This is a genomic window from Streptomyces sp. NPDC020747, from assembly GCF_044334695.1.
Classification (GTDB): Bacteria; Actinomycetota; Actinomycetes; order Streptomycetales; family Streptomycetaceae; genus Streptomyces.
This window is the reverse complement of sequence record NZ_JBIRTJ010000017.1, coordinates 229,624-283,859: the sequence shown is the minus strand read 5'-3', so window position 1 is coordinate 283,859 and position 54,236 is coordinate 229,624. Positions and strand designations below refer to the sequence as shown.

Below are 54,236 nucleotides of genomic sequence, written 5' to 3'. Positions count from 1 at the left end.
CGGCATCCGGGGAGCCGTGGCGGCGGTCCGTGCCGTGGCCGAGCGCCTTGTGGGCGTCGACTGCGGCCGGGCGCCACGCGGGCACCCTGGTGTCATGCACGGCCGGGGCCGTACGGTAGCCGCCCGGGCGGGTGCGGTCGGCCATGCCGGCGTCGATGACGCCGATTCCGATCGACTGCTTCCTCACTGAAGGCTCCTCTCCGGCGCGCGAGACGCTGTGGCAGGGGAGTCGGAAAGCGCGATTCGTGGGGTGCCGCGCTTCCGAGCTGACTACGTTGGAACAACAGGACAATTTAAAGCGCTTTAAGTCCTGGTACTATCGGCTCGTTTCGCGAGCGTGTCAAGGGTGTTGCGCGGGAAGATTGCACCAGGGAGGTACCTGTGGATGACATCGATTCCGCGCGTGACCGGAACGGCACGGCCAGGCGTCCCCGGCTGGAGGACGTGGCCGCCAGGGTCGGGCTTTCCACGGCGTCGGTGTCCCTGGTCCTGCGTGGTGTGTCCGGCCCCAGCGAGCGGACCCGTCAGCGGGTCATGAAGGCCGCCGCCGACCTCGGCTATCAGGTGGACCGCAATGCGAGCCTGCTGGCCAGCAGGCGCAGCCGGCTCCTCGGTGTCATGGTCGACATCCACAGTCCCTTTCACGCCGAACTGGTCGAGTGTCTGCACACGGCCGCCGAGGCGGTGGGCTACGACCTCGTCCTCAGCACCCAGACCCGCAGCCGTGACGAGCACACTGCCGTCGAGACACTGCTTGCCTTCCGCAGCGAGGCTCTGATCCTGCTCGGCCCGACCGCCCCGGCCGACACACTGGCCGCCCTCGATCGCAAGTCCCCCGTCATCGCCGTCGGCCGCCGGATCGCCGACGCCGCCCTGGACGTCGTACGTTCGGCGGACGACGACGGAGTGGGCCAGATCGTCGCCCATCTGGTGGGCCTCGGCCACCGCGCGATCACGTACCTCGACGGCGGCAAGGGTGTCATCGCCACCGACCGGCGCCGCGGCTACCGGACCGCCATGCGCCGGCACGGCCTGGACGCGCACATATGGGTCCTGCACGGTGACCACACCGAGGCGGCCGGCGAACGTGCCGCCCGCAAGCTCCTCGACGGCGACGCCCTGCCCACCGCTGTCCTCACCTACAACGACCAGTCCGCCATCGGCGTCCTTGCCGCCCTCGCCCGAGCGGGCGTCTCCGTCCCGGGTGAGGTGTCCGTGGCCGGCTACGACGACGACACGCTCTCCCGGCTGAGCTGCTTCAACCTGACCACCGTCAGCCAGAACGCCGAGGAGCAGGCGCGGCACGCGGTCGCCGCCGCCGTCGAACGCCTCGACCACGGCCGTACCGAGCCCCGCGAGGTCGTACTCCCTCCGCACCTCGTCGTACGCGGCTCGACGGCCGAGCCTGCCTGACCGACTCCGAGGCCGTGCGCCGAAATCCCGTCGCGATACGTGTGGCGGGCTGTTAGCGTCGAAGTATGAGTTCCCTCCTTTACCTCTGACGGGCCCCTTGGCTCCGCACCGCACACCGCAGCTGAGGTGTCCGGAGCCGTGACGCAGCCCGCGGCCCGCCCTGTTCCGGGCCTGGCCGTCCGTCAGATCGAAGGCGCCCTCCCACCCTTCATGCACAGGGGTGACGTGTGCCTTCTTCCGGAGGAAGAACAACGTGACCACTCTCAACCTGCCTGCCCGCGATCGGGCCCAGCTGACCTGCACTGGCGTCCGCGTCGACCGCGGTGGCCGCACCGTCCTGCACCAGGTCGACATGAAGATCGCCCCGGGATCGCGCTGGGGCGTCGTCGGCGAGAACGGACGCGGCAAGTCGACCCTGCTGCACGTACTCGCCGGCGCCCTGGCACCCGACGAGGGGACCGTGCACCGCGTCGGCACGCCGGCCCTGGCCGAGCAGGAGATGCCGGCCGAGGACGAGCGGACGGTCGGCGACATCGTCGACGAGCACCTCGCCGACGCCCGCGCCGCCCTCCGGCAACTGGACGCCGCGGCGACGGCCCTCGCCGAAGCACGGCCCGGCGCCGAACAGGACTACACCGACGCCCTGGAAGCGGCACAGGCGCTGGACGCCTGGGACGCCGACCGCCGGGTCGACGTCGCCCTCGCGGGACTCGGCGCCGTCAGCGACCGCACCCGTCTCCTCGCCACCCTCTCCGTCGGTCAGCGCTACCGGATCCGGCTGGCCTGTCTGCTGGGCGCGGAGTACGACATCCTGCTGCTTGACGAGCCGACCAACCACCTCGACCTGGCGGGTCTTGAGTACCTCACCGCCAGGTTGCGCGCCCACTCCGGCGGTGTCGTCGTGGTCAGCCACGACCGGGCACTCCTGTCGGACGTGGCCACCACGATCCTCGACCTCGATCCCACCCGCGACGGCAGCCCGGGCGTCTACGGCGGCGGATACGCCGGTTACCGGGAGGGCCGCCAGGCCGAACTGACCCGTTGGGAGGCGGAGTACGAGCTGCAGCAGGCCGAACACACCCGGCTCGAGCAGGCCCTGTCCGACTCGCAGCACCGGCTCAGCACCGGCTGGCGCCCGGACAAGGGCACCGACAAGCACCAGCGAGCCACCCGCGCCGGTGCGCTGGTCCGTTCCGTCCACCGGCGCCAGGACGACCTGGAGCAGCACAAGGTCACCGCGCCCGTCCCGCCCCAGCGCTTCCGTCTGCCGGATCTGCCCGCCCGGCCCGGCGTCGTCCTGTTGCGCGCGGAGGAGGTGACCGTCGAGGGGCGGCTCCAGCGGCCGACCGGCCTGTCGCTGACATCCGGCGACCGGCTGGCCGTCACCGGACCGAACGGAGCGGGCAAGTCCACACTTCTGTCCGTCCTGGCCGGCCAACTCGCCCCCACCACAGGCACGTTGCACCGCTCGCGCAAGCTGCGTCTGCACCTGCTCGGACAGGAGTCGCCGCGAGCGACGCGCCGGCGGGCCCATGACCTCTACCACCAGCACACCGCACGACTGGTCAGCGCCGGTGTCCTCAAGGAGGACGAGGTGACAGGGCTCGGCGCACTGGGCCTGCTCAGCTCACACGACGCCAACAAGGCCGTCGCCGAGCTTTCCATGGGGCAGCAGCGCCGTCTCGACCTGGCCCTGGCTCTCGCCGCCCGCCCGCACGTCCTGCTGCTGGACGAGCCCACCAACCACTTGTCCATCGCTCTGGTCGACGAACTCACCGACGCTCTCCACAGCACCGAAGCGGCCATCGTCCTGGCCACCCACGACCGTCAGCTGCAACGCGACATCCACACCTGGCCGCACCTGTCGCTGACGCTCCCCGCCGAGGCTGTTCGCTGAGCCACCAGATGACCGGTTGCCGAGGACTTCCGCCCTGACTGAGGCAACGGCACGGCGCAGACCGGTCCTCGTGACCGGTCTGCGCCGACTCCTCGGTGGTACGTCGGTCGTACGTCAGACGCGGTCGGCCGCGATCAGCAGGTACTGGAAGCTGCCGTTCTTGTACGCGGTCAGGAAGGTGTCCTCGATGCCCGTGACCAGGTGGTCGGCCTGCTTGCGGAGTTCCCAGTAGGGGAGGGCGTCGGCGGTCAGGTCCTGTACATGGACGGGTACCAGCCGGTTCCGGGCCATCGCGCGGAAGTACTCCGACCGTGGGTGGATGTCGCAGATGTAGTGGGCGTTGATGAGGGACACCTCGCGGGAAGCCCGTCCGTACGCGTCGTTGTAGCAGCCGGTGATCGTCACGTAGCGTCCGCCGCGGCGCAGCAGCCGGGCGTGCTCGGCGAACAGCAGGTCCAGTTCCACGTACATGGTGGACTCGTTGTTCCAGGACGCCGCGTACGCGCCCGAGCGGAAGCCGGTGTCCAGCATGTTCCGGTGGTGATAGGCGACCTTGTCGTCGATGCCCCGCTTGCGGGCCTGCGCGTTGGCGAACTCGGCCTGCTTGGCGGAGATGGTGACCCCGTCGGCGTGGCAGTCGTACCGCAGGTTCGCCACCACACTGCCGCCGCCGCGTCCGCAGCCGGCGTCGAAGACGCGGTCGGCGGGGGAGAGGGGGCCGAGATGGCTGGAGAGGAGCACGGCCTGTTCCTGTTCCAGACGGTGCAGTTCGGCGGTGAGCCGTTCCCGGCGCCGGTCCGGGTCGGTCTCGTCGAGCACGGACCGGTCGGCGGCGCCGATGCCGTAGTGATGGTGGTAGAGGTCGTCGATCCTGCCGAGTTCGAGGTTGACCGGGTTCTCCTCGGCGTTCCAGTAGTCCGCGACGCGGGTCTGGTACGTGGACTGGGCCGGCACCGGGGCTGTCGTGGCGCGTGCGTGGGGGGCGGTGGTCAACGGTGACTCCTCGTGACGGTGCGTGTGACGATGTGTCAGTTCCGCGCGCTTCACCAGTAGTTGGGCAAGTGGTAGCGGTGGGTGTTGGTGGCGTGCCACTCGTGGTTGCCGGCCACCCAGTCGGACAGTCCTTGTGCGTAGCGCTCGACCAGGGGCGAGGTGGCGGACAGGAGCGCCGACTCCTCCTCGAACGAGGCCATGATCCTGTTGTGGATCTCGACCGCCTTGAGATAGGCGGCCTTCAGACCGCGCCGCTCGTTCGCGGCGATGACCTGGGGCAGATTCAGATGCGTCGGATCGCCGGCCAGCTCCTTGGTGAAGGAGTACAGGTCGTTGACGATCGTGGTGGCGTTGCACGCGAGAGCGGTGATCCGCTGGATCTCCGGCCGGGCGTACACAGCCTCGGGCAGTTCGTAGCCGTCCACGGCGTCGACGATCGACAGACAGGGCCGGAAGTTGTTGAACTGCCGCATCACCAGGTACTCCCACACCTTCGGCACGTACCGGGTCTCCGACCAGGCGGCCTCGGCGAGGTAGCCCAGATGCAGCCGGGCGATGTCGTGCACGAACCTGTCGGTCTGGCTGGGAGTGGCGAAGACGGCGTAGTCCCGCAGCGCGAAGTGGTACGAGCGCAGCGGCCCGTCGGTCCGTACGCCGCGGCGCCACTCCTCCTCCAGCTCGGGAGTGCCGTGGTACGGATCGAGCGCCGCCTGGGCCATGATCAGCCGGCCGCCCAGCCCGCGTGGTGAGCCGCCCTTGCCCTCGTCCTCCTCGCAGTAGAGGTTGTCGACGAGGTTCTCGGCGAGGAGCAACTTGCCTGCCGAGGTGAGGCGTTCGAGGTCGGCCGCGCCGGGATGCTGCAGGACGACGGCCCGGCCGAACTGGAAGCCCGAGAAGTCCCCCGTCCACGCCGCCGGGAACAGATCCAGCCCGTGCGCCCACTCCTCCAGCCTGCGGTCGACCTCGGCCGCCCTGCCCGGGTCGGCGGGGGCGACGGGCCGGTACCGCAGCCCGGGGATCGCCCCGCCCCGCCGGGGCTTGCGGGCGAGACTCGGCGGACCGGGCAGCCGCGACGGCGGACCGGAGGCCGGCGGTGCGCTCATTCCGCGGTCCGCCCGACCTGGACGTTCTCCAGGATCCCCGCGGCGTCGGGCACGAGGATGGCCATCGAGTAGTAGGCGGTGACGAGGTAGCTCATGATCGCGGTGGTGTCGATGCCCATGAACCGCACGTTCAGACCGGGCTCGAACTCCTCGGGAATGCCGGTCTGGTGCAGACCGACGACCCCCTGGTCCTTCTCTCCGGTGCGCAGCGCGATGATGCTGCTCGTGTGCTGCGGACTGATCGGGATCTTGCCGCACGGAAAGAACGGAACACCCCGCCAGGACGGCACCTCGTGGCCCTCGACGTTCACCGTGCCGGGCACCAGGCCACGCCGGTTGCACTGCCGGAAGAAGGCCGCGATCGCCTTCGGATGGGCCAGGAACAGCCGGGTCTTGCGGCGCATCGACAGCAGCTCGTCGAGATCGTCGGGTGTGGGGGCACCGGAGTACGTGCTGACGCGCTGGCCGTGGTCCACGTTGTGCAGCAGACCGAACTCGCGGTTGTTGACCAGCTCCCACTCCTGGCGCTCGCGGATCTCCTCGACGGTCAGGCGCAGTTGCTGCTCGGTCTGGTCCATCGGGTGGTTGTAGAGGTCGGCGACCCTGGTGTGGACGCGCAACACGGTCTGGGTCAGGGACAGTTCGTACTCGCGCGGGACGAGGTCGTAGTCGACGAAGCCGCCGGCGAGGACCGGCTCGCCCACATGGCCCGCCTGTACGGGGACATCTGCCTCGCCCTTCCGGTTCATGGGCTTGCTCTGCTGCTCCGCGAACGCGGCCAACTGGGCCGCGAGGGACGGGGTGCGGTCCACGAACTGCCTCAGGGAGTCCCAGTTGAGGGCGAGGACCACGCCCGGGGTCTCGGCCCGCACCGAGTTGAGCCACAGGGGGTCGTCCTGGCCGATCGCCTCGTCCCCCATTCCGTCGCCGTCCGTGATGACGCCGGTGACCTCCTCCTCGCCGTACTTTCCGGTGGTGTAGCGGGTGAACCGGCCGTGGACGACCAGATAGGCCTCCGTTACGGGCTGCCCGGCGTCGAAGATGATCTGGCCGGCGCGCACCTCCCGCACCCGGAACCGGGAGGAGATCTCCTTGAGGGCCGCGGTGTCCGAGTACCCGCGCAGGGCGGGCAGTTCGGTGAGAGTCTGGGGGATGACCTTGATGTCGTCCGCGCCGTTCTGTTCGAAGTGGACCCGGCCCCGGCCGACGCGGAGCTGGAGTCGCCGGTTCACCCGGTAGGTGCCGCCCTTGATGTCCACCCACGGCAGCATCTTGAGCAGCCATCGCGAGGTGATGGCCTGCATCTGTGGTTCGGACTTGGTGGTGGTGGCGAGCTGACGCGCGGCCTGGGTGCCGAGGCTGGTGAAGCGTTGCTCGTCGGTGGGCCCGGCGGCGCTTTCGGGGGAGCTTTCCGGGGCAGACACATTTCCTCCCAAGGCATGAGCGGACGTGAGGGGACGCGCACGAACATGGCTGAACAGGGTGGGTGTCGAGGGCATCGGGACTCGGTGTGGGTGCGGGTGGCTCAGACCTGACCCGCTGTCAGGGAGACCGGGTGGGGGGGAACGCCAGGACGGCACCCTCGTGATGGTCCGGCGTGTTGGTCCGGGCAACTTGGCAGCACGCGCTGCATGTCAAAGCCAAACAGCCCCGGCCGCCACTCGGGAACCGCGCGAAAGGGGCGTGTTCACGCCCCGGCGACGCCACTCCACGGCCCGAGGCAGCCCCTCGACGAGCACGCACTCCCACGCCGGTCGAGTGCGCCCTCCCACCGGCGCGGAGGGCGCACGAACGCCTCGAAGCCCCTACCGGTGGTTCAGGCAGGTGCGAGCCGCACGCCGCAGCGTGCGCCGAGCCAGTGGCCGTCGCGGACGACGAGGTGGCCCGACTGCATCACCCAGTGGATTCCGGTCGGTGTGCGCCGGGGATCGGCGTACGTCGCGGTGTCACCGACGGTTGCCGGGTCGAACGCCACCAGATCGGCGATCAGGCCGGGCACTCCGAAGACCTCGGCGGTCAGCCCGGTCATCTTGTGGACGGCCGTCGGCAGGTCCAGCACACCGCGCTCGCGCACATAGCGGCCCAGCACGCGCGGGAAGCTCCCGTAAAGCCGGGGATGCGGCTTGCCGCCCAGTGCGATGGCCAGGCCGTCGGTGCACACGCTGGTGCGCGGAGCACGCAGAACCGTCTCGACGTCCCGCTCGTCCATGGAGAAGTCGACCATGTGCACTTGGAGTTCCTCGGTACGCAACAGGTGCACGATCACCTCGAACGGTGCCATGTCCAGCGTGCCGGCGAGTTCGGCGAGCGTGGCGCCCTCATGGCGGTGGCTGCGGGTCGAGGAGACCATGATCCGGTCGTAGCCGTCCCCCGCCACGATGTTCTCCCAGCCGTGGTCTGCGGGGTCCTCGACCTCGGCTGGTGACAGCGTTCTTACCGGCACCCCAACTACCAGAGGGTCCGCCGAGATACGGCCGGAAGGGATAGCAGCGCGATCTTGAGTGGCTGACCCTCCTGTTCTTCTCGCCGGGGAGTGAGGAGGGGGACCGGGTCGCTGAGCGGACTGACTCCAACGAGCACCAGCTCACTCTGCTGCTGATGTTGAAGTCCTACCAGCGGATGGGGTGCTTCCCCAAGCGGGTTGAGATCCCGGACATGGTGGTCGACTTGGTCCGGCGGGCGGTGGATCTGCCCGAGGGCACGCTGCCGTTCTACGCCTCGGAGAAGACCGCGAAGAACCACCGGATGCTGGTGCGTCAGCGGGTCGGGGTGCGCTACGACGGCAAGTGGGCGCGTGAGCTGGCGTGGGAGGCGATCCGGTCGGAGGCTGCGTCGAAGAACAATCCGGCGGACCTGATCAACGTGGCGTTGGAGAAGCTGGTGGAGGCAGGTCTTGAGCTGCCGGCGTTCTCCACCCCGGACCACATGGCCTCCACGGTGCGTGCGGAGGTGAACGCCGGGATCTGCGCCGGCATCTGGGAGCGCACGGGCGAGGACCGGCGCGCGGGTCTGCTGCGGCTGCTGGACGTCGAGGTCCTGGTGCCGGGTGCGAAATCGCCGTTCAACCGGCTTAAGCAGCACGCCCAGCGGGCGACCTGGTCACACTTCAAACGTTTGAGATCCGCATAGGAAGGCCGAGGTTATCGAGGACGGCACACCATCTCTGGCCTTGACGGCTTCCGCTGCCCCACGGGGATTTCCGCCGGCCAGGGCGTCGAGGACAGCTACCAGCGGTTCCAGTGGCTGAAATTACTGTCATCGGCCCGCGGGGCCGCCTTGAAGTCGGTGCCGATCGTGTAGGCGATGGGGGTCAGCGCGACTTGGACGGTGTTGTCGAACGGGAGGCCGAGCAGGTCGGCCATTTCGCGCTCATAGGTGAGGTGAGCGACGGTCCACGCCGTTCCTAGACCTCGTTCCCGCGCGGCGAGCATGAAACTCCAGGCCGCAGGAATAACCGAGCCCCAGTTGTGCGCCTGCCCGCGGATCGAGTTGAGTTCCGCGCGACGGGCGACCCGCACCACCGGGATCATCAGCACCGGCACCTCGTGCAGATGCTCGACCAAGTGGCCGAGGCTGCCCCGAATCCGTCCCCACTCCGACGAGGCGAAGCTCATCCGGGTCGGCAGCGGAGCGGAGCTGTGCTCGTCGGGAGCGCCGGCCATGAGCCCGGCACGCCAGATGTCGGCCGCCTTCGCCTTCGTCTCTGGATCGTCGATGAAGATGAAGTCCCACTGCTGCTGGTTGCGGCCGGTCGGTGCCTGGGTGGCGACCTTCACGGCTTCCTGGATCAGCTCCCGCGGAACGGGTCGGGTCAGGTCGAGGCGCCTGCGAACCGCGCGCGTAGTGGTGAGGACCTCATCGGCAGTGAGCCCGAGGGCTTGGTTGGACGGATTGCTGTTATTCACCTTGTTGCTCCTGGTCGTCATTAACGGATAAGGGTCCTGCGGATAAGGGTTCCGCGGTGGCTAAGGCGCCTTCCGCGTGACGGGCAGCGCCGCGTCGAGCAGGGCGGCTGCCGCATCGCGCGCGGCACGCACCACCGCGGGGTCGTGGTCCATCTGAAGAGACTGCGCGGCCCCGTCCCACAAGGCATGCAGTTGCATCGCCAATGTCGACGGGTCAGATGCGCCCGCCTCTGCCGCCAGGCCGGCGAAGGTCTTGTGGACCCACCTGCGATAGTCCAAGGCGGCGGTGTCCACGCTGACCGGGTGCGACTCGGCAGCGGCGCGGGCGAAGGCACATCCGCGATATGTGCTGTCGGCGGAGAACTCGGCTTGAACGTCGAATAGCGCGAGTAGCCTTGCCCGTGGGGCTCGACGGCGTGCGATAGCGCGTTGGAAGCGCTCCCTCATGGCATCGTGCCGATCCTGTAGGTAGGCGGCGACGAGCTCGTCCTTGGAGCCGAAGGCGTCGTACAAACTGGCCTTCGCCACCCCTGCCCGTTCGAGGAGCCGACCGATGCCGACGCTTCGGATCCCCTCCTGGTAGAACAGGTCCGCTGCGGCGGCGAGGAGCCGCTCGCGAGGTGTACCTTCCGTGTCAATCTGCATTTGACTCAACCTTCCCTGTGGCACGCACGACCGTCACCAAGGCGGCAGCGCCGAGAATCGCCAACACTATGGCCAAGCCCGCCGCCACCCGGGTGAGCGTTATACCTCCTGTCCGCCCAGGCGCGGCGCCGGGACCTCGAGCGACGTGGCCGCGTGGAGGCTACGGGATGCCAACTTTCTCTCCTTCAGACAGACCGGTCTGTTTGAAACGAAGTTAACAACAGACAGACCGGTCTGTCCAACTGGAGCGGTTCCCTTCCTGCGTGGAGGGCATGACCCAGGTAAGCCCAAAAGGGGCTATGGGATGATCTTGAAGGTCTGAAGGCCCGCTCAACGGCATTGTGTCGCCGGATGCCTTGGTGGTTCCAGTATCACCGTTGGTTGCTAGATGTCCCGAGTATGTCGCTTCCGTCCGGCGGCGAGATCCGGGACGGTGAGGATGCCCTGCGGGCGCGTGGCACCCGCGTTCCTTGTCGGGCGTTGAGGCATGTGGGGCATTCGGGATGACGTCGATCGAGCGGACCGCGTACCCGCGGTTCAAGCGGCTGATCACCGCACACGAGCTGCATCCGTTCTTCTCGCCGAGCCGCGAGGAGGTGCAGTGGGCGGCGGACGGCACCGACTCCAATGGGCATCTGCTCGCGTTGGTGCTGGCGTTGAAGTCGTACCAGCGCATGGGGAGTTTCCCGAAGCTGGATGGGATACCGGACATGGTGGTCGACTTCGTGCGCCGCATGGCGGACCTGCCGGAAGGGACCCTGCCGGAATACGCGGCGGAGAACCACCGTGCGATGGTGCGGCGGCGCCTGGAGGTGAAGTACGACCAGGCCAAGGCCGGAAGGTCGCCGAGGCGGCGATCAGGGTGGAGGCCGCGTCGAAGAACCGTCCGGCGGACCTGATCAACGTCGCGCTGGAGAAGGTGGTGGAGGCCGGGCTGGAACTGCCGGCGTTCTCCACGTTGGACGCGATGTCGTCGAAGGTCAACGTCCCCCGCTCCACCGTCTACGGGCACCTCGACCGTGAGAAGGCCGTGCCCCGCCAGCCGAAGAAGACCGCTGCGGTGAAGCCCTGAAAGCTACGGCGAGTTACTTGCTCGCCCCGCTATCCCTTCCGGCCGTATCTCGGCTGGCTCCCTACCAGTGGGTTACTTGCTCCCCGGTGTCTGGGCTAGGGCTTCGGGGCCAACCAGCAGCGGCACCCGGCGACAGCTGACCCCAGAGGCGGATCGCTACTTTGCGGCTGGTGTCTGAGCTAGGACACCGGGGCCTACCTGGAGGCCGAGGATGCCTTGCCGGCGGTCCTCGTCGACCGACTGCCCCGGCACGGGTCGAGTACGCGAGGATCCGCTGACGGGGTTCCTCGACGGCGGTTGCGCCGCCGACGGCCGCGGCGACGGCGTCGGCCAGCGCGAAGAGGTCGCCGAGAACGGCGCCGCTTGCGGCCATCGGCAGCGAGGTCCCCCCTGCCCGGGCGCGGCCGAGTGGATGGGAGAGGGCGCCGATCGCCGAGGCCGGCAGCAGATGCACCTGGTGCCAGGCGGTGTCCCCGTCCACGGACAGCAGCGCCAGCCCAGCGGACTCCGCCTCCGCGAGCGGCCCGTCCGGGCCGCGGACGACGAGCCCGCTCATCCCCGCCTCCGCCGCGGCCCGCACCAGCGGCCCCGCCGCGGCCCCGGGCACGCCGACCGCGAGGAGCAGCGCCCCGGGCACCCGGGGGAACGGGGCATGGGCGTCGTACAGCAGCGTCCCGGTGACGGGCACGGCGAGTCCGGCCGGCGCGGTGTGCAGGCGTACGGAGGAACCGCCGACGGCGTCCAGCAGGTCGCCGAGGGCGCAGGAGTCCATGGGTGCTTCCCTCGCGTTTCCGTCGCTTATGGGTCGGCCGGTAGGGGTTGGCCGATCTCCTCATGGACGTACGACTCGTGTTGTCCTGATGCACAACGCGAGAGCCGCCACGAGCTTCGAGACTCGACCTCATGACAGCGGCGACACAAGCGTCAGGCGTCGGCGTTCTCGCGACGGTCGCCGCCCGCGCGGCCGATGTCACCCTCCGTACCGTGCACGACGTCACCGGCATCGCCGCCGTGACCGACTTTTTCAGCGACGTCTGGCAGACCCCCCGGAGCACCCCGCCCTACCCGGCCGAAGTGCTGCACAGCCTTGTCCACGCGGGGGGCGCGTTGCACGCCGCGTACGACGGCCCCCGTCTCGCCGGGGCCCACGTCGCCGTCTTGGGAACTGCCCGACGACGTCGAGCGCTACCTCGCCGAGGGTACGTACGCATCAAGCTGAAGACAGAACCCGGTTGGGACCTGGGACCCGTACGGGCCGTGCGCGAGCGCTTCCGGGACGCGCTGCCGCTCCAGGTGGACGCCAACACCGGGTACTCACTCGCGGACGCCGAACACCTGCGCAGACTCGACGAGTTCGGGCTCCTGCGCACAGAGGAGCCGCTGGAAGAGGACAACCTGCACGGGCATGCCCGGCTCCAGCGGCGCATCGCGACTCCCGTCTGCCTGGACGAGTCCCTTCACAACGCCCGCGACACCGCCTCGGCGGTCGCGATGGAAGCGTGCCGGATCGTCAACGTGAAGCCCGCCAGGGTCGGCGGCTATCTGGAGGCCCGCCGCGTCCACGACGTCGCTCACGCGCAGGGCGTCCCGGTGTGGTGCGGCGGCATGCTGGAGACGGGCATCGGCCGCGCCCCCGACCTGGCACTGGCCGCGCTTCCCGGCTTCACTCTCCCCGGCGACACGTCCGCCTCCAGCCGGTACTCCGCCGACGACGTCACCGAGCCCTTCGTCCTGGCGGACTGCCACGTCCCGGTGCCGCGCACCCCGGGCATCGGCATCGAGCCGCTGCCGGAAAGTGCTGCGTCGCTTCACGACGGGACGGAGAGACCTGTACGGAGGCTGAGCGGCTTCCGGCCACGGCCGCGAGGCCGACGGCCCCTCAACGCACTTCGACAGAAGGCATGTCTGCAGCTGATGGACATGTACGCCGTCTTCAATGCCGAGTCCGTCCGGCGGCGTGAGCAACTGGACGCGGGCACGGTGCTCGAAGAGGCATCGCTGCAGTCCTACGCGGAAGCCTCGATCAACCTCACTGCCACGTGCAGCTACTTGGCACTCCTGGGACCCGACTTCGTCGTCCAGGTTGCGGGGGCGGGACCCTGTGACGCACGACAGAGCGATTCGTGAGCACGCTCCGGTTCGCGAACGAGGAACTGGCGGAACAGCCCGTAGATGCATGCACGCGGACCCGAGGGAGAGGGAGGCTGAGGACGGGCCGGGATCGCTCCACGTCACCATGGGTTCGTGTCCTCGTCGTCGCGGGCCGGGCCGGGCCGGGCCGGGCCAGGCCGGGCCAGGCCGGGCCAGGCCGGGCCAGGCCCCGGCTCAGGAGAGTCGAGGATCGACATGGATCTTGGGACCGGGCCCGGCGTGGGCCGGGCGGACGCCGGCCAGGACGTCACCGACCTGATCCAGGCCGACGGTCGCGGCGACGAGTGGGCCGGGGTCGACGGATCCGTCGGCGTAGGCGCGGATGGTGGCGTCGAGGCCGGGGGAGGCGGACAGGACGCCGACCGCCGTGACGTCCTTGAGGGCGAGGTTGCGGGTGTCGATCCGGCTCGGCTCACCGGCCAGTCCCACGTACACGACGTGGCCGGCTGGCTCGACCAACTCCAGGGCCAGGCCTGGCAGTTGTACGGCGTTGGAGGCGTCGATCACCGCGTCGAACGGCAGGCCCGGGACGGAGCCCTCCGTCCATACATGTGCGAAACCCAGCGTGCGGGCGAAGGCGAGCGACTCTTCGGTGCGGCCCATCAGATGCACCTCCGCACCGGCGGCGCGGGTGAACATGGCGACCAGCAGTCCTATGGTCCCCGGACCCAGCACCAACGCCCGGTCACCGGGTCGTAGTTCGGCTGCCTGTGCGGCGCGCAGGGCGTTGCCGCCCGGCTCGACCAGCGCGCCGAGTACGGGACCGACGGAGTCGGGCAATGCGTGCAACGAGGAGGCAGGTACGGCGAGTTGCTCCGCCAGAGCACCCGGCCGCTGCCCGCGTATACCGACCTCCTGCCGCTTCTCGCACACATGCTGGTGACCCCGGCGGCAACGACGGCAGAGGCCGCAGCCGAGCATGGTGTCGCCCATGACCCGCCTGCCGGTCCAGGCGGGATCGACGCCGTCGCCGACCGCTGCCACGCGACCGGCCCACTCGTGGCCGATCCGCGTCGGGTAGGTGGAGTGTCCTTGATGCAGGTAGGCCAGCGCGCCGGTGAAGAACTCGACGTCGGTGCCGCACACACCGACCCGCTCGACATCGACGACGACCTCGCCGGGAACGGCCACCGGCGCCGGAACCTCCTGGACCGCGCACTTCCCGGGGCCGGTCAGTACGAAAGCACGCATGAGGTGCATGAGGTCAGCCTCCAGTGCTGGGCGGGCGAGAGGGAGAGGGGAGATGCCCGAGTCGGCTCGGACAGCAGGGCCCCTGTCGGTCGGCGCTCACCGGTGCGGCTCTCCCAGCGGCCCGAGTACGGCACGGATCTCGTCGAGTGCGTCGACCAGGGTTTTCAGGGGAGTCCGGTACGCCAGCGCGCTGACGCTCAGTGCGCCGGAAGGGGTGGTTGGCGAGGTCGCGTACACGGGCAGGGAGAGGCAGTTGACTCCGGTCTCGTTCTCCTGGTCGTCGAGGCCGTAGCCCCGCTCGCGCGTGATCCGCAGTTCGCCGTGCAGGGCGGCGGCCGTGCACAGGGTCCGCGGAGTGCGGCGTACCAGGGGCGTCGAGCCGATCCATGCCTCGACGTCGTCGAGCGTGCCCAACTCCTGGGCGAGCAGCAGCTTTCCGACGCCGGTGGTGTGCGCGGGGTTGCGGCCGCCCACCGTCGAGGTCAGCCGGACGGCTCCGGCGGGCGGGTCGACCTTGGCGCGGTAGACGACCTCGCAGCCGTCCAGTACCGCGTAGTGCGAGGTCTCGCCGAACCGGTGGGCCAGCGCTTCGAGGGCGGGACGGATACGTACGTGCTCGGGGCGGGCCTCGTGGTGGGCGAAGGCCATCCGGAGGAACTCGTCGCCGAGTACATAGCGGCCGCGGACGTCCTGGTCGGCCAGACCGGCCCGGCGCAGGGCACCGAGTGCCCGGTGCACGGTCGGCTTGGGGCTGCCGATCGCCCGCGTCAGCTCCTCCAACCCCACCCCGTCGGCGTACCGGGCGAGTTCCTTGAGGACGGCGAGCACCCGGTCCGATCCCACAAGTCGACTGCTGTCGGCGCCTGTTGAGCCGTCCGCGCCGGGGTCTGTCGATCTTTGGAACGCCTGCGTATGCTTCATGGCGTTCCAAAGATTAGACCCCTGTGTCGGTTATTGGAAGGAGCTCAATGGCGACGCTCCGCAGCGCCCAGTGGTACGCGGGCCAGGACCGCAACGCCTATATCCACCGGGCGTGGATGCGCCGTGGCGTGCCCGGTGACGCCTTCGACGGCCGGCCGCAGATCGCCATCGCCAACACCGCCTCGGACCTGACCCCCTGCAACGCGCATCTGAACGAGGTGGCGGCCTCGGTCCGTAACGGGATCTACGAGGCGGGCGGCATTCCGCTCGACCTGCCCGTGGTGTCGCTGGGCGAGACACAGGTGCGGCCCACGGCGATGCTCTGGCGCAACATGGCGGCGATGGCCACGGAGGAGATGCTGCGGGCCAACCCCATCGACGGCGTCGTCCTGTTGGGAGGCTGCGACAAGACGATCCCGTCGCTGCTGATGGCCGCCGCCTCGGTGGACCTGCCCGCCGTCGTCGTGCCCGGCGGCCCGATGCTCACCGGCACCTTCCGCGGTACGCCGCTGGGGTGCGGCACCGACGTGTGGCGGCTGTCGGAGGAGGTGCGGGCCGGCACGCTCTCCCAGGAGCAGTTCACCCGCTCCGAGTCGTCGATGATCCGCAGCCGCGGGCACTGCAACACCATGGGAACCGCCTCCACCATGGCGTTGGTGGCCGAGGCCCTCGGCACAGTCGTGCCCGGGGTGGCCGGCACCCCCGCCTCCGACAGCCGACTGCTGGAGGCCGCGCACGGCACCGGCCGGCTGGCGGTGGACATGGTCGCCGTCGACCGGCGGCCGGGGACCTTCCTGACCAAGGCGTCCTTCCACAACGCGATCGTCGCGCTGGCCGCGATCGGCGGCTCGACCAACGCGGTCGTCCATCTCCTGGCGATCGCGGGGCGGTTGGGCATCGACCTGTCGCTCGACGACTTCGACCGCATCGGCTCCCGCGTGCCGGTCCTGGTCGACCTCCAGCCGGCCGGCCGCTTCCTCATGGAGGACTTCCACCGCGCCGGAGGCCTGTCCGCCGTCCTGCGCGAAGTACGTGACCTGCTCGACCCGGACGCGCTCACGGTCACCGGCGAACCGCTCGTGAACCATCTCGACGACGCGCCGATCTGGGACGGCGAGGTGATCCGCACCCGCGCCGAACCGCTGGTCGCCGAGGGCGGCATCGCCGTGCTCCGCGGCAACCTCGCGCCGGACGGCGCGCTCATCAAACCCGCCGCGGCCTCCGCCCACCTGCTGCGCCATCGTGGCCGGGCGGTGGTCTTCGACTCGATCGAGGACTTCCACGCCCGCATCGACGACCCTGATCTCGATGTCGACGCCGACTCGGTCCTCGTACTGCGCGGCTGCGGACCCAAGGGCTACCCGGGCATGCCCGAAGTGGCGAACATGCCGCTCCCGAAGAAGCTTCTCGAACAGGGCGTCCGTGACATGGTCCGCGTCTGCGACGGCCGCATGAGCGGCACGGCGTACGGCACCGTCGTCCTGCACGTGGCCCCGGAGGCCGCGGCCGGCGGCCCGCTCGCCCTCGCTCGTACGGGGGACCACATCAGCCTCGACGTCCCCGCCCGCCGCATCGACCTCGACGTGTCGGCCGACGAACTGGCCCGCAGGACCCCGACCAAGGCCACCGTCACGGCTTTCGCGAGCCCCCGGCGCGGCTGGGAACGCCTCTACGTCGACCACGTCCTACAGGCCGACACCGGCGCCGACCTGGACTTCCTCGTCGGCTCCAGCGGCTCGGAGGTGAGCCGCGAATCGCACTGACCTATGAAGAACCGCTAGTCGGCCAGGGCCTCGAAGTAGGCCTGCTGCGAGGGGTAGTAGTCGTCGAAGCTCGGCGCCGGAGTGCCGTCGCGTGAGGCGACGAGCATGTCGAGGTAGTACTCCCAGCCCGGTCCGATCTCGCCGACTCCCTTCGTGGTGGTGAGGTGATGGACGAACTGGAGCTCCGTCGACCCGGCCGACTCGGACAGCCGCAGTTCCATGCGCCAGTCGCCCGCTTCGTCGGACGTGGAGACGGCGAGGCGCCGCGGCGGCTCGCACGCGTCGATGCGCACCTCGGTCCACGCCTCGCCCTCTTCGAACGCCATCCGGACCCGGATGGTACGACCCGGCGCCGCGTCCCCTTCCCAGGGACCGAACCACCGCGCCGTGCGCTCCGATTCGGTGACGCTCGCCCAGACGTCATCGATGGGCGCCCGGAAAGTACGGGTCAGGATCAGGTCGTGGCCGTCGGCGGTGGGCATGAGCCGGGCGCTGGGCAGTGATTTCATGCGGTGTCCTCCGTACGTTCTCCGTGTGGTGCCGTGCGACGCGTGGACCTCTCACGGCGGGTGCGACGAACCTCTGTCTCAAGGGCGTCCAGACGCTGGTCCCAGCCGCCCGGCGCGCGAATCACAGCGACCCACTCGGCGACCTCCGCCAACGGCCCCGCATCGAGCCGGTACATCCGCCGCCTCCCCACGAGCTCGTCGCGAACCAGCCCGCACTCCCGCAACACCCGCAGATGCCGACTGACCGCCGGCCGACTGATGGTGAAGCGCCGCGCGATCTCGCCCACCGTGAGAGTGGCCCCACGCAGCATGAGCAGGATCTCCCTGCGCACGGGGTCCGCTATCGCGTGGGCCACGTCGTCCATGACGAAAAGCGTAACCCATTGGTTACGGATTGGCTTCCAGCGGGCGTGCCTCGGACGACTGCCTCGGGGCTCCGCGCCCACGTCCGAGGTCCATCTCCCGCCATTCCGGCCGCAACCCGGTCAGGTTCGTGGCGAGAAAGTACGTGACCCCGCAGGTGACCAGCACCGGCACGAGCCCGACGGCGGCCACCGCTGCCCCGGCGATCAGTCCGCCGAGGGGGATGCCGGACCAGGCCAGCGAATCGCCGAGCGCGTTGACCCGGCCCAGGAGGGGACGGGGCACCCGTTCGAAGAGGACGGCCCCGATGATCGGGTTCAGGAAGCCGGCGCCGAGACCGCTGACGGCGAACACCGCCAGCACGACGCCCATCGGCGCATCGGCGGCGAGGACCAGGAACCGCGGCGCCCCGGCGAACAGGAAGCCGGTGAAGAACACGGCCCGGCGCCGCAGCCGGTGCGCGACCGCTGTGGCCAGCAGACTCCCGCCGATCGCGGCGGCTCCGGCCATACCGCTCATCAGGCCGATCGCCGTCGGCCCGTTGCCGGATTCCCTGGCCCAGACAGGAATGAGTACCGCGCTGATGGCCGCGTCCAGCAGGTTGGTGATGCCGACCATGACGATGAGGGTGAGGAGCAGCGGGTCGCCGCGCAGGAAGGTGAAGCCCTCGCCGAACCGTCGCCAGTAGCCCGGTTCCGGCTGCCCGTCCGGGGAGGGGGATTCCGCGGTTGCGCGTCCCATGTCCCGGGGCAGAGTCACCGCGACGATCACCGAACCGGCGGCGAAGCAGACCGCGTTGACCACAAGACCCGTCATAGGGCCGAGCAGCGCCACCAGGGAGCCCGCTGCCGCGGGGCCGACCGTGGAGGCGAGCCGCTCGATCACGCCGGACAGACCAGCGGCCCGCTCCAGCGGTACCCGGCTGCGGTCGGCCGCCTCCGGCACCATGACTTCCTTGGCGAGATCCCCCGGACCGCGGGCCGCGCCGATCAGCGCGACCAGGGCCAGCAGCAGGGGAAAGGAGAGCAGGTCCAGGCCGTGGAGGAGCGGAACGACAGCGGCGGCCGTCGCGCTGGCCAGGTCGGTGACCCAGGAGACGACGCGCGCGCCCACCCGGTCCACCAGCGGCCCGGTGAGCGCCTTGACCACCACATACGGGGTCATCTCGCAGAATGCGACCAGACCGGTCTGGGTTGCGCTGCCGGTGGTGACGAGTACGAACCAGGGCAGCGCGATGCCGGAGATCCGGGTGCCCGTCAGTGACACCGCCATCGCCGCGAGCACGCCGCCCAGCGGACGCAAGGTGCGCGCGTCGGCTAAGTCGCCCGTACCGGAGGCCTTCTTCGTCATGGCCTCTCCGTGCCCGTGCCTGCGTCCGTGCCCGTCGAGGTGGCGGGCGTGTCGGGCTCGGGCAGTAGGTGGGTGATCACGGAGAACCGCTCGGCGCCCTCCGGGGCCTGGGCCGCCGCCTCCGGTGTGTCCTGCCGATAGCGGGACATGACGGCCCGCAACTCCTCGTAGAGCGCGGAAGCCTCCTCAGGGGTGATCCGCAGTGGCCAGTCGCTCATGTCGAAGGTGTCCCGCCAGACACGAGGCATGGTCTGAAGCTCGTTGAGTGCCTGCTGGGTGCGTGAGGTGTGGGTGGCGGCGACGGACTGCAGGTAGGCCAGCGCGGCCTCGGGTTCCCGCTCGACCAGCTCGGGATCGTTGAACCACGTCCGCTGGTGCACCGAACGCCACCAGCGCTCCCGCGCGTTGCCGCGTTCGATGTCCTCCTCGACGAGACCGGCCGCGCCGAGCTGGCGCAGGTGGTAGCTGGCCGTCCCGGAATTGACGCCCAGCCGCTCCGCGAGCCGGGTGGCCGTCGACGGGCCGTGCTTCCGCAGCAGTCCCACCAACTGCACCCGTACCGGGTGCGCGAGGGCACGCAGCCCCTTGGCATCCAGCACGACCGAGTCCGGATGGGGAGTCAAGTCCTGCGGCTGTTCGCTCGGTTCAGTCATACCGAGCGACTCTAGACCGCAAAGAGTTCTTCGCAAAGACCTCTTTGCGAAGAACCCTTTGCGGTCTGCTTGGCTGCCTTCGCGGCACCGTCACTTCTTGGCATCATGAGCACGGTGAATGCGACTGATGCTCCAGACGGGGTTGACCAGCTTCTTCGTGCGCGGCTGACGAGTCTGCTGGAGGGTGTTCGTCCCTGGGACGAGCAGGAGCGTGCCCATCTCTCCGAGGCAGTGAAGTGGGTTGCCGGCGGAGCTCCGCTCTATCGGGTCCAGAAGCCCGATGTTCCGCCGGTCCATCTGGTGAGCTACTTCGTGGTCGTGGACGAGAAGCGCGGCGAACTCCTGCTGGTCGCCCACCGGAAGGCCGGTCTGTGGCTTCCCAGCGGTGGTCACGTCGAGCCGATGGAGGACCCGTGGGACACGGTGGTGCGTGAGTGCCGGGAGGAACTGTTCATCGAGGCCGTTCCGTCCGTGGTCTCCCGTAGGGAGCCGTTCTTTCTGACCATCACGCAAACGCGCGGGCAGGGACGGCACACCGACGTGTCGCTCTGGTACGTCCTGCGGGCGGACGTCGGCAGCGTCGTCACCTTCGACGAGGACGAATTCTCGGCGATCAAGTGGCTCTCGCTGTCACAGGTCCTCGCCGAACCCGAGGACACTCTCGACCCTCACATGCACAGGTTCACCCGCAAGCTCATGGCCGCGCTGCCAGGGTGAGCGCAGCCCCTCCGTCCGGTCACAGCCACGTTCAAAGCGCGTCAGCCACCAGGGCGTTGGTGTCGGACCCGATCGGTATGCCTTCCTGCGTCGGTGCCCGGCGACGAGCAGCGCCGAGTCGGCGAGGGCCGCGATTCCGGTGCCGACGGCCCAGCTGCCAACGCTGCCGCTGCCGTCCTCCTCGGGCAGAGCGCAGGTGACCGTGCCATTGTCGTCCATCTCCTCCTCGGTTTCGGGGTCGTAAGGCGCCCGGATCACCTCGGTGCCGGGCGGTGCGATGAACACGGTCCGGATCTCGCCCGTCTCGGCGGGGCCGGTGTTGCGGTAGCCGACGCGGACGCGGTGGGTCGGGTCGGCACCTTCACCTCCGTCGGCTCGGGGGTGGGGGTGAATGCCGTTCCTTTGCCGCAGGTCGGGCCCGGCTGCCTTCCGGCGGAGGGAAAGGACCAAGCCGGGGCCTATGATCATGACCAAGGCGGGGTCGTAGCACAGAGGTAGTGCGCCGCGACATCATCTCGGAGGACGTCGGTTCGAATCCGGCCGCCCCGCCCCTTCAGAGCACGCGGTTCGAGGCCCGCTGCCATGAATGAACGAGCAACGGGTCGAGAACAAGCTCCGGGCGGAGGCGCCGTTCAGTCGATGATCGCGGTGGCTTCGACCTCGACCAGGAGGTCGGGGGCGGCCAGAGCGGCGACGCCCACCCCGGTGAGCGGTGCGGCAGGGGTGACTCCCAGCTTGGCGGCGGCGCGAGCGACCCCCTCTGCGAACAGGGGCATGTTGTCGGGGGCCCAGTCGACGAGGTAGACGGTCAGTTTCACCACGTTGTCGAACGAGGCGCCGACCTCGGCCAGGGCCGTGCCGATGTTGAGGTAGCACTGCTCGACCTGTGCGGCGAGGTCACCTTCGCCGACTGTCACCCCGTCGGCGTCCCAGGCGACCTGCCCGGCGAGGAAGACCAGCTTCGACCCGGTGGCGACCGACACCTGCCGGTAGAGGTCGACCTTCGTCAGTCCTTCGGGGTTCACCAGTGTGATGGCCATGCCGACTCCTTGTTCAGAGCCCTTGCACTGAGGGCTCGTTTCCGTCGTACCACGAGTCCCGTGGTCTCTAGTGGTTACTGGGGAACCGTAGGAGAGTGTGCGCTGACATGGAAGAACGCACTCTTCAGTGACTGGGGAACCTGATGGTGACCAAGCAGTTCAGCGGCTCACCCGACGAAGCGGACCTGACGCGCGCGGACTCTTTGGCGCGGGAGATCTTCTCCGACGTCGCCAACAAGTGGGCGCTCCTGATCATCGAGTCCCTCGGTGAGCGCACCTTGCGCTTCAGCGAACTGAGGGACGAGGTCGAGGGCATCAGCCACAAGATGCTCACGCAGAACCTGCGCATGCTGGAGCGCAACGGCCTGGTCGACCGGAAGGTGCACCCCACGGTGCCGCCCCGGGTCGAGTACACCCTCACCGAGCCGGGCCAGGGCCTACGGTCGACGGTGGAAGGAATGTGTGACTGGACCCACCGGTACTTCGGTCACATCGAGGCCTCCCGCCGCAGCTTCGACGGCTGACGAAGGGCACTTGCGCGCGAAGCCGTCGGTCATGGTCCTGGTTTCGGGTCTGGTCCCCGTCCCCGTCCTGGGCTTGGGCCTGGTCCAGGTTCTGTAGTGGTTGTCATGCCTCGCGGTGTTACATCTGCCTGTCGGTATGCGCCGTACGACTTCCGGTGCCCAGGCCACTGACTTCTCTGCCGCCGTCGTCACTCCGGACGAGGCGTCGGCGTGATCGCACTGACCATCAAGGCGCTTGTTCCGGTCGTCCTGCTGCCCGCGCTGTTCCTGCACAGTCAGGTGATCGCCCCGACACCGACGATCTGCCTGTACGTGCCCTGGCGGGCGTTCTGATCGCCTCCAGGGTGGCCGTGGCTGTGCTGGTCGTCGCCGACAGGCCCATGCTGCGGTTGAAGGACGATGCCTTCAGGGCGGTCTTCCAGGGCAGTGTCCGGTTCAACAACTACATCGGCGTGACGAGCGCGGGCGGCCTGTTCGGCACCAAGGGCATCGCCTTCGCCGCGGTATGCAACGCGGCGATCGTGTTCACGGTCAACGTGCTGTGCGTGCTGGTCTTCGCACGGTTCGGCAGCGCCCGCCTGAGCTTCTCGGGCGTCGTCAGACAGTTGGTGACCACGCCGCTCATCCTCGCCTGCGCGGGAGGCATCCTTCTCCAAGCCCTCGATCCGAGCCTGCCGCCGGACACCGCACCGGCGATCCAGGCACTGGGCGCCGCCTCGATGCCGCTGGGCCTGCTCTGCAACGGTGCCGCCCTGCGCCTCGGCGCCGCACGGTCGTGGACGGCACCCGTCCCCGCGTCCTTGTCCGCCGAGTTCGCGCTCATTCCGGCCGCGCCCGCGACAGGATGCTGTTCGCCGAGTTCGACTACGACCTGCGCTCCGTCCCCAGCGTCCCCTGGTCGACACCACCAAGGAGCGCCGGGACATGTGGCTGCTCAAGCGCTACGGCCTGCCGGTCCTGTACGGGCACGGGATGCTCAAAGGCCTTGCCTGGAAGGTCGGGTGTTCCGAGCCCCGCCCAGCCACTCCACGAAACCCACTGCTCGAACCTGTGGGATACGTGAACTGGTGTACGCACCGCGCCAGTTGGGACGTACGTTGTGCGTTGGACCATCCATGCCTCGGCCGAGAGACGGGCTGCACCCATGACCGACCACGCGACGACGCCCGGACCCGAGGCGCATCAGAGGATCGACACTTCGGTGCCGCACTCGGCGCGGATCTGGAACTACTGGCTGGGCGGCAAGGACAACTACCCCGTGGACGAGGAGGCCGGTGACGCGTACACGGCCGTCTTCCCCGGCATCGTGACCATCGCCCGCAGCAGCCGGGCCTTCCTGCGCCGCAACATCACGTATCTGGTCGCCGAGGCGGGTATTCGGCAGTTCCTGGACGTCGGAACCGGTCTGCCGACCGCCGACAACACCCATGAGGTGGCCCAGCGCATCGCGCCGGAGTCCAGGATCGTCTACGTCGACAACGACCCGCTGGTGGTGGCCCACGCCCGCGACCTGCTCCACTCCACGCCGGAGGGGGCGACCGCCTTCGTCGACGCCGATGTGCTGGACCCGGAGCGCATCCTGGCGGCCGCCGCCGAGACGCTGGACCTCACCCGCCCCACCGCCCTCGTCCTGAGCAACATCCTGGGTCACGTCGCCGACCACGGCGAGGCGTGCTCCATCGTCACCCGCCTGATGGACGCGCTGCCGTCCGGCAGTCATCTGTCCGTCAACGACGGTTCGCGGGGCATCGATCCGGTCTTCGAGCAGGCCCAGGACGCCTACAACGAAAGCGGCGCCGTCCCGTACAACCTGCGTACCGTCGACGAGATCACGGCGTACTTCGGCGGCCTGGAGCTCATAGAGCCCGGGGTCGTCTCGGTCCCCCTCTGGCGCCCGGACCCCGTCTCCGCCGTCCCTGAACCCGTGGGCGAGCACGGCGGCCTCGCCCGCAAGCCGTGACCGCCGACCGTTCGGGCGTGCCTCAGGGGCCGAAGTGCTCCATGTGCGCCTGGGCGGGCGGGTAGGGGGACGAGGAGGTCGTGCCGGCGGACCAGTACTCGCCGGTGCCGGGTATCCGGGCAAGTGCGTTGAGCACGACCGGTGTTGTCGCGAGCGGTCCGCGTTCGCTCACCCAGGCCGTGCCGTCCCAGCGCAGACAGTGCGCCCGTGTCTGGTCCCAGAAGTCCCAGCCGGCGATACGGTCCGGCCGGCCCTGCTCGTCGCCCGTGATGCCGCTGAGCAGGCCGACGGTGAACGGCGGGGTGACGTAGCTCCAACTGGTGCCGTCCCAGTGCCGCAGGACACAGCTCGGGGGCTTTCCGGGCGGCCCGCCGACTCCGTAGTCGAAGGCGGTGAGCCAGACGTCGTTGTCGGCGCAGGGGAGAAGCCCGGTGACACCGAAGCGGAACCCTGTGGGCGGCGGCAGCTCGGTCCAGGCTCCGTCCCAGCGGGCGACGACACCGGTTCCGTACACCCATATCTCGCCATCCGGTGTGCGGTGGACGCCCGACGGTGCCTCGGTCGCCGTGCTCGGCAGCGTCGCGCACCAGCGCCATCGCTGCTTGTCCCAGTGCAGCAGCCCCTGCCGGTCACTGTTGCGGCCGGAGACCCAGGCCCGTCCATCCGGGGCGGCCGTCACGCCGGTGAGTTCGGTGCCTGTGTCCTCCTGCCCCGGGTACGCGACCTCCTGCCAGGTGACGCCGTCCCAGGCCAGCAGGTGCCCGTGACCGGAGGTGTCGGTGCCGACGGCCCACGCCGCGTCGGGGGAGCTGCCGGCGACGGAGTGCAGCTGTCCGGCGAACCCCAGGTGGTCCAGGCCGGTCCGCGTCCACGTCGTACCGTTCCAGGCCATCGCCAGGGGCCTGCCCCGTGTGGAGCCGTTCCGGCCCTCCTCGCCCACGGCCCACGCGAGCCCGGGTGCGGCGGCCGCCACGTCGAGGAGCTGCGCGGCCTCCTGCCCGTTCGGCACGGGTACGGGCTGCCAGCCCGGGGGAAACGCGGCGGTGGCGCTGCGGGCGGCCGCGAACGGTCCGGCCGCCGTGGTCAGCCCGAACCCTGCCGCGGTGCCGATCAATCCACTGACGAAGTGCCGTCTTCGCACGGGAACTTCCCTTCCTGCGCCGAGTAGGGAGGATCCACCGTTGGGCAGTACGCCGAAGAGGTCAATGCACGGAAGTGAGCATCTCGCGGCCCGTCGGGAATCGGCCGAAACACCCCGGCCGACGTCCTGGAGAGGGTGTGCCGGATCGTCGTAGGGCCCTCACTGCACCCGGGGCAGGCCCGTCACGGACATCATGAGTGAGTAGAGCGAGGTCGTGGCCGTGATGAACAGGTGGTTGTTCTTCGGGCCGCCGAAGGCGATGTTGGACACCGGCTCGGGCACGCGCAGCCGTCCGATGAGGGTGCCGTCGGGGTCGTAGCAGTGCACGCCCTCGTCGAACGCGGCGGCCCACAGCCGCCCTTCGTCGTCGAAGCGGATGTTGTCGAAGCCGCCCTCGGTGTGCTGGGCGAAGACCTTGCCGTCCGAGAGGGTGCGATCCTCGTGCACGTCGAAGACGCGGATCTGTCCGGCTCTGGTGTCGGCGACGTACAACTGCCTTTCGTCCGCCGAGAAGACCAGGCCGTTCGGCCCGCCGAAACCGTCCGCGACCCGGTGGATCCCGCCGGTCACGGGGTCGATCCGATAGACGTCGCAGCTGCCGATCTCGCTCTCGGCGCGGAACCCCTCGTAGTCGCTCGTGATCCCGAAGTCCGGGTCCGTGAACCAGACGGAGCCGTCGGAGCGTACGACCGCGTCGTTCGGGCTGTTGAACCGCTTGCCCTCGAAACGGTCGGCGAGCACGGTGACGCGGCCGTCGTGCTCGGTGCGGGTGACCCGGCGGTTGCCCTGCTCGCAGCTCACCAGCCGGCCCTCGCGGTCGAGAGTGTTGCCGTTGACGTGCCCGGCCGGGGAGCGGAAGACCCCGATCGCGCCCGTGGTCTCGTCCCAGCGCAGCAGGCGGTCGTTGGGAATGTCGCTCCAGATCAGCTGCCGCCAGGCGGGCAGATAGAGCGGCCCCTCGGCCCAGCGGCAGTCGGAGTGCAACCGCTCCAGGCGCGCGTCGCCGTTCGTGCACCGCCCGGTGCGAAAGCGATCGTCCAGGACCTCGTACAGATTGTTGAGAATCTCGCCGGACATGGCCAACCTCTCTCCGCGCGAACTTGAGCGTCATGTGGATCGTGGATCTGAACACCATTCGCTGTGATCCTAATATGGCCGAACCAGATATGGTGAGACCATGGGGATGGTCAACGGGATCGTGGACGACGTCGACAGGGCACTGATCGCGGAGTTGCAGCGCGACGCCGCGCAGGCCTACGTGTCGCTCGGCAGGGCGGTCGGCCTGTCGGCCGGCGCCGCTCACGATCGCGTACGTAAGCTCCGTGAACGCGGCGTGATCCGCCGCACGACCGTGGAGGTCGATCCGGCCGCCCTCGGGCAGGGCGTGCTCGCCTTCGTCATGGTCGACTCGTCGGCCTGGATGGGGGAGGCGTCCGAATCCTTCGCAGCCATCCCCGAGATCCAGGAAGCCCACGTCATCGCGGGCACGGCGTCCGTCCTCGTGAAGGTGCGCTCGGCCACCACGGAGCAGTTGCAGGACGTCCTGCGGCGGCTCTACGAGATCGAGGGCGTGAGCGGGACGCATGCGACGGTGGTGCTGGAGACGTTCTTCGAACGGCCGGTCCGTGCCGACTGACGGTGCCGGGCCGATGCTTGTCGGATTGCTTGTCGGGTGCCGGGAGGCACTCATCGTGAAACTGCTTGCTGGAAAGGGCACTTCGAAATCGTGAATCTTTGGTCGATCTACCAGCACGGCTTCGCGCGGATCGCCGCGTGCACCGGCCATGCGGCCATCGCCGACCCGCCCGCCAACGCGGAGGCGGTCCTGCGACAAGGCCGCCGATGCGCGCAGGAGGGGGTCGCCGTCGCCGTGTTCCCCGAACTCTGCCTGTCCGGCTACTCGATCGAGGACCTGCTGCTGCAGGACGCGCTGCTCGACGAGGTCGAGGCGGCGCTCCAGGCCGTGGTCGCCGGGTCGGCGGAGCTGCTGACCGTGCTCGTCGTCGGCGCCCCGCTGCGCCATCGCCACCGCATCTACAACTGCGCCGTGATGGTGCACCGCGGGCGGATCCTCGGTGTCGCGCCCAAGTCCTACCTGCCGAACTACCGCGAGTTCTACGAGCGGCGGCAGATCGCCGCGGGCGACGACGAGCGGGGCGGGACGATCCGGGTAGGCGGAGAGACCGTGCCGTTCGGCACGGACCTCCTCTTCGCGGCCGAGGACGTCCCCGGCCTGGTGCTGCACGCGGAGATCTGCGAGGACATGTGGGTGCCGGTGCCCCCGAGCGCGGAGGCGGCGCTGGCCGGAGCCACCGTTCTCCTCAATCTCTCGGGCAGCCCCATCACGGTCGGCCGGGCCGAGGACCGGCGGCTGCTGTGCCGTGCCGCGTCCGCCCGCTGCCTCGCCGCCTACGTCTACGCGGCGGCCGGACTGGGAGAGTCGTCCACCGACCTGTCCTGGGACGGCCAGACCATGATCTACGAGAACGGCGAACTGCTGGCCGAGACCGACCGGTTCCCGCTCGACGACCAGTACGCGGTGGCGGACATCGACCTCGACCTGCTGCGGCAGGCCCGCGCCCGGATGGGCACGTTCGACGACAACCGCCGTACCCACGCCGCGCGGACCAGCGGCTTCCGGTCCGTGTCGTTCCGGCTCGACCCGCCCGCGACCGACCTCGGACTGCGCCGCCGGGTCGAGCGGTTCCCGTTCGTGCCGGCCGACCCCAGCCGCCTCGCCCAGGACTGCTACGAGGCCTACAACATCCAGGTCACCGGTCTGCAGCAGCGGCTGGCGGCCATCGGCGGCCCGAAGGTCGTCATCGGGGTGTCGGGCGGCCTCGACTCCACGCACGCGCTGATCGTCGCCGCCCGGGCCATGGACCGCGCGGGCCGCCCGCGCAGCGACATCCTGGCCTTCACCCTGCCCGGCTTCGCGACCAGCGAGGGCACCAAGAGCAACGCGCACAAGCTGATGCGTTCGCTCGGCGTCACCGCCGCCGAACTGGACATCACACCGACGGCCCGGCTCATGCTCCAGGAGATCGAGCACCCGTTCTCCTCCGGTGAGCCGGTGTACGACGTGACCTTCGAGAACGTGCAGGCCGGGCTGCGCACCGACTACCTGTTCCGGCTGGCCAACCAGCGCGGAGGCATCGTGCTCGGCACCGGTGACCTGTCCGAGCTGGCGCTCGGCTGGTGCACCTATGGCGTCGGCGACCAGATGAGTCACTACAACGTCAACTCCGGTGTCCCGAAGACACTCATCCAGCACCTGATCCGCTGGGTCATCAGCAGCGGCCAGTTCGAGGAGGAGACCAACGAGACGCTGGCCGCCATCCTTGACACGGAGATCAGCCCGGAGCTGGTGCCGGGCGAGGAACTGCAGTCCACCGAGTCCAAGATCGGCCCGTACGCGCTGCACGACTTCACCCTCTTCCACATCCTGCGCCACGGCTTCCGGCCGTCGAAGATCGGCTTCCTGGCCTGGCACGCCTGGCACGACCAGGGCGCCGGTGTGTGGCCGCCTGGGTTCCCCGAGGCCAAGCGGACGGCGTACGACCTGGCGGAGATCAGGCACTGGCTGGAGACCTTCTGCCGCCGCTTCTTCGGGTTCGCGCAGTTCAAGCGATCGGCCATGCCGAACGGGCCGAAGGTCCTGGCCGGCGGTTCGCTGTCACCTCGGGGCGACTGGCGCGCCCCGTCGGACAGCACGGCGGCGGTCTGGCTCAGGGACCTCGCCCGCTGGGACGCGCCGCGGGAAGAGGAAGCGGAGTAGGCGGGCTCGGGACAAGGGGAGTGGGCGAACCTCGGTTCTGCGGACAGATCCTCGGAACGCCCCACCATGGCTCGGTCGAACTCCCAGAATTGCTCTTGATTCCACTGAAGAGCAGAAGGGACCGCAAGCATGGCGAACACCGCTCTCCTCGTGATGGACGTCCAACAGGTCATCGTCGACATCGCCGACGACGGCTCCGGATATCTGTCACGTGTGCGCCGGGCGATCGACGGCGCCCACGCGGCGGGCATCCCCGTGATCTACGTGGTCATCGGGTTACGGCCGGGGCAGCCGGAGGTCAGCCCGCGCAACAGGGCGCTCACCGCTGCCGTGGAGGCCGGCCTCTTCAACGAGGGAGACCCCGGCACCGAGATCCACCACGATGTCGCTCCTCAGAAGGGCGACATCGTGGTCACCAAACGGCGGGGGAGCGCCTTCTCGGGCAGCGACCTCGACCTGGTGCTCAGGGCGCGCGGCATCGACAGCCTTGTCCTGACTGGCATCGCCACCAGTGCTGTCGTGCTGTACACCCTGTGCCAGGCCAACGACCTGGACTTCGGCCTCACCGTCCTGTCGGACGGCTGCCTGGACACCGACCCCGAGGTGCACAGGTTCCTCACCGAGAAGCTGTTCCCGCAGTGGGCGGATGTCGTCGCCGTCGAGGCCTGGCTCAAGGCCATCGCCCCTCGACAGGAACCTGTGTCCGAGGGATGAGGAGTGGGCGTCGCTGCCGGGTGGCGGGGCTACGCGTACGGCCGGTCGCCCGCGATGGCGACCCGTTCCGCCACCCGGGGGTGCGGCGCGTAGTCGTTCACCGCGTAGTGCTGGGTCGCGCGGTTGTCCCAGAAGGCGACGTCGCCCGGCTGCCACTGGAACCGCACCTGGTACTCCGGCACATGGGCCTGCTGCGTGAGGTAGCGCAGCAGGCGGTCGCTCTCCTCGCGGTCCATGCCGGTGATCCGGGTGGTGAACGAGGTGTTGACGAAGAGCAGCCGCCGTCCCGTCTCCGGGTGGGTGCGCACCACCGGATGCTCCACGGGCGGAAAGTCGTCCTGGAACGGTACGAGCCGCTCGGGCGGGTAGAAGCGGGCGAAGCCGGGGATGAAGTCGTGCACGGCGGTGGCCCCGTCGACGCGGTCCTTCACCTCCTGCGGCAGATTGTCGTAGGCGGCGGCCATGTCGGCCCACATGGTGTCACCGCCCAGCGGCGGGACCTCGTGCAGCTGAAGCACGGCGCCGAGCGCGGGCCGCTCCCGGAAGGTCACATCGGCGTGCCAGACGTTCTCGAAGGTGGGTGTGGATCCACTGCCCTTGTCGAAGCGGACGACATCCTCGCTGGAACCCCGCGCGAGCAGCGGGTTGGTCTCCAACTCGCCCCACTGCCCGGCGAAGTCACGCTGCTGCGCGGATGTCAGCCGCTGGCCGCGGAAGAACAGCACCTTCCACTCCAGCAGCGCCCGGTTCACCTCCTCGCGCAACGCGTCTCCCAACGGCCGCGCGAGACTGAGGCCCCGTATCTCCGCCCCGATCGTGCGCCCTTGGGGCACCACCTCGAAGTGTTCGTACGGGCGCTCCTCCCACCCCTCGGGCAGGCGGCGCAGGACACGTGCGCCCTCGTACATCCCGCCCTCGGGTACGCGGGCCTCGCGCAGTGCGGGCTGTGGTCCGGCGCTCATGACAGTCATGGCTTCCAACTCCTCATGCGGGTACTTCCGGTGGCGGACGACAGGTTGCTCGGGAGACGTGCCCTCGCCTGCCGCGAACGGAGGAGTTCAGCGACGCGGTGCCTACGTGCACCGGGAGTCGTCCGGGCCATGAGGAAGTGGGAGTCGGTCCGGACCGTGAGGAAGGAAGACCGGCACTGTCAGGGCGGGGGCGCGGCGAGCGAACGGCTCGGCAGCTGCCCGGCTAGCGGCCTGAGCGCTCGCACCCGGTCCGATCCGGGACACGCAGCGGCCCCGTCGTGTCGAACCGCTGTCCAGTCATACCGATGAGTGTGTGAGTTCCGCTGGGTACTGTCAACAAGGCATCGTGCGTCGACCTGTTGTCCGCAACTGGGTGCGGTGGCCGGGGATGTTGTGTTGTCCGCCGGGCGGCGGCCGCGTCCGGCCGCCGCTGTGCCACCTGCACCCACGGTGGGGTGAGACGTGTCACCCCGACCGTGTCACCCCGACAGGGCAGTGGTCAGGCGGTGACCGGCTCCTGCTCCGCGGAGTTGTCCGCCGCAGGGGTCTCGGCCGCCGTGTAGAAGACGGACGAGCCCTGCTTGGTGCGCTGGACATGGCCCTTGGCGACGAGCCCCTCCACCGTGGTGCGCACGACCTTGGGCTTGATCTCGCGGTCGGGGTGGGCCTCGGCGAGCGCGGTGCTGATCTCCGCCGAGGACCGCGGTTCGGACTGCCGGCCGAGGTGGCTGTGGATCAGCTCCACGAGAGTGGGCAGCTTCGCCGCAGGTGCGGACGCCTTCGCATCGGGGGCGGGCGTTTTGGCTGCCGCCTTCCTCGGCTTCGAGGCGGTTGCCTTCTTGCGCCTGCCCGACTTGGTCTCGGCCGAGGCCTGTCGCGGCACCGACGGCTTGGAGGTGACACTGTCCTTCTCGCTCGAACCGGCTTGCTCCAGGCTCTCGGTGCCCAGCGTCCGCTGCAGGTTCACCAGCAGGGACTGGTCGTGCTGCAGGGCACTCAACTGCTCCTGAAGAGCAGCCACTTCGGCGCCGATACGTTCCTGTTCCTTGGTGTTGCGCTCAAGGTCCGCAGCCACCTGAGCGGCGTACTGCGTCTTGAGTTCCGTGGTCGCTGACTCGACTTCGGACATGGCAGCTACCTCTCCTCTGCATTGTGTGGTGCTGACGCCGGATGGTACTCGCATCATCCACGCCATGATCCTCACTCTGACCAGGCTTGTCCGGCGGATCCATGACCAGGACACAACTCCCTTGGGCTGTATATGCCTTGGGAGGAGCGCACTCAGGTGGTGTCAGCACCTCCGTCGTGTGCTGTCTCAATTTCAACCTTCAAGGTGAACGCAGAGCTGACTGACAGCTCGTGCCGAGTCGGCCAGGCGTGCGTGTGGAACGGAAAGGGCCGGTTCGACGCCAACAGCGTCGAACCGGCCCTTTCCGTTGGTGTGGTGCACCTCCGTGGACGGTCAGTCCGTGCCGGACTCCATCGCGGCGCGGTCCAGCAGCGCGTCCTCCTCGGAGACCTCGCCGCGGGAGGCGATGGCCTCGGCGCCGCCCTCGGGCATCTCCGGCATGGTGCCGATCAGTCCGGTCGCGGCGGCCTGGGAGGCGCCGATGACGGGGCTGCCGGTGCCGATCAGGCCGAGGCCGACGTACTGCTCCAGCTTGGCGCGCGAGTCGGCGATGTCGAGGTTGCGCATGGTGAGCTGGCCGATCCGGTCCACCGGGCCGAACGCCGAGTCCTCGGTGCGCTCCATGGACAGCTTGTCCGGGTGGTAGCTGAACGCCGGGCCCGTGGTGTCGAGGAGCGAGTAGTCCTCACCGCGCCGCAGCCGCAGTGTCACCTCGCCGGTGACGGCCGCGCCGACCCAGCGCTGCAGTGACTCGCGCACCATCAGCGCCTGCGGGTCCAGCCAGCGGCCCTCGTACATCAGCCGGCCGAGGCGCCGGCCCTCGTTGTAGTACTGCGCGAGGGTGTCCTCGTTGTGGATGGCGTTGACGAGACGCTCGTACGCGGCGTGCAGGAGGGCCATGCCGGGGGCCTCGTAGATGCCGCGGCTCTTGGCCTCGATGATGCGGTTCTCGATCTGGTCGGACATGCCGAGGCCGTGTCGGCCGCCGATGGCGTTGGCCTCCATGACCAGGTCGACGGCGGAGTCGAACTCCTTGCCGTTGATCGTCACCGGGCGGCCCTGGTCGAAGCCGATCGTCACGTCCTCGGTCAGGATCTCGACCTCGGGGTCCCAGAACCGCACGCCCATGATCGGCTCGACGGTCTCCACGCCCGTGTCCAGGTGCTCCAGCGTCTTGGCCTCGTGGGTGGCGCCCCAGATGTTGGCGTCGGTGGAGTACGCCTTCTCCGTCGAGTCCCGGTACGGCAGCTTGTGTGCGAGCAGCCACTCCGACATTTCCTTGCGGCCGCCGAGCTCGGTCACGAAGTCCGCGTCCAGCCAGGGCTTGTAGATCCGCAGATGCGGGTTGGCGAGCAGGCCGTAGCGGTAGAACCGCTCGATGTCGTTGCCCTTGAAGGTCGAGCCGTCGCCCCAGATCTGTACGTCGTCCTCCAGCATCGCCCGCACCAGGAGCGTGCCGGTGACGGCTCGGCCGAGGGGGGTCGTGTTGAAGTACGCGCGCCCGCCCGAGCGGATGTGGAACGCGCCACAGGTGAGCGCGGCCAGGCCCTCCTCGACCAGCGCGGCCCGGCAGTCGACCAGGCGCGCGATCTCCGCACCGTAGGCCAGTGCCCGGCCGGGCACGGAGGCGATGTCGGGCTCGTCGTACTGGCCGATGTCGGCGGTGTACGTGCACGGGACGGCGCCCTTGTCGCGCATCCAGGCGACCGCGACCGAGGTGTCGAGTCCGCCCGAGAAGGCGATGCCGACGCGCTCGCCGGTGGGCAGGGAGGTGAGGACCTTAGACATAGGAAGAGTATGCACGATGACGCATGATCATACAAAGCCGGTGTGGTGCAGCCCTCTGTCGCCGGTCGAGAAAGCTCACGCGGGCCCGCGAATGCCGTCCGTTCCGGGGGCCCGCGGTGAGGTCAGGGGACGAACGTGTCCGTGAGACGGATGTTGTAGCCGTCCTCTTCCATCAGGACGACCGTGACGCCGAAGGGGGAGGGGTGATCCATCTCCAGCGGAGTGAAGGAGAAGTCGACGGCGGCCCGGATCGGCGGGACCAGTTCGCCGCCCGGCTGCGGCTCGGGCGCGGGAAGCCAGTGAGGTGCGGCCGACGCCTCACCCTCGGGGGAACGGGGCGAGGACTGCTCGGTGTACGGAAGCTGGTGGAGTACGTGGCCGCCGTCCTTCGTGGCGTGCACCATGTTCAGACAGGGCGCCGGGCCGGTGACCGGCAACTGGCAGGCGGTGGCGACGTCCTGGGTCTCCCAGACGAGGACGACCTCGTCGGCGCCGGCCGCCGCGGCGATGTTCGAGAGCTGGGCGATACCGGTTTGCGCGTCCCTGCCGGCGCTGGTGGGGCGTACCCGGATGAGACCGACGAGTTCGCCGCGCACCAGCGGCATGATGACCGGGCGGGGCACGGCCCCTTCGCTCAGACCCGCGGTGTACGCGTTCTTCATCGACTCGACCAGCGTGTCCCAGATCTGCGTGTCCACGAACTTCCCCTTACCAACGACCTGTTCACGAGCACGCCGACCCTGTCACGGGAGCCGCTCAGCCGCCAGCGGCCGTGGACACGGCCATCGGAGTCGCTGCGCCATCACCGTGCGACGGTCGGCGCACCGCACACAGGGGAAAGCCCCGACTGGACGGGGGAGACCAGCCGGGGCCGTGGGCCGTGGCGTGCGGAGGGCGGTCGCCTCTCGGCGGGATGCTCCATGGGGCTTCAGCCGAACGATCGTCCCCATGGGCTTGAGGTGAGGCCCGGGGACACTGTCCCCTCCGCAGCCACATACAGAGGAACGGCCGGCCATCCCCGCTTGTTCCATGACGAGGGCCGGGCACCTTGTGAGTTGAGGCACTCAAGGGCGTGCCGGGGTCGGCGCGCGCCTCCCGCCTCGCCGAGGGCCCATCCGTCCGGGCGTTCAGGGTGTGCCCTGTGTTTCCGCCCGGCAGGAGGTCCAGCGGCCGGTACCAGTCGCGCAGTTCGCTTTCGCCGACCGTGTGGGCGATCGGCTTGGTGGCGTGTCGGGCGAGCGTCTCCTCGAAGGGGACGGCCAGGTAGAAGCAGTGCGTGCCGATGTCGACGTACAGGCAATGTCTCCGCTCGGAGCGCGAGCCGACCGTCCAAATGCGCTTGTCCGTCGTCGCGGCACCGCACTTCCTTGCCGGGGTGGATCTCTTCTCACGCTCCTGGACGGCGTTGCGCGCGGCGGTCGCCGAGCTGTCGGACGAGGACTTCGCCCGGCCGTCCGGCTGTGCCGGCTGGCTCGTGCGGGACCTGGTGTGCCATCTGGTCATCGACGCTCAGGACGTCCTGATCACCCTCGTGACTCCCGCCGAAGGGGAACCGACTCGCGACGCGGTGACCTACTGGGACGTCGCCGAAACGTCGCCGACCGGGGACGACCCGCTCGACGCGCTGACCGTCCGGCTGGCCGCCGCGTACGGGGAGCCATGGCTGCTCAAGTTCCACCTGGACGACGTCGGCTCCGCCGCCGGCCGTGCCGCCGGACGGGGAATCGTCCGGCCGATCACCGGGTTGACGTGTCAGTAGCCAAGATCCTCAAGGAGCAGACATGTCCGATGAACCCGCTGTCCGTGGACTACGCCTGGTGGTCACGGCAGCCGACTACGACGCGGCGCTGCACTTCTACCGCGACGCCCTCGGCCTGACCGAGCTCGGCGCGTTCGCCTCGCCCGGCGGCCGGGTCACCATCCTCGACGCGGGCCGCGCCACCCTGGAACTCACCGATCCCAATCACGCGGCCTTCATCGACGACGTCGAGGTCGGCCGGCGCGTGGCCGGCCACATTCGGGTCGCCTTCGAGGTCGACGACTCCGTCGCGACCACGTCGAAGCTGGCCGCCGCCGGAGCCGAGGTGATCGCCGAGCCGACACGTACCCCGTGGAACTCGCTGAACTCCCGGCTGGACGCACCGGGCGATCTTCAGCTGACGCTCTTCACGGAACTCGGCGACTAGGGCCCTTCTGATGGATCTCCGTGGGAGAAGGAGCGGCGGTCGGTGCGTGCGATCGGCGTGCGGTGTGGAGGGTCATGTGGCGGAGCCACCTGGCCCTTCGCGCCGTGCGGCGAGCGTGCGTGCCGGGCGTCGCGACGCCGCGGAGATCCATCAGAAGGGCCCTAGGCCGCGGGGCCCAGTTCCTGCCGGGAATACCGCTACGGGGTCCCCTGTTGCAGGGAACAGAATGACATGCTTCCGTCAAGGCGAGGAGGCGGAAGGCGCCGTCACCCTTCGGTGGACGGCTGTGAGGAAGGAAAGCCCATGAGGGTCGGTATTCACCCCGTTTCCCGCCCGGTCGTCTACCGGGACCGTGCCGCGGACGTCGCGTTCCTCACCCGTTCGACCGCGGACTCGGCGAGGACGATCGAGTGGGAGGACGGCAACACCTACCCGGTGATCGACGTGGAGGTCTCGTCGGCCGGCCACCCGTTCTACACGGGGACCTCGCGGGTCGTGGACAGCGCGGGCCGCGTGGAGCGGTTCGAGCGGCGCTACGGACGTGTGGCGTCACCGACCCGATGACGGGCGGCCGGCATCCGAGCAGGAGGAGAGCAGAGCCATGAAGGTGCGCAAGTCGTTGCGCTCGCTGAAGTCCATGCCCGGGGCGCAGGTCGTGCGCCGGCGGGGCACGGTGTTCGAGATCAACAAGAAGAACCCGCGCTTCAAGGCCCGCCAGGGCTGACGTACAGCGCGTTGAGCGCGTACGGCGTACGGGCCGCCGGGCCCGGCTTCCGCAGACGAAGTCGGGCCCGGCCTGCTGTGCTCCTCACCCGCGAAAGGCGCAGGCCGATGCCGTCCGGCGGCAAGAGGTCGGCGCAGGTGAACCGGGTGTGGGGGAGTACAGGTCATCCCACGTTGCCCAGGCGCGCGTCCCGCCACAGGTCGACGCCGCCGTCGGTGGCGTACTTGTCGATCTCGGCCAGTTCCTCGCTGCTGAAGTCGGGGTTCTCCAGCGCGGCGACGTTCTGCTCCAGCTGCTCGGGCCGTGAAGCGCCGATGACGAGCGAGGTGACACGTTCGTCCCGCAGGGCCCAGGCGAGTGCCATCTGGGCCAGGCTCTGACCGCGACGGGCCGCGATGTCGTTGAGGGCGCGCAGCCTGCGCAGCATGTCGTCCGACAGCCACGTGGTGTCGAAAGAGGTCCCCTGAGCCGCTCGCGAGTCCTGCGGGACCCCGTCGAGGTAACGCCCGGTCAGCAGTCCCTGGGCGAGGGCCGTGAAGCCGATGACCCCGAAGCCCTCCTGCTCCGCGGTGTCGAGCAGGCCCTCGGTCTCGACCCAGCGGTTGAGCATGCTGTACGACGGCTGGTGAATGAGCAGCGGGGTGCCCAGGTCCCGGAGGATGGCGGCCGCCTCACGGCTGCGCTCGGCGTCGTAGGAGGAGATGCCGACGTACAGGGCCTTGCCCTGTCGGACGGCGGTGTCGAGCGCCCCCATCGTCTCCTCGAGAGGAGTGTCGGCGTCGAGCCGGTGGGAGTAGAAGATGTCCACGTACTCCAGCCCCGTGCGGCGCAGCGACTGGTCGAGCGAGGCCAGTATGTACTTGCGGGAGCCGCCGCCCTGGCCGTAGGGGCCGGGCCACATGTCCCAGCCGGCCTTGGTGGAGATCACCAGCTCGTCCCGGTACGGCGCGAGGTCCTGCTTCATCAGCCGCCCGAAGTTGGTCTCCGCGGCGCCGTACGGCGGACCGTAGTTGTTCGCGAGGTCGTGGTGGGTGATGCCGAGGTCGAAGGCGCGCAGAGCGATCTCACGCTGGCTCTCGAAGGACCGGTCGTCCCCGAAGTTGTGCCAGTAGCCCAGGGACAGGACGGGCAGGTCGAGCCCCGAACGCCCGGTGCGCCGGTAGCGCATGGTGCCGTCGTAGCGGTCAGGATTCGTGACATGGCTCATCGAGTGATCTCCGGGTGGCGCGGTACGGGACGGACCCATCAGACATATCGAACCCGTTGGACCCGTCGGGGTCGCGGGGATCCGCCTGCCCACACTGCCCCTGCCTGATCCTCAAGTCCAACAGCTCTCCGCCATGGGATTCAGCGGTGCCGTTTCTGAATCGGGAGGGGCGCTGCTCCGGGGCCGGATTGACGGATTGGCGTCCGGCCTCGTTGGGCAGGGAGTCATGGAATGTCATGAGCACGACTACCTTTCCCCCACAAGGAGGTCGACCATGCACGTCCGTAAGCCGACGATCGGACTCGCCGCCGTCCTGACGGTGACCTTTTCCCTGATGGGCGGCCAGGCCGTGGCCGCCCCGTCCGCGATCGTTCCCTCCGAGGTCGTGGGCAGTGCCGTCGCCGCCCGTGTCGTCACCTACGACGCGAGCGGTTCCGCGGAGTTCAGGTCCGCCGTCGACCGCGGTGCGGCGATCTGGAACGAGAGTGTCGACGCCGTCGAACTGCGCCCTGTCGCGACCGGGCAACGCGCCAACATCCGGGTCCTGGCGGACAACGGCTGGCCTCGCGCCCTGCCCACCACACTGGGCAACGGAACCGTCTACATCGGACGCCAGGCCGTTGACCAGGGCTACAACACGATCCGCATCTCGGCCCACGAACTGGGCCACATCCTCGGCCTGCCGGACCGCAAGCCCGGCCCGTGTTCGAGCCTGATGTCCGGCTCCACCGCGGGAACGGCGTGCACGAATCCGTACCCGGACACGGTGGAGAAGGCGGAGGTCGAGGACAACTTCAGCAGTGCGCTCGCCCGGACGGGCGGAGCAGCGCGGAGCGGTGTCGTGATCGTGGACTGACGCAAACGGCGCCGGGCACGGGTGCCGGGCGGACGCCGGGGTATTCCGGCCTCCGCCCGCACCCGCGCCCGGCGACTGTCCGAGCGACCTCTCCGGCGTCAGCCCCGCCGACGCAGCTTGCTCAGGAACCCCTTGGCCTGGGCCCGTCGCCGTGGATCGGCGGAGGCACGGCGTACCTGTTCGATGGTGCGCCGCCCCTGAGGGCTCCTGGCGAACCGTTTGATCTTTTCGATCATCCCGGGCACAACTCCTCCTACGGCGAGGCCAGTGATGCGGATGCCTGCACGCCCTGTATACCCCGTCGTCGGGAAGTAAGCGCCCGACGGGCCCCGCTCACAGGATCAGCACCTGTCGGTGCCGCCTACTGCCCCGCCCGGGGAAAGCACTGTCGGACGTGTCATCTAAGCTCCCGCGCATGGGCGAGGGGGACAGCGACAGACGCGTCATCGACGGGCGGTTCCGGCTGGAGTCGCGACTCGGCGGCGGTGGGATGGGAACGGTCTGGCGGGCCACGGACCTCGTGCTGCACCGGAACGTGGCCGTCAAAGAGGTGCGGCCGCCGGACGCCGGGCTGGCCGAGTACGACCCGGACGGCGCGCGGATACTGCGGGAGCGGGTCCTGCGCGAGGCCAGGGCCCTGGCCAGGATCGACCACCCGAACGTCGTGACGATCCATCACATCGTCGACGGCGGCGAGGGCACCTACCCATGGATCGTCATGGAACTGGTCGGCGGCGGATCGCTCGCCGACCGCCTGGGCCGTGGACCGATGGACACGACCGAGACGGCCCGGCTCGGCCGCGAGGTGCTGGCCGCACTGCGCGCCGCGCACGAGGCCGGCATCCAGCACCGGGACGTCAAGCCCGCCAACGTGCTGCTGCGCCCCGACGGCCGCCCCGTGCTCACGGACTTCGGGATCGCGGCGATCCGCGAATCGACGGCTCTCACCGCCACCGGATCGATCATCGGCACGGCCGACTACATGGCGCCCGAGCGGGTCTCGGGCAACGACGGCGGAGCGGCATCGGACCTCTGGTCGTTGGCGATGATGCTGTACGCCGCGGTCGAGGGCCGGCATCCCCTGCGCCGGGGCACGACGCTGGCCACCCTCGCGGCCGTCCTCTACGAGGAGGTCCCTCCGCCGGTGAAGGCCGGGCCTCTGGCGGACGTACTGATGCGTGTGCTGGTGCGGGATCCGGCGGCACGCCCGGATGCCGAGGCCCTTGACCGGATGCTGGCCTCAGTGGTCGAGGGAGGGGCGGCCGCTGCCGTGGCCGAGGGCACCACGTCCTACCGGCTGACGCCTCCGGCAACCGTCCCGACCGCCCCGCCGTTTCCGTCCGGATCAGGCGAGTTCGGTCCACCGGCCGGGTACCCGACACCGCAGGACGCTGTTCCCCGGCTGCCCGCCGCTCCCACTGCGTACCCGGCGGCACCCGCCGGTGTCCCGACGCCCACCCGCCCGTCACGGCAGAAGCACTGGTCCAGGGTCGTCCTGTCCGCCGCGGCGACGGCGCTCGTCGGCGTCCTGGTGTGGACCCTGGTGCCGGACGGCGGGAAGTCCGGATCCTCGTCCTCCGGGAATGCCGGGGGCGCCGGCAGCGGGGCGAGAGCGACACCGTCGACCGGCAGTACGCCGACCGGTAAGTCGACGCCTGAATCGTCCGCCGATGCCTCGACGCCCACTTCCCGGCAGACGGAAAAGGGAAGCCCCACCGATCTGCTGACGCCCAACGGCATCCGCACGGCGATCAAGGCGTTCAAGAAGGAGACGGGCAGTGACCGGTTCGGCGATTTCAAGGTGTACCCCGAACACATCTCCGCCTACGTGATGGTCAAGGGCAGCCGGACTCAGTACGTCATGTATACCTACCGCGTCGACCGGGGTTTGGAGAAAGGCATCATCAAGGGTTCGCTGTCCGGGGGAAAACAGGCGTTCAGCCCGGACGAATTCGACTGGGACGCGGTCCCCGCGCTGCTGGCCGAGGCCAGGAAGAAGCTGAACGTCGACAGCCCCACGAGCCGCTACTTGCTGGTCGAGGGGCCGAACGATGTGTTCGACACGCCAGCCAGCATGGCTATGTACCTCAGCAACGACTACAGCGAGGGCGGCTATCTGAAGGCCGACATCCACGGCAAGGTGACCAAGGTGATGGCCGCCGACAGCTGAACCCGGGACCACCAGCCACGACGTACGTCGTACGCGCCGTGCGATCTCAGCGAATGCGGTACTTCTCCCAGAAGGGGCCCAGATCCTCGTCCGTCATGGACTGAGCGGCCTTCTTGAAGTCGGCGGTGGTGGATAGGCCGTACCAGTGGTCGTGGGCGTACCGCTTGAGGAGGCGTGCCATGGTGTCGGCCCCGAGGGTGTCCTCCAGGCGAGCCAGGGCGCAGGGGCCGGCCGTGTAGACGACGTGGTACTCGTTCCGGTGCTGGGCCCAGTAGTCCATCGAGTTGGTGAGCGCGGTGCTCTCACCCGGCCAGTTGTCGTCCGACCAGCAGTCGCTGGTGTCCCAGCCGTAGAAGCGCGCGTTGGCGTACTGGGCGAAGCTCTCGTCCAGCCAGGGCGCCCCGTATTCGTCGTTGCCCACGATGCCGTACCACCACTGGTGTGCCACCTCGTGGACGACGGCGCTGCCTTCCTCGGTGGTGCCGAGGAAGACCAGGCCGGGGTACTCCATGCCACCGCCGAACTCCTTGGTCATCACGAGGTCGAGCTCGCCGTACGGATAGCGGCCGAACTCCTTGCCGAACCGGTCGACGGCGGCGACGCCGTCCTTGCGGTCGAGGCTCACGCCAGCGGCCGGTGTGTTCGGCGTCCAGTACGACTTCACGCGCACGCCCCCGGGCGAGGTCTCGGTGGCCGTGCGGAACGGCCCGGCCGCCCACGCGAAGTCCCGTACCCGGTGCGCGACGCTGTGCGTGACCGTGCGCCCGGGCTTGCCGGGGCTGGTCCAAGTCCGGCCGGTCGCCGGGACCTTGAGGGCCGAAGGGTGGTCGATACGTGCCCGGAAGTCGCTCGCCAGGGCGTAGAAGCTCTCGCCGGTCGACACGTACGGATCGAGGTGCCAGCCCTTCGCGTCGTGCACGGCGAGCACCGGCAGGGCGTTGCCCAGAAAGCGGAACGCACCCTCACGGCCGAAGCGGGCGTTGCGCTCGGGCACGGTGATGGACATGTCGAAGGCGATGGCCGCCCGCTCACCGCGCGCGAGCGGCTTCGGCAGGGTGATGCGCAACGCCGTGCAGTTCACGGTGAGTTGACCGGCGGTGCCGCCGCGCACCTTGGACAGCCTGACGGGGGACGGCTCGTCGGGTGTGCCGCACTTGTCGTCTCCGTTGCCCCACAGGCGTACGTACACCTCGTGCAGGGGTCGTTCGGAGGCGTTGCGGAACGTCACCCGCTGGTGGCCCGTCCAGCGGGAGCCGTCGGCGTTGCCGCGCAGAGCCACGTCGTAGCGAAGGCGATCGGGTGTCGCGGCCTCGGACCTGCTCACCCCTGCCTCGGGTGCCGTGACGGCATCGGCATCGGCATCGGTCGTGCCCGTCGTCACGAGTAACGTGACCAGGCCAAGGAGTAGACAGCGGAAGGCTTTTGACTGCCAGGCAGGTAGCGACGACATGGGAGCGGATGATGCCACACCGGTCCGACATTCGCGCCTGCCGCCGCTGCAACTGGCAGATCCCTGCCGTCGAATGCCGGGTAACGGGCGGCGAGCGGCCAGGCGTCCGGCACCGCCGTCGCGATCCTGCCAGGCTCCTATCCGCTATCCGCCCGGAGCCAGGGGAGGGTTCTACTCGGCCCAACTCATGGTGATCCGCGACATCCTCGCCGAGTGCGAGTGCGAGTGCGTCGTGCGGCGGGACGGGGGCGACGAGTCGTGGACCTGGGCCGACGGGCCCGGAGCCGGTCCCGCCACCCGGGTGGACGTCGCCGACACCAAGCGGTGCAGAGCCGCCACCGCGCTGGAACGGTGACAGAAGAAGACCGCCTGACACCGAACGTCCGGCACCGGCAGGTGGCGGTGCCGACGGCGGAGCCCGTCGACTGGGTCATCTAGAATGACGGCCAACACGCTTGTATGCGTGAGGAGTTGAGTTCAACGCCAGGGAGAACATCCATGGGCGCCACAGAGGCCGTAGGCACAACGGAGGCGGGCTCCGAGCCGGCCGCCCGGACCGCGGGGCCGACGGTGCCACGCCTGGTGCTGGGGGCACGGCTGCGCCGGCTGCGGGAGGAACTGCACTTCTCCCGGGAGGAGGCGGGCGAGGCCATCCGCGCCTCCCAGTCCAAGATCAGCAGAATGGAGTGGGGCCGGCACGGGTTCAAGATGCGTGACGTGTCCGACCTGCTCACGCTCTACGGAGTCACGGACGAGGCCGAGCGCGCCACCTTGCTGGCTCTGGCGAAGCAGGCCAACACCCCCGGCTGGTGGCAGCCGTACAACGACGTGGTGCCGGGCTGGATGCAGGCCTACCTCGGGGCCGAACAGGCGGCGAGCCTCATCCGCGGTTTCGAGCCCCAGACCGTGCCCGACCTGCTGCAGATTCCCGACTACGCTCGCGCCACCATCCGGCTCAACTGCCCGGAGGCCTCCGCGGAGGAGATCGACCGGCGGGTCACCCTGCGCATGAAACGCCGTCAGATCCTGCACAGGCAGCGAGCGGTTCAGCTATGGGCCGTGATCGACGAGGCGGCGCTGCGTCGCCCGGTGGGCGGCACCGGCACGATGCGCGCCCAGCTCCAGCACCTCATCGAGATCTGCCGACTCCCGCAGGTCACCGTACAGATCGTGCCGTTTCTCGCCGGTGGTCACGCCGCGGCCGGCGGTCCGGTCACCATCGTGCGCCTGCCCGGCGGTCTGTTGCCCGACATGGTGTACCTGGAACAGCTCGCCAGCGCCGTCTATCCCGACAAGCCGACCGAGATCGAGTACTACTGGGGTGTCATGAACCGCCTGGTCGTCCAGGCCGATTCGCCGGACGCGACGTGCACGACCCTCCATCGCATCCTTCAGGAGACCTGACCCGAACGGATCAGGACTCGCGATGGCCGACGGAACGCGTGCCGGTCGTCGCGCCCGGCGACCGCCGCGGCGGCGTACGCCAAGTGGGCCGCCGGGCGGGGGACTTCAGCGCTTGAGAGCGACGCCTCCGTACTGATGGACTTCCGCGGGAAGGCCCAGGGCCTCGGTGTCGGGACGCCACCGCGAGCACGACGCCACGCCGGGTTCGAGCAGCTCCAGACCGTCGAAGTAGCGCTCGATCTGCTCGGGGCTGCGAAGGATGTACGGGATCGAGCCGCCCTCGTTGTACTGACGGATGGCATCGACGTAGGCGTCGCTGGTGTCGGTGCTGTCGTACTGCACGAGGAAGCTGCCCGCCGGCAGACCGTCCACCAACTGCCGCACGATCGAACGCGCTTCGTCGTGGTCCTCGATGTGGCCGAGGATGCCCATCAGCATGAGGGCGACAGGCCGGTCGAAGTCCAGCGTCTTCGCCGCTTCCCGCAGGATCGTGCTCGGATCGCGCAGATCGGCGTCGACGTAGTTGGTGACCCCCACCGAGCTGCTGACCAGCAGCGCGCGGGCGTGCGCGAGCACCAACGGGTCGTTGTCGACGTAGACGATCCGGCATTCCGGCGCCACCCGCTGGGCGATCTCATGGGTGTTGTCCACGTTCGGCAGCCCGGTGCCGATGTCCAGGAACTGCCGGATTCCCTCCTCGGCGGCCAGATGACGGACCGCGCGGGCGAGGAAGTACCGGGCGGCGCGGGCTCCGGTCTCGATCCCCGGGAATATGTCCCGGAACGCGTCACCGGCTATGCGGTCGACCTCGTAGTTGTCCTTGCCGCCCAGCCAGTAGTTCCAGATCCGGGCCGACTGCGGCACGGTGGTGTCGATCTTGGAGAGTGCCTCCTGGTCGGAGTTCTCTCGTGCATCAGTCATGGACACTCCTGTGTGTACGTATGTGTGTACGTAGTGCGAGAACCGCGAAACTGTCGCGTACCAGTCGTGGGCGACCACGCTATTCCCGGGTTTGGATCATGTAAATCCGCAGGCTCAACCTGTCCGTGCCTCGCTGGCCAATGGCTTGTTTGTGTTCTCCGGACGGGGCGTAGGCCGACATCCGTGCCGTCACTTCACGGAAAGCGCACATAAGTTCATAGGCCCTTTAGGTTTCAAGCGTTACGCTCGCCGACAGTCGAGTGGTCGATGTCGGCGCCCCACCCGCCGCGGCCCTCGCCCCCCAGAGGCACAGGAGATTCGGCGTGCGTGACGGCGACGTAGTGGTGATCGGCGGCGGCTATGCGGGCGTCCGGCTGGCGAAGCGGCTGGACGGGACGGCGCGGGTCACGCTGGTCGATCGCAAAGAGGTCTTCTTCCACCGCATCGCCTCCCTGCGCGCCGGTGTGCGTCCGGAATGGACGATGGCTCCGTTCATCCCGTACGACCGGCTGCTCGGCAACGGCCGGGTGGCCGTGGGCAAGGTGGTCCGTGTCGACACCGCCGGGCGGCAGGTGGTGCTGGCCACCGGCGAGCGCCTCCCGTACGACGTGGTGGTGATCGCCACCGGCGCCGACTATCCCGAACCGGCCCGCTTCACCGGCACCACCGTCGAGGAGGCGGCCAAGTGTTTCGCCGGACACCAGCAGAACGTGGCCACAGCGGATCATGTCCTCGTCGTCGGCGGCGGGCCCTCCGGCGTCGAACTCAGCGCCGAGATCCGCCTGGCCCGGCCCGACGCCCGGGTCACGCTCGCCCACTCCGGCCCGGCCCTGCTCCACTCCACGGGCAGCGAACGGGCCGGGCGCAAGGCCCGAGCCTGGCTGGAGTCCCACGACGTGGAGGTGCGGCTCGACTCGTTCATGTCCCCGGGCCACGACTTCGGTACGTATCGCGACGCGCGCGGGAACGTGGTGGAGGCCGACCGCTCCTTCTGGGCCACGGGCACCACCCCCAACACGCTCTGGCTGCGCCTGGCCGGACACGGTGACTGGCTGAACGCGAGCGGGCATGTGAAGGTCGACCGGATGCTCCGGGCCGAGGGCCGACTGGATGTTTTCGCGGTCGGCGACGTGAACGACGCGTGCGAGTTCAAGATCACCCCCGCCGCACTCGCCCAGGCGGACCTCGCCGCCCACAACATCCGCGCCTACCTGGGCAGTTCGGGCAAACACCGCACACAGTCCCGCTCGTACCGGCCGATCCACCGCACCCCTCTCATCGTGCCGTTCGGCCAGGCGGACGGAGTGACCATGCTGCCCGTGCTGGGCGGCGAGACCGCGGTACTCGGCGGCCGCACCACCACGTTGGCCAAGGCCAAGACCCTGATGACCCCCTACATGAGGCGCCAACTGGGGTACACCGCGGCCTGACACGCGACGCGCGACTCCCGCACACGAACGACGACGCCACCGGTGCCACCCGTCGTTCGCCCACGTATGCCCCCTGGGGTAAGGTCCCCACGTTTCCAACTACCGACTGAAGGCGAGTCGGTACGGGGAGTGCGGAAGGGGCGGCAAGACGATGGAATCCCAGTCGAGCGACGGCGGATCCGTGGACCTGGACGACACACCGCTGGAGGCGATGACTCCCGAACCGCTGCTTACTCGGGACTACGAGACACGCCCCTCACTGGTGTACGAACGGCTGAGGCAGCGCCACGGCCCGGTCGCGCCGGTCGATCTCCTGGGCGTACCCGCCTGGTTGGTCCTCGGCTACCGGGAGGCACTCGATGTGCTCCAGGACGACGACGGATGGCCGAAGGGCCTGGAGAACTGGCGGGCCCGCTCGGAGGGCCGCGTGCCGTCCGACTGGCCGCTCGGGCCGTCCCTGGAGGTCAACCACGTACTGATCCAGGGCGGTCCCGGATACCCGCAGTTGCGTGCGGCGTGGGACACGGCTCTCAGGCCGTTCCAGGACGCGCGCCATCCCCAGGCGAAGAAGCTCAAGACGGCCGTCACCGCCTACGCCGACGAGCTGATCACCCTGGTGGGACAGGCCGGTGGAACGGGCCTCGCGGACCTGTCCGCCCAGTTCTCCCGGCCCCTGCCGCTGATGGTGGCAAGTCACCTGCTCGGCTTCCCCGGTTCACAGGGCGACGACGCCCTGATGGACATGTGGCGGGTCCTGGACGCCGGTCCGGACGCGGAGCCCGCCCTGGAGCGCCTGTTGGCGACGCTGGCCGAACTGGCCGCGATGAAGCTGAGGACGCCGGGCGACGACTTCCCCTCGCACCTGCTGGCCGCACACCCGGACCTCTCGCTCGACGAGCTGGCCCGTGAGCTGTTCATGCTGCTGGGCATGACGTCCGACCACGTCGGCATCCTCATCTCCAACACCGTGGTCGAGGTCCTCTCGGGTGACGGCGGCGCGCGTGACAGCCTGTCCGCCGGGATGGTCAGGGAGACCATGAACCGGGTGGTCATGCGCAAGCCTCCGCTGGTGAACTTCGTGCCGCGCTTCGCAACCAAGGACACCCCGCTCGGGAACTACACGATCCGCGCGGGCGACCCGGTCTGGGTCTCCTCCTCGGCGGCGCACGCCGACCCGCTCTTCGCCGACAGCGTGGCGAAGAGCACCACCGTCAGCTCCCGGGCGCACCTGTCCTGGGGCGCCGGCCGCCGCCAGTGCCCGGCGCGCGAACTCGCCTCCACGGTCGCGGCGGTCGGCGTGAGCCGCCTGTTCGAGCGGTTCTCCCACCTCGACCTCGCACTCCCCGTCGACCAACTCCCGTGGCGCTCCTCGCCCTTCATGCGGGGCCTGCGCTCGCTTCCCGTACGGTACGAACTCGCCTCGGTGCCCGAGCAGCCCCCGGCGCACGACCCGGCGGCGGAACCGGCCGAGACGGAGCTGCCGGACCAGTCCGCCCGACAGCGCTCATCACTGTGGCGCTATCTGACGAGCCTGATCCGCACCGGCCGCTGACACCGGGATCGGGACGCGCGTGACGGCCTCACCCCAGCTCCCGCACCGCGCGCCCCATCCTGTCCAGCGCCTCGCGCAGGACGGCCGGTGACGCGGCGAAGTTGAGGCGTACGCATCCCGCGCCGCCGGTGCCGAAGACGTGACCGGAGCTGAGGGCGACGCGGGCTTCGTCGAGGAACATCTTCGCCGGTCCGGCAAGGTCGGCCACGACACCGGGGCCGTTGTCCCGGTGTTCGTCGTGCAGTCCCAGCCGTGTGCAGTCCAGCCAGGCCAAGTAGGTGCCCTGGGGCGGCAGATACCGGATGCCGGGGAGGTGCTCCCCGATGAGCTGCCCGAGCAGGGTTCGGTTCGCGTCGAGCCCGCCCAGCAGTTCGTCGAGCCAGTCCCCGCCTTCCTGGAGCGCGGCCGTGTGGGCGAGGACCCCAAGGTGACTTGGCCCGTGACCGACTTCCTCGGGCATCCGGCGGAGGTCGTCGGCAGCCTCCTCGCCCGCGATGGCCAGGGCGGCTTTGAGCCCGGCCAGGTTCCACGCCTTGGAGGCGGACATCAGGGCGAAGCCGTTCTCGGACCCGGACACGCTGAGGAACGGCGTGAACGTGGCGCCCGGCAGTACGAGCGGGGCGTGGATCTCGTCGGAGACCACGCGGACACCGTGCCGACGGGCGAGCGCCGCGACGGCTTCGAGTTCCTGGCGGGTGTGCACGACACCGCTCGGGTTGTGCGGGTTGCACAGCAGGAACGCCGGACATCGGCCGTGCCGCCGCGCCCGTACGAACGCGTCCTCCAATGCACCGAGGTCGATACGCAGGTCGGGGCCCAGGGGAGCCTCGATCACCTCGCGGGCGTCGTGGCCGACGAAAGCGTAGAACGGCGGGTAGACGGGGGAGCACACGACGACGGCGTCGCCCGGGTCGGTGATGAGACGGAGCACCTCGACGATGCCCAACATGACGTCGGGCACGATGGCCGTGTTCCCGACGCGAAGTCCGCCCCACTGCCAGCGGTCGGCGGCGAAGGCGGCCAGGGCCTCGGCGTAGGCGGTTCCACAGGGGTATCCGGTGTCGCCGAGGCCGATGGCCCTGTGCAGCGTGTCGGCGACGCAGGGCGCCAGCGGAACGTCCATCTCCGCCACCCACAGGGGCAGTACGTCCTCGGGATGGGCGCGCCACTTCATGCTGGTACGCCTTCTCAACTGCCGCAGGGACATCTGCACGAGCGGATCGGTCCGCCTGGTTTCGGCGTCCTCGGATGCCGCCTGCTTCGTGGTTTCGGTCACGCGATCCTCCAACGTCCGGGCGGTGCGGGCCTGTAGGCGGTGGCTGCCGCGTGTACAGAGGCCTTGACCTTCCTGGCAGCCTATGGACGGCCAGGAAGATCAGGAAGATGATGCCGCCTGCTCGGCGGTTTCAGGACCCCTCCCCACGCCGCACGCAAAGCTTCCGGCGCATGTCCCCGAGCCTCGAAGGACACCGTGTCAGCCCTGTGGCGATCGTGCTCGCGACGCTGTACGCGCTGGTCGGCTGTTCCTCGTCCACCCCCTCGCCCTCGAAGACGTCGTCCGCCACGCCGCGAACGAGCCAGGAGCGGAGGTGATCGAGGTGGCCGGCTATTCCACGATATGACGGGACTGCCTGAGCACGATGAGAACGTGCCGCCGATTCAGGCTCCGTGCCCGTGTTCCCGGGCCGACGCGATACCCGCCTGTACCGCTTCCAGCAGGGCTTCCAGGCCCTGCGCCCGCTGCCATTCCTCGGCCGAGTGGTGCCATGTGTGCTGCGTCGCCGGGGCTTCGGGCGGACCGGCGACGATTTCGACGGTCCGCCTCCCCTTCCGGTCGGGGCCCGTGACCCGCAGGTCCATGTTCCGGATGTGGAACCGCTTCGGATAGCTGCCGAAGACCTCCAGGATCCGGCCGTCGAACGTGTAGAACTCTCTGCCTGCCCTGGCCGTGGTCTCGTCGGTCATGGAGTGACGCTACACACGGGCACCCGCGGCTGTCAGGCCTCGTCCGCCAGCAGGGTCCGGGTTCGAGACTCCGTGGAACACCAGGAAGTTCATCAGGGGCCAGAGGACGTCGGCCCGCCTCGGCACCCGGATCTCCCGACCGCCGGGAGGGACGGCCGTGGCCGTGGTGACACCGCGAGGAGGCTGTGCGGCTCCAGCCGGCTCGACGGTCTCTCCGGCGAACGGCCGTACGAGGCCCGCCGTTGATGACGGAGTCCGGGCCCGGAACCGCGTTCTGCTCGTCGGTATGTCGGGTCGGACAGGTCGGACAGTGGTGTCGCGCAAGCGGTCGTCTCACTTGACCGGTGACGGCACGTGTCACGCCTGGACGGTGGGGCGGACGTTGATCTCGCCGATCTCGACGTCGGCGGGCTGCTCGATGGCGAAGGCCACCGCGCGGGCGACCGCCGCCGGAGAGATGCCCATCGCGTCCATGCTCCTGCGTGTCTGCTCACGGATGTGCGGGTCCGCCATGGAGTCGGCGAGATCGGTGCGGACGTATCCCGGCGAGATGGCTGTCGTGCGCACCACGCCGTCGGTGGACTCCGCGCGCAGCCCCTCGTGGACGGTGCGCACCGCGTTCTTGGTCGCGGCGTAGACCGCCATCAAGGGGGACACGGACAGGCCGGCCACGGAGACGATGCTCACCAGATGGCCCGACCCCTGCTCGCGGAAGGCGGGCAGCACGGCGGCGATGCCGTTGAGCGTGCCGCGAAGGTTGACATCGATCATGGCCGACCAGCCCTCGGTGTCGAGGTCGGCCATCGGGCCGATCGGGGCGATGCCGGCGTTGTTCACCAGTACGTCGATACGGCCGTACTCGTCGATGGCGGTGGAGACCAGGCGCCGCAGGTCCTCGGCCTTGGTGACGTCGACGACGCACGAGGTGGCGTGGCCCCCCTGCTCGCGGATGTCCTGCGCTATGGCGTCGATGCGTTCGCTCCGGCGTGCCGAGAGGACGACCGCCGCGCCGCGCTGGGCGAGCAGCCGGGCCGTGGCTTCGCCGATGCCGCCACTCGCTCCGGTGATGGCGACGATCTTGCCGTGAAGAGAGAGCACTACTGCCTCCAAGTAAAGTGGACACGTGTCCGCTACGTGGTTCAGCTTACCGGACACGTGTCCACTTGCCGCAGGCGGAACATCGGGAGAGGTCTATGAGTGCGTCGGCACGCCGTCCGGACGCGGAGCGGAACCGGACCCGCATCGTCGAGGCCGCCCGTGCGGCCCTCGCCGAGTCCAGCCACGTCCACCTCAACGAGATCGCCAAGCGCGCCGGTGTGGGACAGGGAACGCTCTACCGGAACTTCCCCAACCGTGAGGCGCTCCTCACCGAGGTCTACCGTCGCGACGTCGAGGAACTCGTGACCGCCTCCTCCGCCCTGCTGGCGGACCACGAGCCCGTGGAGGCCCTGAGTCGCTGGCTCGACCGAGTGATCGACTACGCCGAGATCAAGCACGGCGTCCTGGCGGCGCTGGAGCCGGCCGCGTGGCAGGACCTCGTCGCCCACAGCCAGAACCCCATCGAAGGTGCCCTCGGCCACCTGCTGGACGCCGGAAAAGCGGCCGGTTCCATCCGCACGGACGTGGACGCCCCCGGGGTCCTCCTGCTCATCGCCTACCTCGGCCGACTGGACCGGGGCGAATGGGAGTCGAAGGCACGGCCGCTGATGAACGTCATCCTCGACGGCCTGCGCCGACGGGACGCGGATGGGTGAGGCAGGGGGAGAGGGAGGGGCAGGGGGAGTTGACTCCCCAAGGGGCTCGCGGGGGTCTCACACCCGCACGGCAGACCCACGTTCGCTCATCTGCGGGGCACACAGCACCCGCTTCTTCCGCACGCGCTTGCCCTCGATCGCCGCGACCGTCAGCCGTGCCGCCTCCGCCGCGATCTGGGTCAGCCCCCAGTCCACGGTGGTCAGCGGTGGGGTGAGCACCCGTGACACCGGATGGTTGTCGAAGCCGACCACGGAGACGTCCCGGCCGACCTCCAGCGAGGCGTCCGCGGCGGCGGCGTACACCCCGTACGCCAGCGAGTCGGAGAAACAGAACACGGCCGTCGCGGGGCGGGCCCCCTCCAGGACGCCGCGTGCCACCGTTGTCGCCTCGCCCAACTCCTGCGGGCAGGGGACCAGTTCGGCTTGGAGGCCGAGGCGGTCGGCGGCCTCGCGGACATACACGTCGGCGGGCCGGTCCGGGGTGCTCGGGCGGGTCGGGGTCAGCACGGTCACCCGGCGGTGGCCGAGGCCGTGCAGATACTCCAGTACGGCGTCGATGCCGGCCCGGTTGTCGAAGATGACCTGGCCGGCCGTGCGGGCGCGGCTCAGCGAATCGCCGACGGCGACCACCGGCAGCGAGTCGGCGATCGTGGCCCAGCCCTTCGCGGACGGGTTCACCGGAGACACCAGCAGCGCGTCGACCCGCTGGTCGCGCAGCTGCTTGGCGAGAGCCAGTTCACGGTCGGGGTCGCCACCCGCGTCGAGGATCAGCGCGTAACGGTCGCCGGCCAGCAGCTCCCGGCCGATGGCCGCCATCAGCTGCTGCTGCCACAGGTCCTGGAGGTCACCCGCGAGGACGCCGACCATGCTGGTTCGGCCGCTGACCAGTGCGCGGGCGATGGGATCGGCCTCGTAGCCGAGTTCGGCCGCGGCCTGGCGCACCCGTTCCTCAGTCTCCTTGGAGACGTGTTTGCCGCGCAGGGCGTAGGAGACGGCGGCGGTGGAGAGGCCCGTGGCCTCGGCCACCTCCCGGAGGGTGGTGCGCTTGCTGGGCCTGGCCATGCCCGGAAGCCTACCGGGACGCGTCCGCATTGTGGGCACACGGCCCGCCGACGCCGCCACGGACCCGCCGGCACTCCGGCGTCGCACGGTGGGCGGGGCCCGCCTCCGCGCCGCCCCCACCGCTTGACACAGCCGCTTGTTAATCGCTTAAGTTAATCGCATCAGTGAAACGCTTAACAAAGGTAGACCACTTCTTCTTCACCTTGCCAGCCATGAGGACCGCCGAGTGCCCACCGACGTCCACCAGCACATCTGGCCACCCGCCTTCATCGAGTTGCTGCGCTCCCGCACCGCACCGCCGCACCTCGACGGCTGGACCCTGCACTCGGGCAGCGAACCGCCCTACGAGGTCGACCCGGCCGACCACGACATCGCAGCCCGTACGCGTCTTGCTGTAACCGACGGTCTCGGCCTGGCCCTGGTGTCCCTCTCCAGCCCCCTCGGCATCGAGTACCTGCCGCCCGCCGAGGCCGCCCCGCTGCTGGCGGCGTTCCACGACGGCGCCCTCGCGCTGCCGGCCCCCTTCGGCGTCTGGGCCTCTCCCTGCCTGTCGGCACCGGACCCCGAGGCTGTCGAACGCGAACTCCGGCGCGGCTGCGCGGGCCTCCAACTGCCCGCCACAGCCCTCCTCGACGCGGCCGGCTGGACCCGGTGCGCCCCCTTCCTCGACGTCCTCACCCGCCACGGCAAACCCCTCTTCATCCACCCGGGCGCGGTCCGGCCCACGCCCGACGCCCCTCCGTGGTGGCCGGCCCTGGTCCCGTACGTGTCCCAGATGCACGCGTCCTGGTTCGCCTTCCGTGCCTTCGGCCGCGCCCGCCACCCCCGCCTGCGCGTCTGCTTCGCCGCCCTCGCGGGCCTCGCCCCGCTCCACGGTGAACGGCTCGCGATCCGCGGCGGCGGTCGGGGCCAGGTCGACTTCGACGCGTTCTACGAGACCTCCTCCTACGGAACTCGCGCCGTGGACGCGGTCGTTCGTGCCGTCGGCATCGACGTGGTCGTCGGCGGCAGCGACCGACCGTACGCGCCTCCCGTCATCCCCGACCTCGGCGCGGCCGCCGCCGTCCACGCCCTGCGCACCACCAACCCCGCCCGCCTCCTGTACGGCCGCGCCCGAGCCGTGTCCCCGTGGCGGACCCGACCCGAAGGGAGCCACTCATGACGTACGAGTCCCTGCCCGACCGCACCCTCGACAAGTGCGAACTCCAAGCCCTCGTCGACGACCTCGCCACCCGCCCCGACCTCTGGCGCGAACAGGTCGCCTTCTCCGACGAACAGCGGCACTACGCGTCCTTGTACCGCGACGAATACGTCGACGTCTGGCTGCTCTGCTGGACCCGGCAGAACGACACCGGCTGGCACGACCACGACATCTCCTCCGGTGCCGTCGGCATCGTCCAGGGCGCGCTCCACGAGTCCAACCCGCGCATCGGCGGCAGCCACCTGTCCGTCACCGTCGCCACCGGCGAGTCCTTCTGCTTCGGCCCCGAGCACATCCACCGGCTCACCGGCGCCACCGACGACGCCGTCTCGATCCACGCCTACTCGCCACCGCTGTGGCGCCTCGGCCAGTACGACATCACAGAGGACGGCCTGATGCGCCGCATCTCCGTCTCGTACGCGGACGAACTGCGCCCACTGGACACCCCGGCCGCCTGAGGCGGATCGGCTCGACCAGCCACCCCTCAACCGGTACCGGGTGGTTCATTCTTCGGTCGGCACGCAGAGGACCGGGACGTTCGACAGGTGGAGCAGTTTGTGGGGAGTGGAGCCCAGCAGGGCGCCGCGCATCGGGCTCTCTGCCCAGCTGCCCACCACGATGAATCGCGCCCCGTGGCGTGACGCGGCGTCGATCAGTGCCTGG

At 69.5% G+C, this 54,236-nt stretch carries 58 protein-coding genes and 2 pseudogenes (2 of these 60 only partly in view); 28 read left to right on the top strand and 32 right to left on the bottom strand.

What is annotated here, in order from left to right:
* On the bottom strand, positions 1-187 hold the 5' portion of the coding sequence (locus ACH4YP_RS37665) for a hypothetical protein (protein WP_398495448.1). 74 nt of this gene lie to the left of the window's left edge; 187 of the gene's 261 nt are visible here — the first part of the coding sequence; its start codon is at positions 185-187; its stop codon lies off the left edge, out of view.
* Positions 188-390: 203 nt separating this feature from the next.
* Here ACH4YP_RS37665 and ACH4YP_RS37660 point away from each other — a divergent pair, with 203 nt between their 5' ends.
* Together ACH4YP_RS37660 and ACH4YP_RS37655 are read left to right on the top strand one after the other, a co-directional pair.
* The gene (locus tag ACH4YP_RS37660) at positions 391-1,413 is read left to right on the top strand and encodes a LacI family DNA-binding transcriptional regulator (protein ID WP_398495463.1); all 1,023 of its coding nucleotides are present in this window, start codon (positions 391-393) and stop codon (positions 1,411-1,413) included.
* 253 nt (positions 1,414-1,666) lie between these two features.
* On the top strand, positions 1,667-3,310 hold the full coding sequence (locus ACH4YP_RS37655; protein WP_398495446.1) for an ATP-binding cassette domain-containing protein: 1,644 nt from the start codon (positions 1,667-1,669) through the stop codon (positions 3,308-3,310).
* Between the two features lie 114 nt (positions 3,311-3,424).
* On the opposite strand, the gene ACH4YP_RS37650 is transcribed toward ACH4YP_RS37655, so the two are convergent.
* The 4 genes from ACH4YP_RS37650 to ACH4YP_RS37635 all read right to left on the bottom strand — a co-directional run bounded on the left by ACH4YP_RS37650 (position 3,425) and on the right by ACH4YP_RS37635 (position 7,849).
* Positions 3,425-4,303 carry a geranyl diphosphate 2-C-methyltransferase gene (locus ACH4YP_RS37650; protein ID WP_398495445.1) on the bottom strand — a complete coding sequence of 293 codons (879 nt, stop codon included), beginning with the start codon at positions 4,301-4,303 and terminating at the stop codon, positions 3,425-3,427.
* 50 nt (positions 4,304-4,353) lie between these two features.
* Complete coding sequence (locus ACH4YP_RS37645; protein ID WP_398495443.1) at positions 4,354-5,406, bottom strand: family 2 encapsulin nanocompartment cargo protein terpene cyclase; 1,053 nt, start codon at positions 5,404-5,406, stop codon at positions 4,354-4,356.
* Positions 5,403-6,830, bottom strand: coding sequence for a family 2B encapsulin nanocompartment shell protein (locus ACH4YP_RS37640; RefSeq protein ID WP_398495441.1), 1,428 nt, complete (start codon positions 6,828-6,830; stop codon positions 5,403-5,405). The genes ACH4YP_RS37645 and ACH4YP_RS37640 overlap by 4 nt, the downstream gene beginning before the upstream one ends.
* A gap of 392 nt (positions 6,831-7,222) precedes the next feature.
* Positions 7,223-7,849 (bottom strand): hypothetical protein, encoded by a 627-nt coding sequence (locus tag ACH4YP_RS37635; RefSeq protein ID WP_398495439.1) that lies wholly within the window; start codon positions 7,847-7,849, stop codon positions 7,223-7,225.
* Positions 7,850-7,911: 62 nt separating this feature from the next.
* Here ACH4YP_RS37635 and ACH4YP_RS37630 point away from each other — a divergent pair, with 62 nt between their 5' ends.
* The gene (locus ACH4YP_RS37630; RefSeq protein ID WP_398495461.1) at positions 7,912-8,535 is read left to right on the top strand and encodes a DUF4158 domain-containing protein; all 624 of its coding nucleotides are present in this window, start codon (positions 7,912-7,914) and stop codon (positions 8,533-8,535) included.
* Positions 8,536-8,630: 95 nt separating this feature from the next.
* On the opposite strand, the gene ACH4YP_RS37625 is transcribed toward ACH4YP_RS37630, so the two are convergent.
* Both ACH4YP_RS37625 and ACH4YP_RS37620 read right to left on the bottom strand, forming a co-directional pair.
* The gene (locus ACH4YP_RS37625) at positions 8,631-9,311 is read right to left on the bottom strand and encodes a nitroreductase family protein (RefSeq protein WP_361066644.1); all 681 of its coding nucleotides are present in this window, start codon (positions 9,309-9,311) and stop codon (positions 8,631-8,633) included.
* Between the two features lie 60 nt (positions 9,312-9,371).
* Positions 9,372-9,956, bottom strand: a complete 585-nt coding sequence (locus ACH4YP_RS37620) for a helix-turn-helix domain-containing protein (RefSeq protein WP_361066647.1) — start codon at positions 9,954-9,956, stop codon at positions 9,372-9,374.
* Between the two features lie 503 nt (positions 9,957-10,459).
* Here ACH4YP_RS37620 and ACH4YP_RS37615 point away from each other — a divergent pair.
* Positions 10,460-10,855 carry a DUF4158 domain-containing protein gene (locus ACH4YP_RS37615; protein ID WP_361066650.1) on the top strand — a complete coding sequence of 132 codons (396 nt, stop codon included), beginning with the start codon at positions 10,460-10,462 and terminating at the stop codon, positions 10,853-10,855.
* A complete protein-coding gene (locus ACH4YP_RS37610) occupies positions 10,819-11,028 on the top strand; it encodes a hypothetical protein (protein WP_361066653.1) in 210 nt (69 codons plus the stop codon). Before ACH4YP_RS37615 ends, ACH4YP_RS37610 begins: the two co-directional genes overlap by 37 nt.
* 61 nt (positions 11,029-11,089) lie before the next feature.
* On the opposite strand, the gene ACH4YP_RS37605 is transcribed toward ACH4YP_RS37610, so the two are convergent.
* Positions 11,090-11,800 carry a hypothetical protein gene (locus tag ACH4YP_RS37605; protein ID WP_361066656.1) on the bottom strand — a complete coding sequence of 237 codons (711 nt, stop codon included), beginning with the start codon at positions 11,798-11,800 and terminating at the stop codon, positions 11,090-11,092.
* A gap of 345 nt (positions 11,801-12,145) precedes the next feature.
* Here ACH4YP_RS37605 and ACH4YP_RS37600 point away from each other — a divergent pair.
* A pseudogene (locus tag ACH4YP_RS37600) lies at positions 12,146-12,871 on the top strand (enolase C-terminal domain-like protein); the annotation flags it as partial.
* Between the two features lie 71 nt (positions 12,872-12,942).
* On the top strand, positions 12,943-13,155 hold the full coding sequence (locus ACH4YP_RS37595) for a hypothetical protein (protein WP_398495436.1): 213 nt from the start codon (positions 12,943-12,945) through the stop codon (positions 13,153-13,155).
* 198 nt (positions 13,156-13,353) lie between these two features.
* Here the strand turns inward: ACH4YP_RS37595 and ACH4YP_RS37590 are convergent, their stop codons facing one another.
* Both ACH4YP_RS37590 and ACH4YP_RS37585 read right to left on the bottom strand, forming a co-directional pair.
* Positions 13,354-14,379 (bottom strand): zinc-binding dehydrogenase, encoded by a 1,026-nt coding sequence (locus ACH4YP_RS37590; RefSeq protein WP_398495435.1) that lies wholly within the window; start codon positions 14,377-14,379, stop codon positions 13,354-13,356.
* An 87-nt stretch (positions 14,380-14,466) separates the two neighbouring features.
* Entirely contained in the window at positions 14,467-15,291 is an 825-nt protein-coding gene (locus ACH4YP_RS37585) for an IclR family transcriptional regulator (RefSeq protein ID WP_398495433.1), read from the bottom strand.
* Between the two features lie 47 nt (positions 15,292-15,338).
* Here ACH4YP_RS37585 and ACH4YP_RS37580 point away from each other — a divergent pair, with 47 nt between their 5' ends.
* Complete coding sequence (locus ACH4YP_RS37580; protein WP_398495431.1) at positions 15,339-17,054, top strand: IlvD/Edd family dehydratase; 1,716 nt, start codon at positions 15,339-15,341, stop codon at positions 17,052-17,054.
* A 14-nt stretch (positions 17,055-17,068) separates the two neighbouring features.
* Here ACH4YP_RS37580 and ACH4YP_RS37575 read toward each other — a convergent pair whose 3' ends face one another.
* From ACH4YP_RS37575 to ACH4YP_RS37560, 4 genes are read right to left on the bottom strand one after another with little or no spacing between them, the layout of a single operon-like run.
* Positions 17,069-17,563, bottom strand: coding sequence for an SRPBCC family protein (locus ACH4YP_RS37575; protein WP_361066670.1), 495 nt, complete (start codon positions 17,561-17,563; stop codon positions 17,069-17,071).
* Entirely contained in the window at positions 17,560-17,928 is a 369-nt protein-coding gene (locus ACH4YP_RS37570) for a metalloregulator ArsR/SmtB family transcription factor (RefSeq protein WP_361066673.1), read from the bottom strand. Before ACH4YP_RS37570 ends, ACH4YP_RS37575 begins: the two co-directional genes overlap by 4 nt.
* A 22-nt stretch (positions 17,929-17,950) precedes the next feature.
* Entirely contained in the window at positions 17,951-19,276 is a 1,326-nt protein-coding gene (locus ACH4YP_RS37565; RefSeq protein WP_398495429.1) for an MFS transporter, read from the bottom strand.
* Complete coding sequence (locus ACH4YP_RS37560; protein WP_398495427.1) at positions 19,273-19,929, bottom strand: ArsR/SmtB family transcription factor; 657 nt, start codon at positions 19,927-19,929, stop codon at positions 19,273-19,275. Before ACH4YP_RS37560 ends, ACH4YP_RS37565 begins: the two co-directional genes overlap by 4 nt.
* Positions 19,930-20,043: 114 nt before the next feature.
* Between ACH4YP_RS37560 and ACH4YP_RS37555 the strand changes: the two genes are divergently transcribed.
* Positions 20,044-20,646, top strand: coding sequence for an NUDIX domain-containing protein (locus ACH4YP_RS37555; protein ID WP_361066682.1), 603 nt, complete (start codon positions 20,044-20,046; stop codon positions 20,644-20,646).
* Here ACH4YP_RS37555 and ACH4YP_RS37550 read toward each other — a convergent pair.
* Positions 20,560-21,096, bottom strand: coding sequence for a hypothetical protein (locus ACH4YP_RS37550; protein WP_398495425.1), 537 nt, complete (start codon positions 21,094-21,096; stop codon positions 20,560-20,562). The two genes, ACH4YP_RS37555 and ACH4YP_RS37550, sit on opposite strands and share 87 nt — an antisense overlap.
* A gap of 182 nt (positions 21,097-21,278) precedes the next feature.
* Entirely contained in the window at positions 21,279-21,686 is a 408-nt protein-coding gene (locus tag ACH4YP_RS37545; RefSeq protein ID WP_398495423.1) for a RidA family protein, read from the bottom strand.
* Positions 21,687-21,829: 143 nt separating this feature from the next.
* On the opposite strand from ACH4YP_RS37545, the gene ACH4YP_RS37540 reads away from it, so the two are divergent.
* Positions 21,830-22,210: a winged helix-turn-helix transcriptional regulator gene (locus ACH4YP_RS37540; RefSeq protein WP_398495421.1), complete on the top strand. Its 381-nt coding sequence runs from the start codon at positions 21,830-21,832 to the stop codon at positions 22,208-22,210.
* A gap of 210 nt (positions 22,211-22,420) precedes the next feature.
* Positions 22,421-22,543, top strand: a complete 123-nt coding sequence (locus ACH4YP_RS37535) for a hypothetical protein (RefSeq protein ID WP_398495419.1) — start codon at positions 22,421-22,423, stop codon at positions 22,541-22,543.
* A gap of 109 nt (positions 22,544-22,652) precedes the next feature.
* Here the strand turns inward: ACH4YP_RS37535 and ACH4YP_RS37530 are convergent, their stop codons facing one another.
* On the bottom strand, positions 22,653-23,033 hold the full coding sequence (locus ACH4YP_RS37530; RefSeq protein WP_398495417.1) for a hypothetical protein: 381 nt from the start codon (positions 23,031-23,033) through the stop codon (positions 22,653-22,655).
* 321 nt (positions 23,034-23,354) lie between these two features.
* Between ACH4YP_RS37530 and ACH4YP_RS37525 the strand changes: the two genes are divergently transcribed.
* A complete protein-coding gene (locus ACH4YP_RS37525) occupies positions 23,355-24,170 on the top strand; it encodes an SAM-dependent methyltransferase (protein ID WP_398495416.1) in 816 nt (271 codons plus the stop codon).
* A 22-nt stretch (positions 24,171-24,192) separates the two neighbouring features.
* Here ACH4YP_RS37525 and ACH4YP_RS37520 read toward each other — a convergent pair whose 3' ends face one another.
* Both ACH4YP_RS37520 and ACH4YP_RS37515 read right to left on the bottom strand, forming a co-directional pair.
* Entirely contained in the window at positions 24,193-25,311 is a 1,119-nt protein-coding gene (locus ACH4YP_RS37520; protein ID WP_398495414.1) for a hypothetical protein, read from the bottom strand.
* 159 nt (positions 25,312-25,470) lie between these two features.
* Positions 25,471-26,388, bottom strand: coding sequence for an SMP-30/gluconolactonase/LRE family protein (locus ACH4YP_RS37515; RefSeq protein WP_398495412.1), 918 nt, complete (start codon positions 26,386-26,388; stop codon positions 25,471-25,473).
* A gap of 121 nt (positions 26,389-26,509) precedes the next feature.
* Between ACH4YP_RS37515 and ACH4YP_RS37510 the strand changes: the two genes are divergently transcribed.
* From ACH4YP_RS37510 to ACH4YP_RS37500, 3 genes are all read left to right on the top strand, one after another.
* Entirely contained in the window at positions 26,510-26,947 is a 438-nt protein-coding gene (locus ACH4YP_RS37510; RefSeq protein ID WP_361066720.1) for an Lrp/AsnC family transcriptional regulator, read from the top strand.
* Positions 26,948-27,037: 90 nt separating this feature from the next.
* Positions 27,038-29,089 carry an NAD(+) synthase gene (locus ACH4YP_RS37505; protein WP_398495411.1) on the top strand — a complete coding sequence of 684 codons (2,052 nt, stop codon included), beginning with the start codon at positions 27,038-27,040 and terminating at the stop codon, positions 29,087-29,089.
* A gap of 129 nt (positions 29,090-29,218) precedes the next feature.
* Positions 29,219-29,803, top strand: coding sequence for a cysteine hydrolase (locus ACH4YP_RS37500; RefSeq protein ID WP_361066709.1), 585 nt, complete (start codon positions 29,219-29,221; stop codon positions 29,801-29,803).
* Between the two features lie 29 nt (positions 29,804-29,832).
* On the opposite strand, the gene ACH4YP_RS37495 is transcribed toward ACH4YP_RS37500, so the two are convergent.
* The 4 genes from ACH4YP_RS37495 to ACH4YP_RS37480 form a co-directional block, all read right to left on the bottom strand.
* Positions 29,833-30,774: a TauD/TfdA dioxygenase family protein gene (locus tag ACH4YP_RS37495; protein WP_398495409.1), complete on the bottom strand. Its 942-nt coding sequence runs from the start codon at positions 30,772-30,774 to the stop codon at positions 29,833-29,835.
* A 499-nt stretch (positions 30,775-31,273) separates the two neighbouring features.
* Positions 31,274-31,903 carry a BlaI/MecI/CopY family transcriptional regulator gene (locus tag ACH4YP_RS37490; RefSeq protein ID WP_361066714.1) on the bottom strand — a complete coding sequence of 210 codons (630 nt, stop codon included), beginning with the start codon at positions 31,901-31,903 and terminating at the stop codon, positions 31,274-31,276.
* Positions 31,904-32,236: 333 nt separating this feature from the next.
* Positions 32,237-33,691, bottom strand: coding sequence for an argininosuccinate synthase (argG, locus tag ACH4YP_RS37485; RefSeq protein WP_361072422.1), 1,455 nt, complete (start codon positions 33,689-33,691; stop codon positions 32,237-32,239).
* Between the two features lie 122 nt (positions 33,692-33,813).
* Complete coding sequence (locus tag ACH4YP_RS37480; protein WP_398495406.1) at positions 33,814-34,389, bottom strand: hypothetical protein; 576 nt, start codon at positions 34,387-34,389, stop codon at positions 33,814-33,816.
* Between the two features lie 677 nt (positions 34,390-35,066).
* Here ACH4YP_RS37480 and ACH4YP_RS37475 point away from each other — a divergent pair.
* The 4 genes and pseudogenes from ACH4YP_RS37475 to ACH4YP_RS37460 all read left to right on the top strand — a co-directional run.
* Positions 35,067-35,405 (top strand): annotated as a pseudogene (locus ACH4YP_RS37475) (maleylpyruvate isomerase N-terminal domain-containing protein); the annotation flags it as partial.
* 67 nt (positions 35,406-35,472) lie between these two features.
* Positions 35,473-35,877: a VOC family protein gene (locus ACH4YP_RS37470; RefSeq protein ID WP_361072410.1), complete on the top strand. Its 405-nt coding sequence runs from the start codon at positions 35,473-35,475 to the stop codon at positions 35,875-35,877.
* 303 nt (positions 35,878-36,180) lie between these two features.
* Positions 36,181-36,441 carry a type B 50S ribosomal protein L31 gene (locus tag ACH4YP_RS37465; RefSeq protein ID WP_398495404.1) on the top strand — a complete coding sequence of 87 codons (261 nt, stop codon included), beginning with the start codon at positions 36,181-36,183 and terminating at the stop codon, positions 36,439-36,441.
* 37 nt (positions 36,442-36,478) lie between these two features.
* Complete coding sequence (locus ACH4YP_RS37460) at positions 36,479-36,601, top strand: ribosomal protein bL36 (RefSeq protein ID WP_398495402.1); 123 nt, start codon at positions 36,479-36,481, stop codon at positions 36,599-36,601.
* 163 nt (positions 36,602-36,764) lie between these two features.
* Here ACH4YP_RS37460 and mgrA read toward each other — a convergent pair whose 3' ends face one another.
* Entirely contained in the window at positions 36,765-37,808 is a 1,044-nt protein-coding gene (gene mgrA / locus ACH4YP_RS37455; RefSeq protein WP_398495400.1) for an L-glyceraldehyde 3-phosphate reductase, read from the bottom strand.
* A gap of 274 nt (positions 37,809-38,082) precedes the next feature.
* Here mgrA and ACH4YP_RS37450 point away from each other — a divergent pair, with 274 nt between their 5' ends.
* On the top strand, positions 38,083-38,664 hold the full coding sequence (locus ACH4YP_RS37450; protein WP_361057625.1) for a snapalysin family zinc-dependent metalloprotease: 582 nt from the start codon (positions 38,083-38,085) through the stop codon (positions 38,662-38,664).
* A gap of 98 nt (positions 38,665-38,762) precedes the next feature.
* On the opposite strand, the gene ACH4YP_RS37445 is transcribed toward ACH4YP_RS37450, so the two are convergent.
* Positions 38,763-38,900, bottom strand: a complete 138-nt coding sequence (locus ACH4YP_RS37445; RefSeq protein ID WP_169801986.1) for a hypothetical protein — start codon at positions 38,898-38,900, stop codon at positions 38,763-38,765.
* Positions 38,901-39,079: 179 nt separating this feature from the next.
* Here ACH4YP_RS37445 and ACH4YP_RS37440 point away from each other — a divergent pair, with 179 nt between their 5' ends.
* Entirely contained in the window at positions 39,080-40,834 is a 1,755-nt protein-coding gene (locus ACH4YP_RS37440) for a serine/threonine-protein kinase (protein WP_398495398.1), read from the top strand.
* Positions 40,835-40,880: 46 nt separating this feature from the next.
* On the opposite strand, the gene ACH4YP_RS37435 is transcribed toward ACH4YP_RS37440, so the two are convergent.
* Complete coding sequence (locus tag ACH4YP_RS37435; protein ID WP_398495397.1) at positions 40,881-42,284, bottom strand: M1 family metallopeptidase; 1,404 nt, start codon at positions 42,282-42,284, stop codon at positions 40,881-40,883.
* Between the two features lie 187 nt (positions 42,285-42,471).
* Here ACH4YP_RS37435 and ACH4YP_RS37430 point away from each other — a divergent pair, with 187 nt between their 5' ends.
* Both ACH4YP_RS37430 and ACH4YP_RS37425 read left to right on the top strand, forming a co-directional pair.
* Positions 42,472-42,639, top strand: a complete 168-nt coding sequence (locus tag ACH4YP_RS37430; RefSeq protein WP_398495395.1) for a hypothetical protein — start codon at positions 42,472-42,474, stop codon at positions 42,637-42,639.
* A 143-nt stretch (positions 42,640-42,782) separates the two neighbouring features.
* Positions 42,783-43,688 carry a helix-turn-helix domain-containing protein gene (locus ACH4YP_RS37425; RefSeq protein WP_398495393.1) on the top strand — a complete coding sequence of 302 codons (906 nt, stop codon included), beginning with the start codon at positions 42,783-42,785 and terminating at the stop codon, positions 43,686-43,688.
* Positions 43,689-43,793: 105 nt separating this feature from the next.
* Here the strand turns inward: ACH4YP_RS37425 and ACH4YP_RS37420 are convergent, their stop codons facing one another.
* Positions 43,794-44,609 carry an SAM-dependent methyltransferase gene (locus ACH4YP_RS37420; RefSeq protein WP_398495391.1) on the bottom strand — a complete coding sequence of 272 codons (816 nt, stop codon included), beginning with the start codon at positions 44,607-44,609 and terminating at the stop codon, positions 43,794-43,796.
* Between the two features lie 323 nt (positions 44,610-44,932).
* On the opposite strand from ACH4YP_RS37420, the gene ACH4YP_RS37415 reads away from it, so the two are divergent.
* Both ACH4YP_RS37415 and ACH4YP_RS37410 read left to right on the top strand, forming a co-directional pair.
* Positions 44,933-46,039 carry an FAD-dependent oxidoreductase gene (locus tag ACH4YP_RS37415; protein ID WP_361057614.1) on the top strand — a complete coding sequence of 369 codons (1,107 nt, stop codon included), beginning with the start codon at positions 44,933-44,935 and terminating at the stop codon, positions 46,037-46,039.
* A gap of 151 nt (positions 46,040-46,190) precedes the next feature.
* A complete protein-coding gene (locus ACH4YP_RS37410; protein ID WP_398495389.1) occupies positions 46,191-47,591 on the top strand; it encodes a cytochrome P450 in 1,401 nt (466 codons plus the stop codon).
* A gap of 28 nt (positions 47,592-47,619) precedes the next feature.
* On the opposite strand, the gene ACH4YP_RS37405 is transcribed toward ACH4YP_RS37410, so the two are convergent.
* The 3 genes from ACH4YP_RS37405 to ACH4YP_RS37395 form a co-directional block, all read right to left on the bottom strand.
* Positions 47,620-48,798, bottom strand: coding sequence for a MalY/PatB family protein (locus ACH4YP_RS37405; RefSeq protein WP_398495459.1), 1,179 nt, complete (start codon positions 48,796-48,798; stop codon positions 47,620-47,622).
* Positions 48,799-49,250: 452 nt separating this feature from the next.
* Positions 49,251-49,556: a hypothetical protein gene (locus tag ACH4YP_RS37400; protein ID WP_398495387.1), complete on the bottom strand. Its 306-nt coding sequence runs from the start codon at positions 49,554-49,556 to the stop codon at positions 49,251-49,253.
* 357 nt (positions 49,557-49,913) lie between these two features.
* Positions 49,914-50,654, bottom strand: coding sequence for an SDR family oxidoreductase (locus tag ACH4YP_RS37395; protein WP_398495385.1), 741 nt, complete (start codon positions 50,652-50,654; stop codon positions 49,914-49,916).
* Between the two features lie 95 nt (positions 50,655-50,749).
* On the opposite strand from ACH4YP_RS37395, the gene ACH4YP_RS37390 reads away from it, so the two are divergent.
* Positions 50,750-51,310 carry a TetR/AcrR family transcriptional regulator gene (locus ACH4YP_RS37390; protein ID WP_361057606.1) on the top strand — a complete coding sequence of 187 codons (561 nt, stop codon included), beginning with the start codon at positions 50,750-50,752 and terminating at the stop codon, positions 51,308-51,310.
* A 57-nt stretch (positions 51,311-51,367) separates the two neighbouring features.
* Here ACH4YP_RS37390 and ACH4YP_RS37385 read toward each other — a convergent pair whose 3' ends face one another.
* Positions 51,368-52,372, bottom strand: a complete 1,005-nt coding sequence (locus ACH4YP_RS37385; protein WP_361057604.1) for a LacI family DNA-binding transcriptional regulator — start codon at positions 52,370-52,372, stop codon at positions 51,368-51,370.
* Positions 52,373-52,598: 226 nt separating this feature from the next.
* Here ACH4YP_RS37385 and ACH4YP_RS37380 point away from each other — a divergent pair, with 226 nt between their 5' ends.
* Together ACH4YP_RS37380 and ACH4YP_RS37375 are read left to right on the top strand one after the other, a co-directional pair.
* The gene (locus ACH4YP_RS37380) at positions 52,599-53,534 is read left to right on the top strand and encodes an amidohydrolase (protein ID WP_398495383.1); all 936 of its coding nucleotides are present in this window, start codon (positions 52,599-52,601) and stop codon (positions 53,532-53,534) included.
* On the top strand, positions 53,531-54,031 hold the full coding sequence (locus ACH4YP_RS37375) for a cysteine dioxygenase (protein ID WP_398495381.1): 501 nt from the start codon (positions 53,531-53,533) through the stop codon (positions 54,029-54,031). The genes ACH4YP_RS37380 and ACH4YP_RS37375 overlap by 4 nt, the downstream gene beginning before the upstream one ends.
* Before the next feature lie 45 nt (positions 54,032-54,076).
* Here ACH4YP_RS37375 and ACH4YP_RS37370 read toward each other — a convergent pair whose 3' ends face one another.
* Positions 54,077-54,236, bottom strand: the final stretch of a protein-coding gene (locus tag ACH4YP_RS37370; RefSeq protein WP_361057600.1) for a universal stress protein. Its footprint extends 257 nt past the window's final position; 160 of the gene's 417 nt are visible here — the last part of the coding sequence; its start codon lies off the right edge, out of view; the stop codon is at positions 54,077-54,079.

Excerpts from the sequence above, each read along its gene's own strand:
- ACH4YP_RS37645 (WP_398495443.1), bottom strand. The coding sequence starts at position 5,406 with ATGAGCGCACCGCCGGCCTCCGGTCCGCCGTCGCGGCTGCCCGGTCCG.
- ACH4YP_RS37620 (WP_361066647.1), bottom strand. The coding sequence starts at position 9,956 with ATGCAGATTGACACGGAAGGTACACCTCGCGAGCGGCTCCTCGCCGCC.
- ACH4YP_RS37615 (WP_361066650.1), top strand. The coding sequence starts at position 10,460 with ATGACGTCGATCGAGCGGACCGCGTACCCGCGGTTCAAGCGGCTGATC.
- ACH4YP_RS37605 (WP_361066656.1), bottom strand. The coding sequence starts at position 11,800 with ATGGACTCCTGCGCCCTCGGCGACCTGCTGGACGCCGTCGGCGGTTCC.
- ACH4YP_RS37595 (WP_398495436.1), top strand. The coding sequence starts at position 12,943 with ATGGACATGTACGCCGTCTTCAATGCCGAGTCCGTCCGGCGGCGTGAG.
- ACH4YP_RS37590 (WP_398495435.1), bottom strand. The coding sequence starts at position 14,379 with ATGCACCTCATGCGTGCTTTCGTACTGACCGGCCCCGGGAAGTGCGCG.
- ACH4YP_RS37585 (WP_398495433.1), bottom strand. The coding sequence starts at position 15,291 with ATGAAGCATACGCAGGCGTTCCAAAGATCGACAGACCCCGGCGCGGAC.
- ACH4YP_RS37580 (WP_398495431.1), top strand. The coding sequence starts at position 15,339 with ATGGCGACGCTCCGCAGCGCCCAGTGGTACGCGGGCCAGGACCGCAAC.
- ACH4YP_RS37575 (WP_361066670.1), bottom strand. The coding sequence starts at position 17,563 with ATGAAATCACTGCCCAGCGCCCGGCTCATGCCCACCGCCGACGGCCAC.
- ACH4YP_RS37570 (WP_361066673.1), bottom strand. The coding sequence starts at position 17,928 with ATGGACGACGTGGCCCACGCGATAGCGGACCCCGTGCGCAGGGAGATC.
- ACH4YP_RS37565 (WP_398495429.1), bottom strand. The coding sequence starts at position 19,276 with ATGACGAAGAAGGCCTCCGGTACGGGCGACTTAGCCGACGCGCGCACC.
- ACH4YP_RS37560 (WP_398495427.1), bottom strand. The coding sequence starts at position 19,929 with ATGACTGAACCGAGCGAACAGCCGCAGGACTTGACTCCCCATCCGGAC.
- ACH4YP_RS37545 (WP_398495423.1), bottom strand. The coding sequence starts at position 21,686 with ATGGCCATCACACTGGTGAACCCCGAAGGACTGACGAAGGTCGACCTC.
- ACH4YP_RS37540 (WP_398495421.1), top strand. The coding sequence starts at position 21,830 with ATGGTGACCAAGCAGTTCAGCGGCTCACCCGACGAAGCGGACCTGACG.
- ACH4YP_RS37530 (WP_398495417.1), bottom strand. The coding sequence starts at position 23,033 with ATGAGCGCGAACTCGGCGGACAAGGACGCGGGGACGGGTGCCGTCCAC.
- ACH4YP_RS37525 (WP_398495416.1), top strand. The coding sequence starts at position 23,355 with ATGACCGACCACGCGACGACGCCCGGACCCGAGGCGCATCAGAGGATC.
- ACH4YP_RS37515 (WP_398495412.1), bottom strand. The coding sequence starts at position 26,388 with ATGTCCGGCGAGATTCTCAACAATCTGTACGAGGTCCTGGACGATCGC.
- ACH4YP_RS37500 (WP_361066709.1), top strand. The coding sequence starts at position 29,219 with ATGGCGAACACCGCTCTCCTCGTGATGGACGTCCAACAGGTCATCGTC.
- ACH4YP_RS37495 (WP_398495409.1), bottom strand. The coding sequence starts at position 30,774 with ATGACTGTCATGAGCGCCGGACCACAGCCCGCACTGCGCGAGGCCCGC.
- ACH4YP_RS37490 (WP_361066714.1), bottom strand. The coding sequence starts at position 31,903 with ATGTCCGAAGTCGAGTCAGCGACCACGGAACTCAAGACGCAGTACGCC.
- argG (WP_361072422.1), bottom strand. The coding sequence starts at position 33,691 with ATGTCTAAGGTCCTCACCTCCCTGCCCACCGGCGAGCGCGTCGGCATC.
- ACH4YP_RS37470 (WP_361072410.1), top strand. The coding sequence starts at position 35,473 with ATGTCCGATGAACCCGCTGTCCGTGGACTACGCCTGGTGGTCACGGCA.
- ACH4YP_RS37465 (WP_398495404.1), top strand. The coding sequence starts at position 36,181 with ATGAGGGTCGGTATTCACCCCGTTTCCCGCCCGGTCGTCTACCGGGAC.
- ACH4YP_RS37460 (WP_398495402.1), top strand. The coding sequence starts at position 36,479 with ATGAAGGTGCGCAAGTCGTTGCGCTCGCTGAAGTCCATGCCCGGGGCG.
- mgrA (WP_398495400.1), bottom strand. The coding sequence starts at position 37,808 with ATGAGCCATGTCACGAATCCTGACCGCTACGACGGCACCATGCGCTAC.
- ACH4YP_RS37450 (WP_361057625.1), top strand. The coding sequence starts at position 38,083 with ATGCACGTCCGTAAGCCGACGATCGGACTCGCCGCCGTCCTGACGGTG.
- ACH4YP_RS37445 (WP_169801986.1), bottom strand. The coding sequence starts at position 38,900 with ATGATCGAAAAGATCAAACGGTTCGCCAGGAGCCCTCAGGGGCGGCGC.
- ACH4YP_RS37440 (WP_398495398.1), top strand. The coding sequence starts at position 39,080 with ATGGGCGAGGGGGACAGCGACAGACGCGTCATCGACGGGCGGTTCCGG.
- ACH4YP_RS37435 (WP_398495397.1), bottom strand. The coding sequence starts at position 42,284 with ATGTCGTCGCTACCTGCCTGGCAGTCAAAAGCCTTCCGCTGTCTACTC.
- ACH4YP_RS37430 (WP_398495395.1), top strand. The coding sequence starts at position 42,472 with ATGGTGATCCGCGACATCCTCGCCGAGTGCGAGTGCGAGTGCGTCGTG.
- ACH4YP_RS37425 (WP_398495393.1), top strand. The coding sequence starts at position 42,783 with ATGGGCGCCACAGAGGCCGTAGGCACAACGGAGGCGGGCTCCGAGCCG.
- ACH4YP_RS37420 (WP_398495391.1), bottom strand. The coding sequence starts at position 44,609 with ATGACTGATGCACGAGAGAACTCCGACCAGGAGGCACTCTCCAAGATC.
- ACH4YP_RS37410 (WP_398495389.1), top strand. The coding sequence starts at position 46,191 with ATGGAATCCCAGTCGAGCGACGGCGGATCCGTGGACCTGGACGACACA.
- ACH4YP_RS37405 (WP_398495459.1), bottom strand. The coding sequence starts at position 48,798 with ATGTCCCTGCGGCAGTTGAGAAGGCGTACCAGCATGAAGTGGCGCGCC.
- ACH4YP_RS37400 (WP_398495387.1), bottom strand. The coding sequence starts at position 49,556 with ATGACCGACGAGACCACGGCCAGGGCAGGCAGAGAGTTCTACACGTTC.
- ACH4YP_RS37390 (WP_361057606.1), top strand. The coding sequence starts at position 50,750 with ATGAGTGCGTCGGCACGCCGTCCGGACGCGGAGCGGAACCGGACCCGC.
- ACH4YP_RS37385 (WP_361057604.1), bottom strand. The coding sequence starts at position 52,372 with ATGGCCAGGCCCAGCAAGCGCACCACCCTCCGGGAGGTGGCCGAGGCC.
- ACH4YP_RS37375 (WP_398495381.1), top strand. The coding sequence starts at position 53,531 with ATGACGTACGAGTCCCTGCCCGACCGCACCCTCGACAAGTGCGAACTC.